The sequence below is a fragment of the Marivivens aquimaris genome (assembly GCF_015220045.1).
In the GTDB taxonomy this organism is placed as follows: domain Bacteria; phylum Pseudomonadota; class Alphaproteobacteria; order Rhodobacterales; family Rhodobacteraceae; genus Marivivens; species Marivivens aquimaris.
On sequence record NZ_JADBGB010000001.1, the window covers coordinates 340,488 to 395,533 of the forward strand.

Genomic DNA, 55,046 nt, shown 5'->3' on the forward strand with positions numbered 1-55,046 from the left:
GGAAGCAGGCAAGTCGGTCATCCTGATCGAATACGGCGGCACGGATGCCGGTCCGTTCATCCAGATGCCTGCCGCGCTTTCGTACCCCATGAACATGAAAATGTACGACTGGGGCTTCAATTCCGAACCCGAACCGCACCTTGGTGGCCGTGTCATGGCGACCCCGCGCGGCAAGGTCATCGGCGGCTCCTCGTCGATCAACGGCATGATCTACGTGCGCGGCCACGCCAAAGACTTCGACCATTGGGCCGAAAGCGGCGCGCATGGTTGGCGCTACGCCGACGTGCTGCCCTACTACAAGCGCATGGAGCACTGGCACTCCGGCGGTCATGGCGGTGATCCCGAATGGCGCGGTAAGGACGGCCCGCTGCACATCACACGCGGTCCCCGCAACAACCCGCTGACCCGCGCCTTCGTCGAAGCTGGCCGCGAGGCTGGCTACCCCGTCACGGGCGACTATAACGGTGAGCAGCAGGAAGGCTTCGGCCCGTTTGACGCCACCATCTACCGTGGTCGTCGCTGGTCGGCTGCCAACGCCTACCTCAAGCCCGCGATGCAGACCGGCCGCGTGAATGTCGTGCGTGCCATGGCCGAGAAAATCGTCATCAAGGACGGCCGCGCTACCGGTGTTCAGGTCGAACGCGACGGCAAGTCCGAAGTCATCGACGCCACCAAAGAGGTCATCATCGCGGCCTCCTCGATCAACTCGCCCAAGATCCTCATGCTGTCCGGCATCGGTCCGGCCAAGCATCTGGCCGAGCACGGCATCGACGTCGTTGCCGACCGTCCGGGTGTGGGTCAGAACCTGCAAGACCACCTTGAAATGTACATCCAGATGGCGGCCACCCAGCCGGTGAGCCTCTATAAATACTGGAACATCTTCATGAAGGGTCTGATCGGTGCGCAGTGGCTGTTCACCAAGACCGGTATCGGCGCGTCGAACCAGTTCGAAAGCGCGGCCTTCATCCGCTCGAAGGCCGGTGTCGAATATCCCGACATCCAGTACCACTTCCTGCCGATCGCTGTGCGTTACGACGGTGCGACTGCTGCCGAAGGTCACGGCTTCCAAGCCCACGTCGGCCCGATGCGTTCGCCGTCGCGCGGGGAGATCACTCTGCGTTCGGGCGATCCGAAGGACGCGCCGAAGATCCTCTTTAACTACATGTCCCATGAAAAGGACTGGGAGGATTTCCGCACCTGCATTCGCCTCACCCGCGAAATCTTCAAGCAGCCTGCCTTCGCGCCCTACGCGGGCAAGGAAATCCAGCCGGGTGCCGATTGTCAGACCGACGACGAACTGGACGATTTCACCCGCCAGCACGTCGAGTCCGCGTATCACCCCTGCGGTACCTGCAAGATGGGCGACAAGAACGACCCGATGGCCGTTGTCGATCCGGAATGCCGCGTAATCGGTGTGGACGGTCTGCGTGTGGCCGACAGCTCTATCTTCCCGCGCATCACCAACGGCAACCTCAATGCGCCGTCGATCATGACGGGCGAGAAGGCATCGGACCACATCCTTGGCCGCTCGCCGCTTCCGGCAGAGAATGCCGAGCCGTGGATGAACCCGAACTGGGAGACCTCGCAGCGATAAATCACAGGGAACGGCGCCTTCGGGCGCCGTTTCTGACTCAGGTCAATGTAGGCAGGGCGCAGCGGTCCTAATCTTTCCTTGAAACCCATTCAGGAAAGGTCGCGACGATGTCCAACACACCTCACGAACTCTACGAAGAATTTCCGGGCGAGGCCGAAAACATCTCTGCCCGTCGGCTCAAGGACGCCCATTTCGCGAAGTTGACCGACCGCTATCACGAGATCAATCGCGCCATCCACCGCGCCGAAACCAACATCGCGCCACTGGACGACATGGACGCCATCGAGCTGCGCAAAGAACGGATGCGGCTGAAGGACGAGATCGCCAAGGCGCTCGGCACCTCCGAGCCAGCATGAGGAAGCGGCCTTCGGGCCGCTTTTTTATTCCACGCGGTAGGGCAGGATGCCCCGCTGGTTCGGGTCCACCGTCAGGCGACGTTCGAGCGGCGGGACGGAACGCTGGTGGCAATCCTTGCGCTCGCAAATCCGACAGGAAATCCCGATGGGCTCGAACGCTGCTGCGGTGTCGATGTCCATGTGGTCCGCGTAAACCAGCGCGCGGGCGTGTTTGACCTCGCAGCCTAGGCAGATGGCGAAACGGCGGGTCGGGGCATGGAACGCGCCGCCCGATTTCGTGACGTCGCGCGCAAGGCAGAAGTAGCGCACACCGTCCGGTGTTTCAGCCAGCTGGCGGTGCCAACGGTTCGGGCTTTCGAACGCACGGTGCACATTCCACAGCGGACACGCGCCGCCGTAGCGGGCGAATTGCAGCGTCGTGGCAGAATGGCGTTTGGTGATCGTGCCCGCCGGATCGACGCGGACAAAGAAGAACGGAATCCCCTTCGACCCCGGACGCTGGAGCGTCGATAGACGGTGCGCGACCTGTTCGACCGAGGTGCCGAAGCGGTCAGCTAGCCGCTCTAGATCATGGCGTGTCTCTTGCGCGGCCTCAAGGAACCGCGCGTAGGGCATCAACGCGGCACCGGCGAAGTAGTTGGCGAGGCCGAGCTTCGCGATCGCGCGGGCTTCGGCGGACTGGAAACGCCCCAGATCGAGCGTTGCCTCAAGCAGCTGATCCCGAGTCAAAAGAGCCACTTGCAGCATCAACTGAAAGCTTTGCGTTGCCTCGGTCGCGCGGCGGGAGATCACCAGCGACTTGCTGGCGGCATCATAGAAACGGATAGTTTCGGTGTCTTCGAATTTGACCGTGATCCGACGCCCTTCAAGCGTCTTGATCGCGGACTCCCGCATGGTCAAACCGCCTGACTGCACTGCGAAATGCTCCGCCGCGCGGTCCACTGCGTCGATGTAGTTGTCGCAATAGTGGAAGAAGTCGCGCACCTCTTCCCACGGTGACGGCTGAAGCCGCGCATCCTCGCGGCCTAGAGCTTCGTCCAGCGACGCGAGGCGTTCGTGTGTCTGGCGATAAGCAGCGTGCAAATCCAGCAACGCGCGGGCAAGCGTCGGGGCATTCGACGCGGCAAGACGCAAATCGGCAAGGGCAGGGGCCGTGCCGGTGAAGACGGGATCGGCCAGCGCCTCTCGCATGTCGGAGATCAGGCGCGCTTCGTCGCCCGATTGTAGTTCGGTCACGTCAAACCCGAATTCCTGCGCCAAAGACAGAACCACCGCCGTCGAGATCGGGCGATTGTTGTTCTCCATCTGGTTCAGATAGGGCAGAGACACGCTGAGCTTTTCGGCGAATGCCTTCTGGGTCAGCCCCAGCCGCCCGCGCAGTTCGCGTAGTTTGACACCGGCATAGAGCTTTTGCGTCGCCATCTTGTCCCTCATCCCTTTTGCAAAGTGACTTTACGTCTTTGCAAAAGGGCGGTGCAAGGGGTCAGATCGCGGCAGAAAGTCCCTGTTGGCGCTCGCGCCAGATCACCAACAGGATCGACACCAGCGATGCCGCTGCGCTTGCCGCCATGATCGACGCGAGGGTGAAGGCCGCGTTGTCGCCGCTCAGCATCGAGCTGGCGAGGGCAGACATCATCGCGCCGCTGCCCATCATGATCGCCGTGGCGAGGCCGGATGCGGTGCCTGCGATTTCGGGCTTGATCGACAGCGAGCCGGTTGTGGCGTTTGGCATCGTGAGGCCATTGCCGAGGCCCATGATCGAGATCATGCCGAAAAACACGAACGGCGTATCGTGGCCGTGCGACACCAGCGCGGCAGAGATCAGCAGCGAGACAACGGACAGGATGCAGCCCGCCAATGACAGCGCGTTAATCCCGTATTTCACCGCGTAGCGCCCCGACAGATAGTTGCCGAAGAAGTAACCGAGTGCAGGCATCCCGAGCGCGAGGCCTGCGTCTCTGGGTGACAGGCTGTAGACGTTCTCGGCCACGTAGGACGCGCCGCCGAGGAGGGCGTAGAACGCGCCGGCGCAGAACGACGTGCAGGCAACGTAGCCCCAGAACCGGACGGATTTCAGCAGCAGCGGGTACTGCGCGAACTGCTGGCCGATCGTCATGCCTTGCGAGCGGCTGGTCTCGCCCAGATCGCGGTAGGTCAGTGCAAGGATCGCGCCTGCCGAGATGGCGAGGAACACGAAGCTTGCGCGCCAGTCGAATAACTCGTCGAGGCCGCCGCCGATCACGGGGCCGATCATCGGCACGATCGACATGCCCATGGTGACGTAGCCGATGCGTGATGCGGCTTGGTCGGTCGGGTAAACGTCACGCACCACTGCGCGGGACAGTGCCATGCAAGACGCGACGCTGGCTTGGATGATGCGGCAGATCAGAAAGACCCAGATGTTCGGCGCAAAGATCGCACCAATGGTCCCCAGCACGAACAGCGCGAGCGATCCCAGCACCACGGGGCGGCGTCCGATGCGATCCGATAGCGGGCCCACGATCAGCTGCAAAATCGCCGTGCAGAGGAAATAGCCCGACACCGCGATCTGCATCACGCTATAAGTGGTGTCGAAATACGCAGTCATCCCGCTCAGCGAAGGCAAGAAGATCGACATGTTCAGCGCGGACACGCCTGCAAGCAGAACGAGCGTGATTGTTGCGGGCGGTGTGGTACGGTCCAGAAAGCGGACCTCGGGAATCTTGGTCATAGCGTTCGCGTAGCTGATAACCCGTCGGCGCGTCTATCTGCATTCCGGCGGGATGATATGTGCGCGGCGCATTTATTTGCAGTGTTGCAGTTGCAAATTCTCGCTAAGGCAACAGTTTGCAAATTTGCCCTATTTTGCTAGCCGCGCAACTTTATTGCGCTTATGGTCCCGTCAATGTCCTGCGGAGGAAGCCCCATGAAAGATATCCTGCAAGAACTCGAACAGCGCCGCGAAGTCGCGCGTCTGGGTGGCGGTGAGAAGCGGATCGAAGCCCAGCACGCCAAAGGCAAGCTGACGGCCCGCGAGCGGATCGACCTTCTGCTGGACGAAGGCAGCTTTGAAGAGTTCGACATGTTTGTCGCCCACCGCTGCACCGATTTCGGGATGGAGCAATCGCGTCCCGCAGGCGACGGCGTCGTCACCGGCTGGGGCACGATCAATGGCCGTCAGGTCTATGTGTTCTCTCAGGACTTCACCGTCTTCGGCGGCTCGCTGTCCGAAACCCACGCCCAGAAGATCTGCAAGATCATGGACATGGCGATGCAGAACGGCGCGCCTGTCATCGGTCTGAACGACTCGGGCGGTGCGCGTATTCAGGAAGGCGTCGCCTCGCTCGCCGGTTACGCCGAGGTATTCCAGCGCAACATCATGGCCTCGGGCGTTGTCCCGCAGATCTCCGTCATCATGGGGCCGTGCGCCGGTGGCGCTGTGTATTCGCCCGCGATGACCGACTTTATCTTTATGGTCAAAGACAGCTCCTACATGTTCGTCACCGGCCCCGATGTGGTGAAGACCGTGACCAACGAACAGGTGACCGCCGAGGAGCTTGGTGGTGCATCGACTCACACCAAGAAATCGTCGGTCGCCGATGGCGCGTTCGAAAATGACGTTGAGGCGCTGGCCGAAGTACGCCGCCTCGTTGACTTCCTGCCGCTGAACAACCGTCAGAAGCCGCCGGTCCGTCCGTTCTTTGACGATCCGGCACGCGTGGACGCCAGCCTCGACACGCTGATCCCCGACAACGCGAACACGCCTTATGACATGAAGGAACTCATTCATAAGATCGGGGACGAGGGCGACTTCTACGAAATTCAGGAAGACTACGCCAAGAACATCATCACCGGCTTCATCCGCATGGAAGGCTCGACCGTCGGTGTCGTCGCGAACCAGCCGATGGTTCTGGCAGGCTGCCTCGATATCGACTCGTCGCGTAAAGCGGCCCGCTTCGTGCGCTTCTGCGATGCCTTCGAAATTCCGATCCTGACGCTGGTCGACGTTCCGGGCTTCCTGCCGGGCACCAGCCAGGAATATGGCGGCGTTATCAAGCACGGCGCAAAGCTGCTCTACGCATACGGCGAAGCGACCGTCCCCAAGGTCACCGTCATCACCCGCAAAGCCTATGGCGGCGCATATGACGTGATGGCCTCCAAACACCTGCGCGGTGACTTCAACTACGCTTGGCCGACCGCAGAGATCGCGGTGATGGGTGCCAAGGGCGCGACCGAAATCCTCTACCGTTCGGAATTGGGCGACAAAGACAAGATCGCTGCTCGCACGAAGGATTACGAGGACCGCTTCGCCAATCCGTTCGTTGCGGCAGAGAAGGGGTTTATCGATGAGGTCATCATGCCCCACTCGACCCGCCGCCGCGTCTGCCGTGCGTTTGCCAGCCTGCGCAACAAGCAGCTGACCAACCCGTGGAAGAAGCACGACAACATTCCGCTCTGACGCGCTGGAGGAGCCAGTCAGAGCAGCAGGCGGGGAGCGCTTCGAGCCTCCCCGCACAAATTCAGGGAGAAGACAGTGAAACGTTTCGGGGTTTTCATGGCAGTGGTTTGCGCCACCGCGGCAGGAGCGCAAGACATCGCGCTTCCGTCGGGTGCGTCCGCAACGCTGTTTGAAACGCTTCCCGAAGAAACGCTCGTGCGTTTCCGTTTCATGTCGGACGGTCTGGCAGCGGATACGGATTACGATCTGATCGCCGCCGATATGACTGCCCTTTGCGAAACCACTGCGGGGGAGGTGCCGAGCGGCCTGAACCGCGCTGTCGTATCGCTTTCGTCGCAGGCTTTGCCCCTTGGAGCGGTCGCTCCGGAGGTCGTTCAGTTTTTTGAGGCCTACACAATTGAAGACGGTCGGTGCATGTGGGAGCCATTCTGATGACTCTCTTCAATCATGCGAGGCCGATCATGACCTATTCGACGCTGAACGCGCTCACCTTCCGCAAGGAGGCCATCTGATGCACAAGCACCGTGGCTTCCCTTCTCGCCTTCCGTCCTCGGACTTCCAGTTCACCATCCGCCGCGCCAACCCGCGCGGTGTGACCCCGCTCGTGGCTCGCGAACGTTTCCGCGACCGCCGTCATGCCGACAAAAAGGCGGACGAAGGTTTCATGGCTGCCCTGTGGCACCACTTCGGCGAAGAGCCGTTCGAGCGCGGTAACCTCGATGCGGGCCGTCTGGGCTGGCTGTTGGGCCGCGAGGTCGTGGTCGTCGACAAGGACGCGTTCGACCCCAAAGATTATGAAGCGATGCTGCGCATCGACGTCGCCAAAGCGAAGATCAGCTTTCCGGCGGTGTTCGACGAGGGCGCCGACTTCTTCGAAGAGGATGACGAGGAATGGGACTGATCGGCACGCTTTGGCCGACGTCCTTCGAGGCTCGGCAAAATACGGCCCACCCGCAGGGGGGTGAGCAAAACGCCATTGGGACACCGTCCAAGGCGTGCCAACATGTCTCTGCATCCTTGGATGCACACGTTTCCGAACGTTTCCCTTCCACGATCCGGCCTGTTTCTCCAGTTAGCGGGCCGGATCTGTGGATGCCCGCTGGCGGAGAGCCGCGCAAAAAAAGTTCCATCACTGCGGAACTCAATGGTTCCCGATACTGTTATCCTTCCAACCATCAGAAGGGTATTTACAGATGTTCAAAGCAACTTGGATTGTCGCCGCAGTCGCAACTCTCGGCCTCTCGGCATGTCTCGACACCGACCTCGAGCGCGGCCTCGCTGGCGCAACCGCTGGCGCTGTCGTCGCTGGCCAGACCAACGTTGATCCGGCAGTCGGCGCAGTCGCTGGCGGCGCAATCGGCGTTACCTGCTCGAACTACTCGTCGGTTTGTAACTGATAAGATTTCGCGTCCTTCGGGACGTCTGACTTCACCTGACCGCCGTAGGGACCATTCCGTCCCTGCGGCGGTTTTGCATTCAAAGGACCCCTGCGCATGTTCAAGAAGATCCTGATCGCCAACCGCGGCGAGATCGCCTGTCGTGTCATCAAGACGGCCCGCAAAATGGGCATCAAGACCGTCGCCGTTTACTCGGACGCCGACAAGAACGCGCTGCATGTGCAGATGGCCGACGAAGCTGTCCACATCGGCCCGCCGCCCGCGAACCAGTCGTACATCGTGATCGACAAGATCATGCAGGCGATCAAGGACACCGGCGCAGAGGCAGTTCATCCGGGTTATGGCTTCCTGTCGGAGAACCCGAAGTTCGCCGAGGCTCTGGAGGCCGCTGGCGTTGCGTTCATCGGCCCGCCGGTTGGCGCGATCGAAGCGATGGGTGACAAGATCACCTCCAAGAAAATCGCGCAGGACGCTCAGGTTAGCACCGTTCCGGGCTACATGGGTCTGATCGAGGACGCCGACGAAGCCGTCAAAATCTCGAACCAGATCGGTTATCCGGTGATGATCAAAGCCTCCGCAGGTGGCGGCGGTAAGGGGATGCGTATCGCGTGGAACGACGAAGAAGCCCGCGAAGGGTTCCAGTCGTCCAAGAACGAAGCCGCCAACAGCTTTGGTGACGACCGTATCTTTATCGAAAAATTCGTCACGCAGCCGCGCCACATCGAAATTCAGGTGCTCGCCGACCAGCACGGCAATGCTGTCTACCTGCATGAGCGTGAATGCTCGATCCAGCGCCGTAACCAGAAAGTCGTCGAAGAGGCCCCGTCGCCGTTCCTCGATGAAGCCACCCGCAAGGCCATGGGCGAACAGTCCGTCGCGCTGGCCAAGGCCGTGGGCTACGCCTCTGCCGGTACCGTCGAATTCATCGTCGATGGCGACCGCAACTTCTACTTCCTCGAAATGAACACCCGCCTTCAGGTGGAACACCCCGTGACCGAACTCATCACCGGCATCGACCTTGTCGAGCAGATGATCCGTGTCGCTAACGGTGAGACCCTGCCGTTCAAGCAGGAAGACCTGAAGATCAACGGGTGGGCCATCGAAAACCGCCTCTATGCCGAAGACCCGTACCGCAACTTCCTGCCGTCCATCGGCCGCCTGACCCGCTACCGTCCGCCCGTCGAGGGCCAGAGCCAGACCGGCGGCATCGTGCGCAACGACACCGGCGTCTACGAGGGCGGCGAAATCAGCATGTACTATGACCCGATGATCGCGAAGCTCTGCACGTGGGGTGAAACCCGTGCCGACGCGATCGAGGAAATGCGCGTGGCTCTCGATACGTTCGAAGTCGAAGGCATCGGTCACAACCTGCCGTTCGTCGCTGCCGTGATGGATCACGAGCGCTTCACTTCGGGCAACATGACCACCGCGTTCATCGCCGAAGAATACCCCGAGGGCTTTGAAGGCGTGACACTGCCGGAGGCCGATCTGATCAAGGTCGCAGCCGCCGCTGCCGCCATGAACCGCGTCGCTGAAATCCGGCGTACCCGTGTCTCGGGCCGCATGAGCAACCACGAGCGCCGCGTTGGCACCGAATGGCACGTCGCTGTTCAGGGGCAGGAATTCGTGCTCGACATCGACGCCGACAAAGATGGCTCGAACGTTACGATCAACGGCAAGACCATGCGCGTCGAAAGCGACTGGACACCGGGCGATAGCCTTGCGCGCTTGACGGTTGGCGGTGAAAGCCTCGTCCTGAAGGTCGATAAGATCACCCACGGTTTCCGCATCCGTCTGCGCGGCGCCGACCTCAAGGTCCACGTCCGTACTCCGCGTCAGGCCGAACTGGCCAAGCTGATGCCGGAGAAACTGCCGCCCGATACCTCGAAGCTGCTGCTCTGCCCGATGCCGGGTCTGATCGTGAAGATCAACGTCGAGGTCGGCGAAGAGGTTCAGGAAGGGCAGGCACTCTGCACCGTCGAGGCGATGAAGATGGAAAACATCCTTCGCGCTGAACGCCGAGGTGTGGTCAAGCAGGTCAATGCCACAGCGGGCGATAGCCTCGCCGTGGACGACGTAATCATCGAATTCGAGTGATCGGGCAGGGCGGACATATTAAGGGCCCGCTCCGGCGGGCTTACCGTCCGATACGGACCGAGCCTGCTTCCTGCATTCGCAGCGGGGAGCGGTCGATGGTCCGTGTGATCTCGTGGACTTCCCACGGTGCGGGCTTGCGCAAGGCAACGCGTCCGTCCTTATCGATCAGCACCATTGCAAACCCGTGCGGACGAAGCTTCGACCTCAAAGGGCTGCGTTCGTCCGGTTCGGCATCGGTCACGACGATCACATCGCGTTCCGCCAGCTCGCCCATGTCTTCGAGCAGCAGCGCCACCTGTTCCTGGTACTGCGGATCGAACGTGGTTTCGGCAAAGACGACCACGATCCGCGCGCGCCACATCAGCGCGTCCGGATCGACGTCTGCCGCGTCGAATATCTGCAACGGATTTTCCTGCCACTGTTCCAGCAGCGGCGGGTCCTGCGCGTCCTGTGCCGAGGCAAAGGCGGGCAAAGCGCAACAAAGTGCAAGCGCGAGTAAGTGCTTCATACCGCTCAATATAGGCATCTTGGTGCCCAACGCTAAGAGGGCAAATTCCCTTTTGGTGCGACAAATTTCGCAAACCGCCCAACCGGCGGTCTGACTTTGCATTTGCGGCGCACCCTGCGCCCCTGTTCACGGAGGACGGAGAATGGGTAACAAGGACACTTGGGCCGCAATGGCCGAAAAGGAACTCAAGGGCCGTTCGCCGGACGATCTGGTGTGGAACACGCTTGAGGGTATTCCGGTCAAGCCGCTCTACACGGCTGAAGACACCGAGGGCCTTGAGCACCTTGGCTCCATGCCGGGCGAAGCGCCGTTCACACGCGGCCCCCGCGCCACCATGTACGCAGGCCGTCCGTGGACGATCCGCCAGTACGCGGGTTTCTCCACCGCCGAGGAGTCGAACGCCTTCTACCGCAAGGCGCTCGCCGCAGGTCAGCAGGGCGTCTCGGTCGCCTTCGACCTCGCGACACACCGTGGCTACGATAGCGACCACCCGCGCGTTGAAGGTGACGTGGGCAAAGCAGGCGTGGCCATCGACAGCGTCGAGGACATGAAGATCCTGTTCGATGGCATCCCGCTCGACCAGATTTCGGTTTCCATGACCATGAACGGCGCGGTTATTCCGATCCTCTCCAACTTCATCGTCACCGGAGAAGAGCAGGGCGTCGACCGCAGCCTGCTGTCCGGCACGATCCAGAACGACATCCTCAAGGAGTTCATGGTCCGCAACACCTACGTTTACCCGCCCGAAGCCTCGATGCGGATCATTGCGGACATCATCGAATACACCTCGAACGAGATGCCGAAGTTCAACTCGATCTCGATCTCCGGCTACCACATGCAGGAAGCTGGCGCGAACCTCGTGCAGGAGCTTGCCTACACGCTCGCTGATGGCCGCGAGTACGTGCGCACAGCGATTGCTGCAGGCATGGACGTCGACAAGTTCGCACCGCGCCTGTCGTTCTTCTTTGCCATCGGCATGAACTTCTTCATGGAAGCGGCCAAGCTGCGCGCTGCCCGTCTGCTGTGGCACCGTATCATGTCGGAGTTCAATCCGCAGAAGCCGGGTTCGTCGATGCTTCGCACCCACTGCCAGACCTCGGGCGTGTCGCTTCAGGAACAGGACCCCTACAACAACGTGGTTCGCACCGCTTATGAGGCGATGGCCGCCGCGCTGGGCGGCACCCAGTCGCTGCACACCAACGCGCTGGACGAAGCGATTGCGCTGCCGACCGAGTTTTCGGCCCGCATTGCCCGCAATACCCAGCTGATCCTGCAAGAAGAGACTGGCGTCACCAACGTCGTCGATCCGCTGGCAGGTTCCTACTACGTCGAAAGCCTCACCGCACAACTGGCCGAAGAAGCGTGGAAGCTGATCGAAGAAGTCGAGGAAATGGGCGGTATGACCAAGGCCGTGGCCTCGGGTATGCCCAAACTCCGCATCGAGGAAAGCGCCGCCAAGCGTCAGGCGATGATCGACCGCGGCGACGAAGTCATCGTCGGCGTGAACAAATATCGCCTCGCCAAGGAAGAGCCGATCGACATCCTCGACATCGACAACCGCGCCGTCCGCGAAGCGCAGGTCGCCCGTATCGAGCGCACCCGTGCGAACCGTGACGAAGCCGCATGTCAGGCCACTCTGGAAGAACTGACCCGCCGCGCCAAGGAAGGCGGCAATCTGCTCGAGGCTGCCGTCGACGCCGCCCGTGCCCGTGCCACCGTGGGAGAAATCAGCATGGCAATGGAGAAGGAATTCGGTCGTCACCGCGCCGAGGTCAAAACCCTCGCTGGTGTCTATGGCGCAGCTTACGAAGGCGACGAAGGTTTCGCGGCGATCCAGAGGTCGGTCGAAGCCTTTGCCGAAGAAGAAGGCCGCCGCCCGCGTATGCTCGTGGTCAAGATGGGGCAGGACGGACACGACCGCGGCGCCAAGGTCATCGCCACCGCCTTTGCCGATATCGGCTTTGACGTTGACGTAGGCCCGCTGTTCCAGACCCCCGCAGAGGCCGCGCAGGACGCCATCGACAACGACGTCCACGTGGTTGGTATCTCGTCGCAGGCGGCTGGTCACAAAACCCTCGCACCGCAGCTGGTGCAGGCGCTGAAGGACGCAGGCGCAGACGACATCATCGTCATCTGCGGCGGCGTGATCCCGCAGCAGGACTACCAGTTCCTCTATGACAGCGGGGTCAAAGCCATCTTCGGTCCGGGGACGAACATCCCCAAAGCGGCGGAGGACATCCTCCAGATCATCCGCGACACCCGCGCCTAACAAAAAAGCCCCGCCAATCCGGCGGGGCTTTTCGTTTCAGAGCGGGGCGGGCCGTTAGTGGCTGCCGCCTTGCACAACAGGGCTCTCTTTGGCGTCAGCGTCGGCATGTGGATCAGCGCGGTCGGCCTTTTCAGCCTTGGCCACCGGAATGCTGCGCAGCACAATAAATCCGGTGATCGCCGACAGGATCGAACCCGCGAGCACACCGATGCGGACTTCGTTCATGTAGATGCTGCCGTCACCGAAGCTCAGGCCACCGATGAACAGCGACATTGTGAAACCGATACCCGCAAGGCAACTGACCCCGTAAATATGGCGCCAGGTGACACCGTAGGGCAGCTTTGCGATGCCCGTTTTCACCAAGATCCATGTCATGCCGAAGACACCGATCTTCTTGCCGAAGTAGAGACCCAGCACGATGCCGATGACGACCGGCGAGAACACCTGATCCCACGTGATGCCGGTCAGCACGACGCCTGCGTTGGCGAAGGCGAAGATCGGCACGATCAGGAAGAACACGTAATCGGACAGCGAGTCCTCGATCGCGTGGAGCGGCGACTTGCCGTATTTATCCTTCAGCGGGATGAAGAACGCAGTGATGACACCGGCCAGTGTGGCGTGGACACCCGACTTCAGCACGAAAATCCACAGGATGATACCGAGCAGAATGGACGGCGCAACGCGGTGGTAGCCCTTCCAGTTGCGGTACCACAGGCCAGCCAGCGGCAGCAGCGCGAGGAACAGGTAATCGACCTTCAGGTCGGCGGTGTAGAACATCGCAATGATCAGGATCGCACCGAGGTCGTCGAGGATCGCCAGCGTCAGCAGGAACACCTTCAACGCCGCAGGAATGCGGTTGCCGAGGAGCGCCATGACGCCGACCGCAAACGCGATGTCGGTCGCGGCGGGGATCGCCCAGCCGTGGATCGTCTCGGGGTTGGACCAGTTGATGATCGCGTAAATCAGCGAAGGCATCGCCATACCGCCGATAGCCGCAGCACCCGGAAGGATGACATCACGCGGGTTCTTCAGCTTCCCTTCCAGCATCTCGCGTTTGAGTTCGAGGCCGATGAGGAAGAAGAAAATGGCCATCAAGCCGTCGTTGATCCATAATATCAACGCTTTTTCAATGCCGTCTCCGCCGAATGTTACGGCGAAATATGTGTTGAGGATTCCGTGGTAGGTGTCCGTCAGCGCAGAGTTGGCGACGATCAGCGCAAGCACGGCCGAAACCATTAGGACGATACCGCCTGCCGCGTCGTGGCGGAAAAAGCGGTCGAGTGCAGATGCAAGTGACATAAGTATCCGGTCGTTTGTGTGATCTATCGTAGTGACTTATGCGTGAGCCTCTCGTCATCAATAGGTGATCTTGGGAACTTCGTCGCATGTGCGCACAAAAACCGTGGAAATCTGGGTCATTTAGCTCTTTCATGTGACGAGAGGTCGCGTCAAAAAGACGGCTCTGGTAATTAGCTGAACTGAATGGTGTAGATGCCGTTATGTCGATCTGGTCCCGCATTGCTGACGCCATCTCCGCACTTCGCCACGGCGAAGGGCTGGCTGCGGTGTTCGACAAGCTGCGCAACCCGCCGGAAAAGTCCGTCGGCTTTGCGATTGCTGTCATCGCGCTGGGCGCCAAAATGGCGAAGGCGGACGGTCTTGTAACCCGCGACGAGGTCACCGCCTTCCGCGAGGTGTTCGCGATCAATCAGGCGGACGAGGCGAATGCGGCGAAAGTCTTCAACCTCGCCCGTCAGGACGTTGCAGGATACGAGGACTACGCCCGCCGCATCGCCCGCATGTTTCAGGACGACGCCCAGCCGCTCCGCGATCTGATGGAGGGGCTCTTCCACATCGCGCTGGCCGACGGCGAGTATCACGATGCCGAAGACCAGTTCCTGCGCAGTGTGGCCGAGATTTTCGGCTTTGACGAACGCTGCTTCCGCGTGATCCGCGCCCGTTTTGTGGATGATGCCGAACGCGATCCTTATGACGTGCTGGGCGTGACCCCGCAGACCCCGATTGCCGACATCCGCAAGGCGTGGCGCAACGCGGTCCGCGACAACCATCCCGACCGGATGCTCGCCCGCGGTGTTCCGCAGGAAGCGATCAAACTGGCCGAACGCCGCCTCATCGACGTCAACCGCGCGTGGGAAGAGATCAACGGCAAAGCCGCCGCATGAGGTTTGCCACCTATAACGTCGAGTGGTTCAACAACCTCTTCGACAACGCTGGCAACATGCTGGACGACGACCGCTGGTCGGGTCGCTACAACGTCAAACGGAACCGCCAGCTCGCCGCTATTGCCAGTGTGTTCAAAGCAATGGATGCCGATGCGATCATGCTGATCGAAGCGCCGGACGAGAACCGCCGCCGCTCGACCGTCCGCGCGCTGGAGGGGTTCGCGGCGCACTACGATCTGCGCACGAGCAAAGCGCTCCTCGGGTTCGAGAACGACACCCAGCAGGAAATCGCGCTGCTCTACGGTCCTGCCGCGATCAGCGTGGCCCACGATCCGCAGGGCGAACTGGATGACCCCAAAGCGCCGCGCTTCGACGGCGCGTTCAGCTTCGACCTTGATACGGACGCACATCCCGAACTGGTGACATGGTCCAAACCGCCCTTGGAAATCGCGGCGACGGTGCCTTCGGGTCGCAAGCTGCGGCTCATCGGTGTCCACGCCAAATCCAAAGCCCCGCACGGTGCCCGCAACGAAGCCGAGGCCATGCGCATCGCGATCGAGAACCGCCGCAAGCAGCTCGCGCAATGCGTCTGGCTCCGCCGCCGCGTCGATCAGGTGCTGGCGGCAGGCGAAGACCTGATCGTCATGGGCGACTTCAACGACGGTCCGGGGCTGGACGAGTACGAAAAGCTCTTCGGCCATTCGGGGATCGAGGTCGTGCTGGGCGAGGGCGATAGCATTCCGCTCTACGATCCCCACGCCAAAATGGCGCTCAGCAGGCGGGTCGGGGCGCTGCCCTCCACCTCGCGGTTCAAGATCGGGCCGGATGGCACCTACCTTCAGGCGCTGCTCGACTACATCATGATCTCGCCCGAACTGACCAAAGCCATCCCGCGCTGGCGCATCTGGCACCCCTTCGACAATCCCGCTTGTTTCGACGATCCCGAACTGCGTGAGGCGCTGATTGACGCGTCAGACCATTTCCCTGTGACCATCGACCTAGATTTGTGATTTGGCGCGGCGCTTCGGCACCCTATATCGCAGCTCATGAAACGCTTTATCGCCATACTCGCCACGACCGCCGTCCTTGCCATTCCGGCCCATGCCGCCGATGACGAGGAGATGTCGGACGGCCTCAGCCTCATCGACCAAGGCGCGCGTCTGTTCTTTCGCGGACTGATGAACGAAATGGAGCCTGCGATCAGCGATCTACAGGCGCTGGGCGACGAATTCGGACCCAAGATGGCCGAGCTGGTCAACGAAATGGGGCCGGCACTTTCGGACATGCTCGACCGGATCGACGATATCCGTAACTACGAAGCGCCCGAAGTGCTGCCGAACGGCGACATCATCATCCGCCGCCGCCCAGACGCGACCCCATGGGAGCCGCGTGAGGACGATATCGAGCTTTAAGACTTCTGGAATTTCACGCGGACGTCGGTTGCGTCCATCGCTTTGCCGAGGCTCTTGAGCCGCGATTGCGGAACCTCGCCCCACATGCTTTCGGCTTCTTTCGATAGCACCAGTTCAAGGTCGCGCTTTTTCGGACGCCACTTGAGTTCGCCAACCTGTTCGTCGCCGTGCAGCCAGAGCATCGCGCCCAGACGCAGCGCGCGGCCAAGGATTTTCGCCTCGCGGATCTGGTCCTCGTCGAGCAGCTTCATCATCGGCTCAAGGCGCGAGCCTTGGATTTTGCCCGCATAGCGGTGGAACAGCGCAAGGCCGAGGTACACGCGGTCCTCATGCTTCAGCCCGCCAAGGTTCGCGCGGGTCGCGTTGTCGAACGCCACTTCATCGCGGTAATCGGGGTGGGCGCGCCATGACACGTCATGCAGCAGCGTCGCGGCCTTGATGATCCGTTGTTTCTGCCAGTTGGCATTCGGGAACAGCGGCGTCACGAAATCATAGAGGATTTTGCCGAAACCGGGCAGGCGGGCGTCTTTGGCCTCTACAAAGCGGCTCGCTTCGATCAGCGGGTCACGTTCGCGCAGTTCCGCAGGCATCTGCTCGTAAAGCATCCCTTCGCGGATACCGTAGGCCGAAATGGTAATGTCCTTGGGTTTGAACACGCGCACCAGTTCTTTAAGAACCACGGTCGCAAAGGGCACCAGCGTCATACGGTCGTTCGAAATCCCGCAGCGGTCACGCAGATCGTCGAGGTTGGCCGAGTTGATGTAATCGGTCGTCGTCGAAATGCTGCGCGAGGTCATGCGGTACTCGTGCATGACCAGCAGGGGATACCCGCGACGCTCCATATCCACGCGGCCGATCGCACGCCACGAACCACCCACGAGGAACAGACGCATTCCCGTCTGGTTGTCCATCTTGTCGTGAAGGTCGGCGATGACTTCTTTGACGTAGACTTTCAGCTCTTTTTTGTTCGTGAAGTTGTTCAGCTTCAGCGGACCAAGCGGCGAGGTCACGCGCTTCCCCACCTCACCGTCGCGCAGGTTTGCAAGCTCCATCGAGGAGCCGCCGATATCGCACACAAGGCCGTACGATCCCGGCCAGCCCAGCAAAACGCCTTGCGCCGACAGGCGAGCTTCTTCCTCGCCGTCGATGACGTGCAGCTTCACGCCAGTTTTCTCCAGCACCTCGCGGCAGAAATCGGGGCCGTCTTCGGCTTCGCGGACCGCAGCGGTCGCCACGGTCGCAAGCGGAGATACACCCATATTCTTGGCCAGCGCCGCGAAACGGCCGATGGCCTCCACAGCGCGCTTGCGGCCAGCGGGGTTCAGGCGGCCTGATTCCTTGAGGCCAGAGCCGAGGCCGGCCATAACCTTTTCGTTGTGGAAATACGCAGGGCTCCGCGCCGCGCCGTCAAAGACGACCATACGCACAGAGTTCGAACCAACGTCCAGAACGCCAACTTTTGCGAGGCTGTCGCGAACTTCGGGGTCATCGAACAGCGGTCTGCCAAACGGTCCCCACTCCTCGTCGGCATTGGCGGTATCTGTCATACAGGCCCTCTAAAGTCGGTCGTTCCAGAAGGAAGAACGGCAGCAAACCGTTCTCCCCTGACAATCCTTACACTATCGGAATTGTGTCGGACTACCCTTTAGGTCAAGGGGTTAGTCCTGAGTGTGGGTTAATTGCGGCACGTCCTTCGCGCCAGCAGAGCCGCGACCGGACAGCGACGGGTTCTCCATGAAGAACCTGTGGCAGTTGAACGCGAACTCGCCTTCGGGCACTTCGGCGCGGGTGAATTTCCCGTCCGGCCCCATCACCCAACTTTGCGCGGTGTCGGCCATGTTGGCGGCCATGATCTGGCTGACGATCTGCGCTTTGACGGTCGGGTTCTTGATCTCCACCAGCGTTTCCACACGGCGGTTGAGGTTCCGGCCCATCCAGTCGGCGGACGAGATGAAGACAGAGCAGTTTTTCGACGGCAGGCCGCTGCCGTTGCCGAAGCAGACGATGCGGCTGTGTTCAAGGAACCGGCCCACGATGGATTTGACGCGGATGTTCTCCGACAGACCTTTGATCCCTGGACGCACACCGCAAATGCCGCGCACGACGAGGCTGATTTTCACGCCCGCTTGCGAGGCTTCATAGAGTGCGTTGATGACGTCCTCTTCGATGAGGCTGTTCATCTTCGCCCAGATCACCGCAGGCTTGCCCGCCTTCGCGAATTCGATCTCTCGCGCGATGTTGTCGAGCAGGCTCTGCTTCAGCCCGATCGGTGAAATCGCGAGGTTTTCAAGGCCCACAGGCTGCACGTAGCCCGACAGGTAGTTGAACACCTTGGTCGCGTCGCGGCCCAGTTGGGCATCGCAGGTAAAGAACGAAAGGTCGGTGTAAATCTTCGCGGTGATCGGATGATAGTTGCCCGTGCCGTAGTGCGTGTAGGTGACGAGCTGGTCACCCTCGCGGCGCACCACGGTGCTGATCTTGCAGTGGGTTTTGTACTGGGTGAACCCGTAAACCACATGCGCGCCGGCGCGTTCCAGACGGCGCGACTGGCGGATGTTGGCGGCCTCGTCGAAACGGGCTTTGAGTTCCACAAGCGCAGTGACCGACTTGCCGTCCTCTGCCGCCTCGCAAAGCGCCTCCACGATTGGGGAGCGTTTAGAGGTACGATAGAGCGTCTGTTTGATCGCCACGACATCGGGGTCCGCCGCTGCCTGCTTGAGGAAGCGTACCACCATATCGAAGGTCTCGTAGGGGTGGTGCAGCAGCATGTCCTTCTGGCGGATCGCCGCGAACATATCGTCGTGGTGGTCCTTCACGCGCTCTGGGATGCGCGGCGTGTAGGGCGGCCACAGCAGATCGGTGCGGCTGTCGAGCACGAGCTCCTTCAGGTCGGCTTTGCCGATCAGACCGTCGACCTCGACGACCTCGTTGTGGCTGACCATGAGCTCTTCCATGATCATATCGCGCAGACCCTTCGGCGCGCCCGCCGAAAGCTGGAGGCGCACGACCTCACCGCGGCGGCGACGCTTCAGCGCCACCTCGAACTCGCGCACGAGGTCTTCGGCTTCTTCTTCAACTTCAAGGTCGCTGTCACGTAGGACGCGCAGCGCGCAGTCGCCTTGGATCTTGTAGCCGGGGAAGAGCTGCGTGATCTGGAGAAGCAGCAACTCCTCCAGCGGTAGGAACCGTTCGGAGTCGTTGCCGGGCAGGCGGATGAAGCGCGGGATCTGGTTGGGCACGGGGAGCAGCGCACGCAAGCGGCGCTTGTCGGCGGTGCGTTCAAGCTCCAGCGCCAGCGCAAAACCGGTGTTCGGAATGAACGGGAAGGGGTGCGCAGGGTCCACGGCCATCGGCGACAGAACCGGAAAAACCTGATTGAGGAACACGTCCTCAAGGAATTTCTGGTCCTCTTTCTTGGTCTCGTCGCGGGTGAGAATGTGAATGCCTTCCTCGGCCAGTTCATCCTTGATCTGGTTGAGGCTCAACTGCTGACGGCCCATCAGGCTTCGCGCATCGAGGTCGATCAGCGAAAGCTGCTCTGCGGGCGTCAGGCCGTCCATCGACGGGGTGGTGTTGCCGACCATCGCCAGTTCGCGCAGACCCGCCACACGGACAGTGTAGAATTCATCGAGGTTGGTTGCCGAAATCGACAGGAACCGCAGGCGCTCCAGCAGCGGCACTTTGGGGTTCTCGGCTTCTTCCAGAACGCGCCAGTTGAAGGCCAGCCACGAAAGTTCGCGGTTAAAATAACGCGAAGGCCCTTCGAGATCGACGGAGGACTCGATGGCTTCGGGGAAAGGAGAATTCAGGAAATCGGCAAGGGTCATGTGCTGCTTCTGCTGTATGAATGCAACGTAATCATGACATTATCACTCGCTATCGTCCTTGATGTCCAGCAAGCGGCGGGCCAGCGGGATGTTCAGTCGCGCCCCGTTATAGAGCGCCTCCGAATCCATCCGGTTGACGATGTCCGAGGCCGCTGCAAACGACCGTTCGATATGTGACGCGATATAGGTGATCACGTGGGGTTTGGGCATGAGCTGGCGGTCGGCGAACTGCTTCATCAGGACCGCGGCGAGCAGGCGATCATCCGGATCGTCGATTTGCACGGTCGAGGTTGCCTGCATACGGCTCGCCAGATCGGGCAGGGCGATCGGCCAGCGACCGGGGGCCAGCGATGATGTCAGCAGAAGCGGCAGACGGCGCTGCTTCATGTGGTTGTGGATGTGGAACAGCGCCTCTTCGCCATCGGGCGTAATACGCTCGGCGTCTTCGATCACCACAGGGAAATTCGGCAGCGGCATGTCGCTGTCCAGCGCATCGGCCGAGAACACGAGTGCATCGCGCTGGTGCTGGAACACGCGGGCGAGATGGCTTTTCCCGCTCCCCGGAGGCCCGATGATCGCAAGTTTGCTCTCGATCCAGCTTTCGGGGGCCATGATCATCACGTACGCCTTCGCATTAGCCACGGAGACGAAAAAGTCATCCGGCCCCAGCGAAACGTTGGCGGGTAGATCAAAGGCGAGTTGCTGCTTCATTCTTATTCTTGGTCGGTGTGACCTTTGTAGAGTCGGCCATCCTTGTAGCTCTCTACCGCATGACGCGCGATGACGCCAATACATGCGGCCACGGGAACTGCGACCAACATGCCCACAAAGCCGAACATCGTGCCGAAGACCGACAGGGCAAAGATCAGCCAGACAGGATGCAGACCGACCGAGCTGCCGACCAGTTTCGGCGTCAGGAAGTTACCTTCGAGGAACTGGCCGAGCGCGAAAATGCCTGCGACCATGCCGATGCGGAACCAGTCGGTGCCTTGGCGAACGGTTTCGCCGTCAACCTCCAGCGGTCCCCAGAACTGGAAGAGCGCAAGGCCAATGGACAGCACACCGCCAACCAGCGCGCCGACGTAGGGAATAAACGTCAGCAGCCCCGCCACAGCACCGGCGATCAGCCCGAACTGGAGCCCTACGGCCATCAGGCTCACGGCATAAAAGATACCGAGGATCAGGCACACCAGACCCTGACCGCGAATGAACGACGCAAGAGTGCGGTCGATATCACGGGCAATCTGGCGGATGCGGGAGACGTGATCGCGGGGCAGAAGCTCGTCCACCTTCGCGGTCATATTGTCCCAATCGTAAAGCAAATAGACAGCCACCACAGGCACGACGACCAGCAGGACCAGCACGTTAATCAGGCTCATCGCAGAGGTCAGGATCGTGTTCAGCAGATCGCCACCCTTCGCCTGCACGACATCGGCAGCACGGCGCAGTTGGTCGGCGACGTTGATGTTATTCTCGGCAAGGATCGGGACATTCCGCGCCAGCCAGTCATCGAGGCGGGCAATGGCCTCAGGCGTCTTTTCGACCGAGGCGCCGATAAAGGTGAACAGCGATCCCGTCTGCTGCACCAGAACCGGAATAATCAGCAGCACCAGCAGCACGAAAATCACCGTCGCGACGATGGTAATCACCGCCACGGACATCGCACGGCTGAGGCCCAGACGCTCCAGTCGGTCCGCCAGCGGGTCGAGCACATAGGCAATGGCGCCGCCCAAAACGAACGGCAGGATCACGTTACCGAGGAAATAGAGCGCCAGCACGAGCACAAGCGCGGCGATCCCCCAGTATTTCATCTGTTCTTTGACCGTCATAAGCGCCCGCCTTTCGTTACCCAGTAATTCCCCGTTCCGGCAGGTTTTTACAACCCTTTGCAACGGCTGGGCGACATTTGCGCGCCAAAGCGCGGCCCCGCAGCAGGTTTCCATGCTTGCTTGCCCCTTCGCGCTTGCGTAAACCGCTTCCAAACTACTGTTTCAAAGGTCTGCCCATGCGTCTGAGCCGCTATTTTCTGCCCGTGCTGAAGGAAAACCCTGCCGAAGCGCAAATCGTATCGCACCGCCTCATGCTGCGTGCTGGTATGATCAAGCAGCAGTCGGCAGGTATCTATTCGTGGCTGCCGCTCGGCTTCAAAGTGCTGCGCAAGATCGAAAACATCGTCCACGACGAACAGATCCGCGCCGGTCACATCCCGATGCAGATGCCGACCCTGCAATCCGCCGACCTCTGGCGCGAGTCGGGCCGCTATGATGCATACGGCCCCGAAATGCTGCGCATGAAGGACCGCCAAGACCGCGACATGCTCTTCTCGCCGACCGCCGAAGAGATGTTCACCGACGTCTTCCGCGCCAACATCAGCAGCTACAAAGACCTGCCGCTGACCCTTTATCAGATCCAGTGGAAATTCCGCGACGAAATGCGCCCGCGCTTCGGCGTCATGCGTGGCCGTGAATTCTACATGAAGGACGGCTACAACTTCGACCTCACCAAAGAGGACGCGCTGCACGCCTACAACCGTCACCTCGTCAGCTACCTGCGCACCTATGAGCGCATGGGCCTGCAAGCGATCCCGATGCGCGCCGACTCCGGCCCGATCGGCGGCGACGACACCCACGAATTCCTCGTGCTGGCCGAAACCGGCGAGTCGGAAGTGTTCTATGATGCGCAGATCACCGAACTGACCTTCGGCGACCGCGAAATCGACTACGATAACCGCGAACAGTGCCAAGCCGTTCTGGAAGAGTTCACCAGCCGCTACGCCCGCACCGACGAGACCCACGACGAAGCCATCTTCAACGAGGTCCCCGAAGAGCGCCGCCGCGTTGCCCGCGGTATCGAGGTCGGCCAGATCTTCTACTTCGGCACCAAGTATTCCGAAGCCATGGGCGCCACCGTCGCTGACGCCGAAGGCAACAAGGTTCCGGTCCACATGGGCTCGCACGGTATCGGCGTCTCGCGTCTTCTGGGTGCGATCATCGAAGCCAGCCACGACGACAAGGGCATCATCTGGCCCGAGGGCGTCACCCCGTTCCACGTCGGTATCGTCAACCTCAAGCAGGGCGATGACGAAGCCGATGCGGCCTGCGAGAGCCTCTACAAGGAGCTCGTCGCTGCCGGTCTCGACCCGCTCTATGACGACCGCAACGAGCGCGCTGGCGGCAAGTTCGCGACCATGGACCTCATCGGTCTGCCGTGGCGCATCACCGTCGGCCCGCGCGGCCTCAAGAACGGTGTGGTCGAGGTTACGTCCCGCCGCACCGGCGAGAGCGAGGAGATGGCACCCGCAGATGCCGTCCAGCGCATCAAGGACATCTACGCCAAGCATCCGGACCCGAAAGGCGTCTGATCTGGTAGCGCCGCCCCTTGGGGCGGCGTTTTTCTTGGGGGGATATTTAATCGCCCGCCAGAATGTAACCAGCAAATCTTTCAACGCTGATACGCCATCATTTTTACTGCACGTCAGTCTAAATTGGCGGATTAATTTAAAGCCAACATCTAGAGCACTTTATTTACCTACAGTGGTGGGTATGCTGAATATGCACCCTATGCGGGAATGCATTTACTAATTTGATATTTCAAAAATAACTATTTCGAGGATCGTGTTGTCAGCCTTTTGGAAGTTATTGCGAGTCGCGAGGTTCGCGATTGTGTCAGCCTTTTTAATACTATCGCTGGCGCTAAACGTTGCATTTTTCGCGAGTGAGGCGTTGCTCACTTTTGCCTCTGGCATGGCAAGCTCTATCACTGGGACACGATCTCTCATAACTAGGCAGGCCGACGATATTGCTAGACTACAAACTGACTTGGACGCTGAACGCCGGATAAACCGAGAGCTTCGCCAAGAGGCAACCGAGAATGCTTCAGAACTCGCCGTCGAGCGTGCCGCAAGGCGAGAAGTGAGAGCGGAGTTGACCCAAACAACTTCGGAATTGGCGGAAAGCCGAATTCTGCGCGCACAGTTGCAGGATGCTACTGCGGATACCGCCGAGCGTATGGCTAAGCGTGCTCAGCGGGCGTCGATCAGGGAAATCTCAACAATGCCGGCAGAGGCGGTACCATTCTGGGGTACTGCTGTCATTGTTTCGGCATCTGCGCTTGAGATATATGATCTTTGCCAAAATTTGATCGATATCCATGATCTGCAACTGATGTTCGATCAAGATGCCATTCCAAGTGAGGAACAGTTGACAGTCTGCAGTCTAGAGGTTCCCTCGAAAGACGACGTCTGGGAGGCTGCCAGATCGGCGCCTGGGGATGTTTGGTTGGCCGCCAAAGAGGCCATGCCAACCGCAGAAACATTTCAAAATCTAGAAATGCCGGATTTTGATTGGTCTGCCATCGGCTCGGCCATCGTTGAGCGGCCACAACAGTGGGGTGCCGCCGCAAGGAGTGCAGCTGGAGAGAAATGGGGGCAAGTCAAAGATTGGTGGGCTTCCGATTGAGGGTCTGTGCCAAGTAATGCGGCACAAAGGCAAAGGCAGCGACGCTTGACCTGCCTGTGCTTGCCTCTAAGTTGCCAGCGATACCCGAAGGAGGCTCTATGGCCGGACAGTCGCGGGCGCGCACCACGCCGCCGTTTTCCCGTTTTGAATGGCTGATCGCCTGGCGCTACATCCGCGCTCGCCGTGCAGAGGGCGGGGTGAGTGTGATGACATGGATTTCGCTGGTGGGCATCGCGCTGGCCGTGTTCGCGCTGGTCACCACGCTGTCGATCCGTTCGGGTTTCCGCACCGATTTCGTGAATACGATCCTTGGCGCCAATGCCCATGTGACGGTCTACCAGGCCGGCGCTGTGGACGAGGCGGGCAATGTCAGCCGCGTGATCGAAGGGGGCGGCGAGGATATGGCCGCAGCGATCCGCGAGGTGGACGGTGTCACCCGCGCAGCCCCTATCGTCAAAGGGCAGGTCATGGCGAACTTCCGTCAGGCCAACGCGGGCGTCGAGGTGTTTGGCATTTCCGAGGCCGATCTGAACTCCATCCCGCTCATCGCCAATCCCGAAGAAGCCTTTGGCGATATTGCCGATTTCGAGCAGGGCATTGCCATCGGTTCGGGCGTGGCGCGCGAGTTAGGGCTGGCGATTGGCGACAAGGTCAAGCTGATCTCCCCCAACGGGACCCGCACCGCGTTTGGCACCAGTCCGCGTGTGTCGACCTATGATGTGGTCTACGTCTTTACCGCTGGGCGTTGGGATATCGACCGCACCCGCGTCTACCTGCCGCTCGAAGCCGCGCAGTTGTTCTTTAACAAGGATGGCGTCGTGGACGAGATCGAGGTCATGGTCGAGGACCCCGACAATCTGGACGGGCTGCTTGGTCCGATCACGCAGGCCGCAGGGGAACGTTCGCTTGTCTGGACGTGGAAGGACAGTTCGGGTGCTTATCTGCGGGCGCTGACGGTCGAGGACAACGTGATGTTCGTCCTCCTGTCGATCCTCGTGCTGATTGCTTCGCTCAACATCATCTCCGGCCTCATCATGCTGGTGAAAAACAAGGGTGGGGATATCGGCATCCTGCGCACAATGGGCCTCAGCGAAGGGTCGATCCTGCGCGTGTTCTTCATCTGCGGGGCAGGGATCGGCACTGTCGGGACGCTTGCTGGGGTGATCCTGGGCGTGCTCTTCACCATCTACATCGACCCGATTTTCAGCCTTGTGAACTATGTCTCGGGCGGCGGCGTCTGGGACCCGTCGATCCGCGGGCTCTATCATCTGCCTGCCGAGCTGCGCATCTCCAACATCCTGTCGGCGATGCTGCTGTCGCTGGGTCTGTCGTGGACCGTCACCATCGTGCCCGCCCGCCGCGCGGCCCGTATGAACCCTGTGGAGGCGCTGCGCTATGAATGACATCCTCAATCTGACCGGCGTCACCAAGGGCTACAACCACGGCAAACCGAACGAAGTGCAGGTGCTGCGCGGCATCGACCTGACCATCGGGGCGGGGGAGGTCGTCGCCCTCGTCGCGCCCTCCGGTGCGGGTAAATCAACGCTCCTGCATATCGCGGGGCTGCTCGACACGCCCGACAACGGCACCGTCAGCATCGCGGGAGAGGACGTCACGGGCCTGCCCGACCGTCGCCGCACAGCAATCCGCCGCGCCGATGTGGGCTTCGTCTACCAGTTCCACCACCTGCTGCCCGAGTTCACCGCGCTCGAAAACATCGTCCTTCCGCAGCTGGCGAACGGCGTGCCCCAGCGCGAGGCCGAGGCCCGCGCCAAAGACCTTTTGGCCCGCGTGGGCGTCGCTGACCGCGCCAGCCATCGTCCCTCCGCGCTCTCGGGCGGCCAGCAGCAGCGTGTGGCTTTCTGCCGTGCGCTCGCCAACGGGCCGCGCCTCCTCCTTGCGGACGAGCCGACGGGCAACCTCGACACGGTCACGTCGGATCAGGTGTTCGATGCCCTGATGGAGCTGGTACGCGACACGGGCATGTCCGCTCTCATCGCGACGCATAACCTCGAACTGGCCGCGCGGATGGACCGCACGGTGCGGCTCGACGCGGGGCTGGTTACGCCCGCTGTGCCAGCGTAAGGCCGAGCACCATGAGCGCCAGACCGCCCGCCCGCAACAGGTTCAGCGGGCGGACCTGCGCACCGAGCAGGCCGAAGTGGTCGATCACCGCCGCCGAGACCATCTGCCCAAGCAGCACCAAGAAGATCGCGTTGCCCACGCCGATCTTGGGCGCGATCCACGTCACTGACAGCACGTAGAACGCCACGAATAGCCCCGCCGCAAACAGGTGCTTGGGCGCGGAGGCCAGTTTGCCGAACCCTTCGGTCCCCGTCATCAGCGTCACGATCACCGCCACGCAGAACGCCACGATGAACAGCACCGTGGCCGCAGCGGCGGGCGATCCGATGTGGCGGCCAAGTGCCGCATTCAGCGCCGCAAGCAGAGGTATGCCGATACCGGCCAGAAACATGATGAGATAATTGCCGGCCATGGGGTCCTCCGCCTTTGGGGCGAGATAATCATATGGACGCGGGGCACGCAAAGGGGGATGATAGGGCAAAAGTCACGAGGTCAGCAGTCATGTTCCGCACCATCCCCTTCGCCGCGCTTATCGCCCTGTCCGCTTGCAATATGACCCAAGAGGTCGACGGCAGCGAACTCTTTGCCGCCAACTGTTCGGGCTGTCACGGCACCGACGGGAAGGGCAACGCCGATATGGCCATCGCACTCGGCCGCAACATCCCCGACCTGACCCATATCGCCGCCCGCAACGGAGGCACCTTCGACCACGACGCCGTCATGAGCCAGATCGACGGCCTCCACCGCAAGGAAGGCAGCCCGATGCCCGAATTCGGAGACGACGACCTCGGCCCCATCGTCATGGTCGGCTCCACGCCCATTCCGGCTGAACTTCTGGCCCTGTCAGGGTATCTGGAGAGTATTCAGGAGTGAGCGTTTTGCGCCCTGCTACCTGCTATTAACTTTCGCTCAACGTCATTTCGCTAGTTTCACGTCAGACCGAAATATGGGCTGACGATGAAAAACGCTTTTCTAATTTTGATTGTTGTGACGCTCGCGTCATGCAGCGGTTCTACCCTGCCTTACAGCGGCATAGAGCCGGTCGAGGTAGCGCTCGATGGTTCAACTTTCCATGTGTACCGAAAAGGAGAGGACGTCGAAGTGGTCCGTACTGGAGCCAGCGGCATTTGGAGTCTTCAGCAAGTGGCGGGTCTAACGGCGCAGGCCGTTTACCTAACGACAAACTGCCGAATAGCGGAGGGCACGCTGAGCGGCGATGCAGCCGTTCAGCATGCCCGATTGAACTGCTGAGCTTTACTGCGCTGCACGTTCTTTCAACGTCACACGAATATTCGGATAACCGAACTCGTCGTTGTTCGGGTCAATTTGCGCTGCTGCAACTGCACCGATAATGATCGCACCGAGTAAGCCCGTGCCAGCTGCGGAATTGCTACGCTGGGATGCCGTAATATTGTAGCTGTCGACTGTAGCCGAGCCGCTAAACTCTCCGGTTTCGCAACGAACAAAAATCGAAGGCGAATCCGGGCCGTAGTTCGGTACGCCGACGTTTGCAGGCGTCAGAATGGTGGCTTTGTAGAGCCCGGAATCGACGTTACACTGAACGTTGCTCACTTCTCGGCTTCCATTGCCATCGACATTGCCGAATGCGCGTACTTCGACGGTGTCTTGACCACGGAAGCGAGGAACGGGGTTTCCTGCCGCGCGTGCGCGTGCATAAACGTCAATGCCCATCGCATCGCGGGCGTTGTTCGGAGTTACGAGCACCGGCGGGGTCTCGATGTCCATGGTAGTGCAGGCAGAAAGTGCGACGGCGGCTGCCAAAACGGCGAAAGTTGCTTTCACGTGATGTCCCTTAAGTTGAATAGTCGGGACTTCATCTTTTCGTGAACAGGTTTAGTCAACTCATTCTTGGGTTGAATTTTTGACAACTTCCGTTGTTGCAACAAATACCTCACACATCCAACTCTTCAACGAATTTGGCGTTCTCCTGAATGTACTGGAAACGCATCTCCGGTTTTTTGCCCATGAGGCGGTCGACGAGGTCTCCGGTTTCGCCCGGTTCGTCCTCGTCGATGGTGACGCGGATGAGTTTGCGGGAGGCGGGGTCCATCGTGGTGTCTTTGAGGTCCTTGGCGTCCATTTCGCCCAGACCCTTGAAGCGCTGCACGTCGATCTTGCCTTTGCCGCCAAGTCCCTTGGCCAGCCATTCGTCCTTTTCCGCATCATTGGACACATAGAGGCGCTTGGCCCCTTGGGTCAGGCGGTAGAGCGGCGGGCAGGCGAGGTAGAGGTGCCCTTGGTCGATCAGCGGGCGCATCTGGGTAAAGAAGAACGTCATCAGCAGCGCCGCAATGTGCGCACCGTCGACGTCCGCATCGGTCATGATGATGATCTTGTCGTAGCGTAGGTCATCGACGTTGAATTTGGTGCCGAGGCTCACGCCCAGCGCCTGTGACAGATCGCTGATTTCTTGGTTCGAGCTAAGCTTGTTCGACGCCGCACCCAGCACGTTCAGGATCTTACCGCGGAGCGGCAGCAGCGCTTGGGTCTTGCGGTCGCGGGCCATCTTGGCCGAACCGCCCGCCGAGTCGCCCTCGACGATGAACAGTTCGGTGCCCTCGCGGCTCGTGGCCGAACAGTCGACCAGCTTGCCGGGGAGGCGGAGTTTTTTGGTCGCGGTCTTGCGTGCGGTTTCCTTCTCCTGTTTGCGTCGCAGGCGCTCTTCGGCGCGCAGCACAAGGAAGTCGAGGATCGCGCCCGCCGATTTGGTGTCCGCTGCCAGCCAGTTGTCGAAGTGGTCGCGCACGGACTGCTCGACCCATTTGGTGGCTTCCTCGGTAGAGAGGCGGTCCTTGGTCTGACCCACGAACGAAGGCTCGCGGATAAAGATCGACAGCAGCGCGCAGCCGCCCGTGAGCATGTCGTCACGGGTAATCAGCGCAGCTTTCTTGTTGTTGATCAGCTCGCCGTAAGCACGGATGCCGCGCAGCAGGGCGGTCCAGAAACCCGCTTCGTGCGTGCCGCCTTCGGGGGTCGGAACGGTGTTGGTGTAGGACTGGATGAAACCGTCGCGGGACGGTGTCCAGTTGATCGCCCATTCGACCGATCCTGGGATGCCGAATTTCTCTTCAAAGCTGACCTTGCCGCTGAAAGGCCGGTCCGAATAGGTCGACATGCCCGTGAGAACCTCGTTGAGGTAATCGGACAGGCCGTTGGGGAAGTGGAAAGTGGCCTCGGTCGGAGTCTCGCCATCGTCGATCGCGGACTTCCAGCGGATTTCGACGCCCGAGAACAGATAGGCCTTCGAGCGGGCCATCTTGAACAGGCGCGCCGGTTTCAGCTTGAGCGAGCCGAAGATTTCCTCGTCAGGGTGGAAGGTGACGGTCGTGCCGCGACGGTTCGGTGCCGCGCCGATCACCTGAATGGGGCCGAGCGGCTTACCGCGGCAGAACCGCTGTTCATGCAGTTCCTTGTTTCGGGCCACCTGAACGATCAGAACGTCCGACAGCGCGTTCACAACCGAAGAACCCACGCCGTTCAGACCGCCCGAGGTCGAATAGGCCTTGTTCGAGAACTTACCGCCTGCGTGCAGAACGGTGAGAATGACCTCCAGCGCCGACTTGCCCGGAAACTTGGGGTGGGGGTCCACAGGCATCCCGCGTCCGTTATCGCGCACCGTGACCGAATAGTCGGCGTTCAGCTCGACTTCGATCCTGTTGGCGTGACCAGCCACCGCTTCGTCCATGGAGTTGTCGAGGATCTCGGCCACCATATGGTGCAGCGCCCGTTCGTCGGTGCCGCCGATGTACATCCCTGGACGCTTGCGGACTGGCTCCAGCCCTTCAAGCACCTCGATGGAGGATGCATCGTAATCGGACGGCTCGGAGCCGGATAGAAGATCGTCGGACATGTCACTGCTCTCTTTGTATTGTTATATTTTGGCCGAAGCGGGCGTGATCAGCAACCACAAGCGTCGCGTTATCCCCAACCTTGGCTTGCGGGACTCATTTCGTTGTGAGACGCTGCTCGCATAAGTTGGTTTGGTGGTAACGATGTCTCGTGGTGTTATGGTTCTTGAACGCCCTCCCGAGGGTGCGCGTATTCTGGCGACGAAAGAGCATCTGAATTACTTCGATGTGCGCGGCGTCCCCCTTCCCAGAGAGATGACAGCCTTTGAGGCTTGGCAAGATGTGCTGTCGCGCCCGCTCTTCGGGATGAAGACCGCGTTCTGGGTCCGCGACAGGATCAGCGCGCTCTTCGGCGTCCAAAAGATCGGCGGTTTCTCCAGCCAGTATCGCCACGCCCCCACCAAAGGCGAAAAGCTCGACTTCTTCGTGGTGGAGGATATCGACAACGAGCGCCTGATCCTTGTGCAGCGCGACCGCCACCTCGACGTCATGACCGCCATCACCACCAGCGGCGGTATCATGGCGGTAACCTCCAGCGTCCTGACACACAACCTTTTTGGCAAACTGTACATGCTTCCCGTGGGCATCGCGCACCGCCATATCGTCAATTCGCTTTTGCGCAGGGTCGCCTGAGCCTTGAACTCGGCCCCGCGCTGGCTAACCTCCCTGTCAAGGCACAGGAGGACCCCATGCGCATTTTCATGACCGGCGGCAGCGGCAAGGCTGGCAAATACACCGTCGACCATCTGATTTCACTCGGCCACGAGGTGACTAACGCGGACCTCGTGCCGCTGGACCACCCTAAGGTCCGTAACCTCAAGGTCGATCTGACGGACGCAGGGCAGGTGCTCAACGCCCTCCACGCCTTCGCCGATTTCAGCGAACTGGAGCCCGGAACGGGCGTGCCGCAATACGACGCCATCGTCCACTTCGCCGCCGTGCCCCGCATCCTGCTGGTCCCGGATAACGAGACCTACAAGGACAATGTCCAGAGCACTTACAACGTGCTTGATGCGGCCGCGAAGTACGGCATCAAAAAGGTGATCTTCGCCAGTTCCGAAACCACCTACGCGGTCTGCTTCTGGGACGGCCACAAACAGCCCGACTACATCCCCGTGGACGAAGACCACCCCACCGTCCCGCAGGACAGCTACGCCATGTCCAAGGTGGTGAACGAGGCCACCGCCCGCAGCTTCCAAGCGCGCACCGGCGCCGATATCTACGGCCTTCGGATCAACAACGTGATCGAGCCGCACGAATACGCGGAAAACTTCCCCGCCTACGTCGAGGACGCCTCGCTCCGCCGCCGCAACATCTTCGCCTATATCGACGCCCGCGATCTGGCGCATATGGTCGAATGCTGCCTGAACACCGACGGCCTCGGCTATGAGGTCTTCAACGTCTCGAACGACGACAGCTCGGTCGGCATGCCCAGCGAAGAGGTGATCTCCACCTTCTACGAAGGCATCCCGCAAAAGGCCGAGATCACAGGCCATGACACCTTCTACAGCAATGAAAAAGCCAAGCGTATGCTCGGCTTCTCGGCCCCGTCGCGCTGGCGCTGATCTTCATTCTGGCGAAAATACCTTCGGGGGTGCGGGGGCAGACAGCCCCCGCGTCTTCAATCCGCTTCCCGCTCGCCGATCTTGCGCGCCATCTGCAAAATCGCCGTCATCACCGGTGTCTGCGGATCACGTGCGGCGGCAATCATGCCCAGCGTGTGCCCCTTGCGCGGCTCGTCGAGCGGCACCCGTACCAGCGTCTTTCCCGCACTTAGGAACCCCGCCAGTCTGTGCGGCAGAATGGTAATCCAGTCGCCCGTTTCCACATGGGCGACCAGCACCACTGTTGAATTGCTCTCGATCGTCGGCTGCGGCACCACGCCCGCTTCGGCGAGGTTCTGGTTGATGATCCGGCGGTTCTGCATGTCCTGCGTCAGCAGGCAAAGCGGCGCGCCCGCCAGTTCGTGCCAGCCGACGGAAGCGCGCTCCGCCATGGGCGAATTCGCGTTGCACACCACCGAATAGCGCTCGCGGTACATCGGCACGCTCGTGACTTTGCCGAGCGGTTCGTTGTCGAGGTAGGTCACACCCCCGTCGATCTCGAGGTTTTCCAGCATCGTCAGGATCTCCGCCGAGGTCCGCGACAGGATCGTGAACCGCACACCGGGGTGTTCCTTCGCAAAGGCCGAGGTCAGTTCAGCCACCATTGTCAGTGCTGTCGGCACCGCTGCCAGCCGCACGTTCCCCGAAAGCCCTTCGCGCACCGCCCGCATCTCGTCCTTCATCGTGCGCACATCGCCGACGATGGACCTTGCCCACTCCAGCACCCGCGCGCCCTCAGGCGTCAGGCCGCCATAGCGCGACCCCCGCCAGACAAGCTGCACGCCGAGTTGTGTCTCCAACTGCTTGATCCCTGCTGAAAGGCTCGGCTGCGTAATACCAAGGCTCTCCGCCGCGCGGCCAAAGTGGCTCTCGCGGGCGAGCGCAATGAACATTTCCAGCTTGTCGATCACGCGCAGGCCACCGACAGCAGAACATCGGTCATCGGCTTGAAGGTTTCGAATTCCGCCATCAGCAGGTCCGCGATTTCATCCGTCGGTTCGATCTTCTTCGTGGCGATCACCGACTTCATCCGCAGCATCCGCGCATTCTCATGCTCCTTCGGATAGCCGCGCGGGATGCGCACCAGTTCCGGCTCGCGGAACTCATATCCCTCGGCCTCAATCCGCTCCGCCGCGCCCATCATCCGTTTCGCGTCGAGGTCGCAGAACTTCCGCCAGTCATCCAGCACCTCTTTCCCCATCCCGAGCATCCCTCCGCCGCAGCGGATATAGTCGGGCTCGATCCCGAAGAAGAACGCCACAGGCTCACGCCCCACATTCACCTGCCAGAGCATGTGCATTTAAGGCTTATACGGCGTCTTATCTTTGGAAAAACGGGTGTCGCGATAGGGGCGGAACAGCTTGGTCGTGACCTCTTCGTCCATCAGGTCTGCAAGGCGCGGTTGCACATCCTCCAGCAGTTTTTTCGCCCCCGGTTTCAGGACGTTGTCATAGGTCGTGCGATTTTCTTCCCACCACGGCTTTTCATTGTTCGCCGCAAGGTTGCGGAAAAAGGTTTGTGCGGTATTGATGAACCCAGCGTCCACGTCGGTCTCCGATTTCGCGATCCCCGCACAGTCCGGTCTGTTTTTGACTGTCTGGACGAAAATTTTGGTACAGCGTAAGGCTGCTTTATGAGTCGAATTGTTCCTTCTTGGCGAGATGATTTCAAGCCGCTGATCAGGCTGGGCCTGCCGCTTATCGGGACCTCTGTCATGGGGTTCCTGATGGTGATGATCGATTCCCTGATGCTGGGGTGGTACAACGTCACTTCGCTGGCGGCTGCCTCCATTTCGGGGTCGTATTTCTTTATCCTGTTCACGCTTGGCGCGGGCGTCGGCTATGCCGTGATGCCCATCGTTGCAGCCGCTTCGGCTGTGAAGGACGAAATCCGCGTGCGCCGCGTCACTCGCATGGCCTTCTGGTGGGCACTGGTATTCTTCGCTCTGGCGTTCCCGCTCTTCTTCTACTCGGGCAATATCCTGCTGCTGATGGGGCAGGAGGAACAGATCGCGGCTGAGGGCCAGATGTATCTCCGCATCATGTGGATCACGCTACTGCCCGCGATGCTCGCCAACGTGCTGCGCTCGTTCCTGTCCGCGCTCGACCGTACCGCCGTGCTGGTCTGGTCGACGATCGCGGCCGTCGCGCTCAACGGCGTGGTCAATTACCTGCTGATCTTCGGCAACTACGGCTTCCCCGAGCTGGGTATCCGCGGCGCGGCGATTGCCTCGTGCTCCGTCCAGACGCTGATGATGGTGATCATGGCGGTCTACGCTAACTGGCGCTTGCCGGCCTATCACCTTTACCAGCGCCTGTGGAAACCCGACCGCGAGGTGTTCTTCGAGATCGCCCGCCTTGGTTTCCCCATCGGTCTGACCTCCGTGGCCGAGGTCGGTCTGTTCTCTGCCGCTGCGGTCATGATGGGCTGGATCGGTGAGGTCGAACTGGCCGCCCACGGCATCGCCCTGCAACTGGCCGGTCTGACCTTCATGTTCCACATCGGCATGAGCCAGGCTGCCACCATCCGCTGCGGTGCCAAATATGCCCACAAGGACGAGGTCGGACTACGCCGCACCGCCTATGCCTCGCTCACTATCGCGCTGGCTTTTGCCGTCTGCGTTGTGACCATGTTCCTGACCGTGCCGTCGCATCTGGTGGGCATTTTCATCGACCCCGCCGACCCGCGTGCGGATGCCGTGATCGCGTCCGGCGTCGCGCTGGTCTACCTCGCCGCGCTGTTCCAGTTCGTGGACGCGGGGCAGGTGACGGCCATCGGCGTGCTGCGCGGTGTGCAGGATACCAACGTGCCCATGTGGCTGGCGACCGTCAGCTACTGGATCATCGGTCTGCCCGCGAGTTACGTCATGGGCTTCATCTTCGGTTGGCAGCAGACAGGCATCTGGCTCGGACTGACCGTCGGCCTCGGCGCGGCAGCGGTGTCGCTCATGATCCGCTTCTGGACCAAGTCGGTAAAGATCGGTGAAACCGTGGTGGCGGAGCCGGTTTAAAGCCGGTCCGCTTTCTTCCTGACAAGCACAGTACGCAGGTCGTGCATCGCGAGCAAAAGCTCGTCGGTGAACTGTTCCAGTTGCTCCGGCGTCGCCTTTGACTGCGCCCACTGGGTCGTCAGGTTCAGGTGGTCGATGGCGCGGTGGATATCGTCGATGTCCCGCTTGGCGAGCGTTTCCACCCGCGCGGCCATCCAGTCCTTGATCGCTTTGAGGTCCGCCTCGCTCAGCTCGCGGTCGCCCTGCGGCTTGATCTCGCCATTCTTGACGTTGATCACCGCGATTTGGTCCATCTCGATCCGGCGCTGACGGTTCTGGGTGTCGACACGGAAAACGCTGGCACCGTTTTCGCGAACGCGGAAGTAGTATTCGGGCAGTTCGGTCATGCGCGTCCCTAGGGCTTTCCGTTTCTCCGCCCATACTTAGCAGTCGCAGGGGCGGAGAAAAAGTCTTTCGATACGTGCAGTGCGCGAGGTCAGTTCAACTCTGCACAGAATGCCTGAATGCGGGTGCAGGCGTCCTTGAGCACCTCGTCCGCCGTGGCATAGCTAACGCGGAAGTTCGGAGAGAGGCCGAAGGCCGCGCCGAATACTACCGCCACGCCGTGCTCTTCCAAGAGAGCGGTCGCGAACGCTTCGTCCGAGTCGATCAGGGTGCCGGCCTTCGACGTCTTGCCGATGCAGGCCGAGATGTCGGGGTACACGTAGAACGCACCCTCGGGCACGGGGCAGGTGACGCCTGTCGCAGCGTTCAGCATTCCCACGACCAGATCGCGGCGACGCTGGAACACGGCCTTGTTGCCTTCGATAAAGTCCTGCGGCCCGTTCAGCGCTTCGACCGCTGCGGCCTGCGAGATCGAACAGGGGTTCGACGTAGACTGCGACTGCACCTTTGCCATTGCCTTGATCAGTTGCACCGGACCCGCGCCATAGCCGATCCGCCAGCCTGTCATCGCGTAGGCTTTGGACACGCCGTTGACGGTGAGCGTGCGGTCATAAAGCTGCGGCTCGACCTCGGCAGGGGTGGCAAAAACGAAGTCGTCGAACACGAGGTGCTCGTACATATCGTCGGTCATCACCCAGACATGCGGATGGCGCATCAGCACATCGGTGAGCGCCTTCACCTCGTCGCGGGTATAGCCCGCGCCCGTCGGGTTCGACGGCGAGTTGAACAGGAACCACTTGGTTTTCGGCGTGATCGCGGCCTCAAGTTGCTCTGGCGTCAGTTTGAAACGGTTCTCCAGCGTTGCCTCGACCACGACAGGGGTGCCGCCAGCCAACAGCACCATATCCGGATAGGACACCCAGTAAGGCGCAGGGATGATCACCTCGTCACCGGGATTCAGGGTCGCCATGAACGCGTTGTAGAGGATCTGCTTGCCGCCCGTGCCGACAGTCACCTGCGACGGCTCGTAGGACAGGCCGTTCTCGCGCTGGAACTTGGCGCAGATCGCCTGCTTCAGCGCGGGCGTGCCGTCCACGGCGGTGTATTTCGTCTGGCCCGCGTTGATGGCGGCGATCGCAGCATCCTTGATGTTCTGCGGCGTGTCGAAATCGGGCTCGCCTGCGGACAGGCCGATCACGTCGCGCCCGGCTGCTTTGAGCTCTAGCGCCTTGGTGGTCATGGCGATGGTCGGCGACGGTTTTACGCGATCAAGCGTCTTGGAAAGCAAAGACATATTGGCCCCTCCGGTGGTCATCTCGGGCTGGGCGGTTATATTGAGGCCCAGTAACCCGATCAAGCGGCAAGGAGCGCAGATGGAAAAGACGACTGAATGGTTCAGCGATGAACAGGCCACCTTCGGGGATCGCCTCGCTGGAGCACGTGAGGCCGCCGGCCTGACGCAAGAGGGACTATCCGAGAAGCTCGGTGTGGAACTCGAAACCGTGATCGAATGGGAAGACGACCTGCGCGAGCCGCGCGCCAACCGCGTGCAGACGCTGTCGGGTATGCTCGGCGTGTCGATCGGCTGGCTGCTGACCGGCGAAGGCGAAGGCATTTCGGAACCGTCGGATAACGACGAACTTGACGTGGCGCCGCAAGTGGCAGACATCCTCGGTGAAATCCGTGCCATGCGGGCACAGATGCGCCAGAATGTGGAACAGCTCGGAAAGCTCGAGAAGAAACTGCGCCGCACCATGATCGAGGTTCAAGCCACCGAATGACAGAGACCCGTGAAATCAGGATCAAACGCCTGAAAATGCGTTCCATGCGTCGCGGCATCAAGGAGATGGACCTCATCCTCTCCGACTATGCGGACCGCGAACTGGTGAATATGTCCGACGCCGAGCTAGACCTTTACGAGGTCATGCTCGAAGAAAGCGATCTGGAGATGTTCAAGTGGGTGAACGGTCAGGAACCGGCTCCCGAACGCTATTCGGCCCTGATTTCGCGTATCACGCAGGGCGCTCACGGACTGACCGCCCCGCGTACCTAAGTTTTTCGGAAAAACTGCATTTCGTTTACGATATGTTCTTCTTCTGGTTCTTATTCTGTTCTCAGATAGCCGAAAGAGGAGACGGCCAAGATGAGCCTCCATTCCGAACTCGGGGTCCAGAAGGATAATACCCTTACAAACGCGCAGAATGCGGTTTTCATGCACAACTACCTCGAGGCGCTGACGCTGGTCGAAAGACTGCACCGTCTGCTCCTCGATGTGATCAAGGACGAATTCGAACGCCTCGGCATCATCGAGGTAAACCCCGTCCAGGCCTTGCTGCTTTTCAACGTCGGCACGAACGAAGTCACCGCCGGAGAGCTGAAATCCCGCGGGTACTATCAAGGCTCCAACGTCAGCTACAATCTCAAGAAACTGGTGACGCTGGGCTACATGCACCACAACAAATGCGTGGTCGACCGCCGTGCGGTGCGGGTGAGCCTGACCGAAAAGGGCCGCCGTATCCACGAGATCGTCGCCAAGCTCTTCGAGCGTCATTCTCAGGGTCTACAAGATCGCGGTGTCGTCAGCCTCGACGGGATGGAGCATATCACCGCTTCGCTCCGCCGCATCGAACGCTACTGGGGCGACCAGATCCGCTACATCTACTGAAGCGCGCCCAGCGCGAGGCTACGGACCTCGCGCAGCAGCTTGCGCTGCATCGCGGCCTCATAGTCGTCGAAACTGCTGGCGGTCTCCACAAACCGCTGCGGCCCGCGGATAACGTTCGTTTTCCAGTAACTGACAAGCTCGTCATCGTTATCCGCGCCTAGCACGACCAGCCCGTTAACGGTCATATCGAACCGTTCGGGAATGTCCTGAGGGCGGGGGCCGTTGTTGTTCTGCCCGTCGCCCGAAAGATCGAGCGTGTGACGCCAGCACTGCGGCTGCTGGTCCATCAGCGCCTCACCCGTAAGGATAGCGGAGCCGATGGCCGTGGTCACATCCGACGGCGCGGTGTTCGTCGCCTCCAGCGTGGCGGCCACATCCGCGATGGCAGCGGCAGAGTTCAGTTCGGTCCACGGCACCAGCAGCCTTACAGCTTCAGGGCCGCTCCACTGATACACCGCCAGCCGGATCGGCGCGAAGGTGTCGGACAGGATCGCCTCGCTGACTTCCTGCGAGGTCAGCGCGCCCGCCAGCCCGTCCAGTTGCAGGCGGTATTCGGACGGGTCCACGGAGCCCGACACGTCAAGACCGAGCGCCAGCGCTTGCCGGCACTCGGACAGGGCAGGGGACGCCGCAAACAGCGCGGCGACCAAGGTCAGCTTACCAGTGACCGACATTTTCCATGCTTGCCCACGGCTCCGCCGGCGCCAGCGAGTCGCCCGCTTGCAGCAGCTCGATCGAGATATTGTCGGGCGAACGCACGAACGCCATGTGACCGTCGCGCGGCGGACGGTTGATGGTGACGCCGTTGTCCATCAGCAGCTGGCAGGTCTCGTAAATGTTGTCCACGCTGTAGGCGAGGTGGCCGAAATGGCGGCTGTCCGAGGGCAGTCCGTCATCACCGTCCCAGTTATAGGTCAGTTCGACAGGGCATTCTTCCTGTCCTTCGGGCGCCATGAAAATAAGGCTGAAACGGCCGCCTTCGTTGTCGATACGGCGGGTTTCCTTGAGGCCCAGCAGTTTGAAAAAGTCCATCGTCTTTTCCAGATCCTTAACGCGGACCATGGTGTGCAGATAGCGAAGGGTCATTTGAAATTCCTTTCCTTTGCGAGTGGCAACCTAGCAGGCGATCCACCCTTTGCCAGTCAGAAAGAGGACTCGATCCCGACCCCGACGCTGAGCTCTTCGGTCTCGTGGAGCGCGACGTTGCTGTTGTTCCGGCTGGCTTGCAGGTTCAGCACGGGGTGGAAACCGTAGAGGTCCAACGCAGGCAGCCCCGCCGAGACCGTCAGTGTGTCTCGGTTGTCATCGCGGCCATCCGGCGCGAGGAAATTCGCCCCGTAGGCCCGCCAGTCGTGGCGGTAGCTGAACGCTATATCCATTCCTGCGACGGGCTCGCTCAGGTCGAATGCCAACCCGACGGATTGCGCATCGACGCTGCGCGAGGCTGACGCGGACACCGTGTCCTTCACCTCCGCCCAGACGGTCAAGCGGCCCATGTCGGTCGGGTGACGCAGCGCGGTGTGCAGGCTCCACGTCGCGGCCTCGACGTCGTCGGACAGGTAGGTCGTCCAGTCGCGGCCCAGCTTGGCGGACACCACGTTTTCGCCCATCCGCCAGCCGCGGGTCAACGATACCGACTGGAAACTGGTGAACGGATCGCCGCCGTAGGTCGAATAGCCCAGCGTGCCGTCCAGCGCATAGTCGACCTCGCCCATGCGCCAGTTGTGGATCAGGCTGCCGGACACTTGGCGGTGCGCATAATCACTGCCGGATTTGCTGGGTGCTGCGCTTTGCGCTTCGTCCGAAAGGGCGACCGCCGTGCCTCCGAAGGTCAGCTTGGCGGTCGTCGCGCTGGTGCGGTCAGCTTCCAGCCTGTAGCCCAAGCTGACCCGCGCCGAAGCGACAGTGCCAGATAGCGCCTGCGCGTCTGCGCTGAGTGGCGCGTCAAACGGCATTCCGGGGATGGCGATGGTGCTCTCGGAAGAGCCGTTGTTGACGTTGCTCGACGGCGAAATCGCAAGGTCCAGCTTCAGCGAAAGCGGATTGCGCTGCCTGACAAAACGGTAGTCCTCGGCCAGCTGCTCGACCTTGTTTTCAGGCGCCAACGCCCGCGCACGCCGCAGCCAGAACTGCGCCCGTGTCGGATGATCCAGCCGCGCATGGGCGAGGGCGATCAGGCGCGCGGCCTGAAACTTCACTTCGTCATTCTCGGAAAGCCCGAACGCGGTCGAGGCATGGTCCAGCGATACCGCGAATTCACCCATGGCCGAGGCCGCCTCGGCGCGCAGCAGATGGGCGGAGATATCACCGGGGTCGCGGACAAGCAGGCCCTCGGTTAGCAGCACCGTGTCCTGCGGGTAGCCGTTCGCCAGCGCCCGCGCCGCCAGATCGCGGGCTTCCAGCGGCGAAAGCGTCTGCTCCGCCGCTGCTACAGGTGCCGCGAGCGCCAGAAACGCCGCGACAATAATTGCGTTATTCAAAGTCACGGTAGACGATGAAACCGCCGGTTTCCTGCCAGCCGATATCGAGGTTGGCCGAGTTCTCCAAGACCAGCACGCCGACAATCTCGCCGCCGTCGTTCGGGTCGGTCGCATCACCCGCCATGATGGCGTAGTAGGTGCCTTCCTCGTAGGTCTCGCCGTCGATGGCGTTGATTACTGTGCCGGTGACCTCACCGTTGGCGTCCATGGTCACATCGCTCGCGATCACACGGTAGAAGTTCGGCATTTCGATATCGGTGACGATGTCGCCGTTTTCATCAAATGCTTCGCGGTTGGTGATCGTCAAACCCACCGTCGGGCCTTCACCGAAACCTTCGAAGTCGATCGAAACCTGAGCGTCCGCACGGGTGTAGTTGATGCCGGTCGTGCCGTCGAACACGCGCATGCCGCCGTAGTTGCCGTTGAACACGGCCTGCCCGTCGGTCGGGATGACGACGGACCCTTCGCGCTGGTAGACAAAGCCGCCAAAGCCGTAGCCCACATAGCCGCCCGTCCGCACAATCGCGAATGAGCTCCGCGGGCGTCCGTTGGCGGTGTTCGGGGACATGCCGACCACAGCGCGGTAACGGCTGATCTGCGTGACGTCGTCGCCGGTGATATCGTCGCTCACCGTGGTGTCGGCTTCATAGATGGCATAGCCGCCGATCGAGCCGATCCGTGTGTTGCGTTCGTAAACATCGTCACCGTCAAAGGCGAGGCCGCGGATCGTCAGTTCGTCGTTTTCGGCGTCGTAGCTGAAATTACGCGCATGACCGCCGCTGCCGTCGTCTTCGGAGCTCTGCGGCTCATAGCGGAAGATGCGGTATTCGGCGGTTGGTTCTTCGGTGCCTGGGGGCAGGGATGTGCCGTCGGTTTCCAGACCGCCTTCTTCCCCTGTCTCTTCCTCGACAACTTCTTCTTCTTCTTCTTCTTCTACAACCTCTTCAACGACCTCTTCTTCGACGTCGAACAAGGGCTGGCCGCCCCCGCATGCAGAGAGGAGCGCAAGAAATGCGCAAGTCGTGAGTAAGCGGGACATGACCGGACCTGTGTTTTTGATTGGCTGCTCTTTTTTCAAACATTCATCGTGGAACGTCAGTTCTGTCAACCGCAACGGATATGGTTGGTGTCTGATTGTATCAAAGCAGCCACTCAAAGGGGGTGTCCTGCTAATTGGCCCGATGGCGCCAAAGGCAGTTGTCGCCCTTCGCCTTTGAAGGTTAAAAAGCCTGCGAAGCCAGAGGAGTCATCATGCCCATTACGCCCGAACAGGAAGCCGAAGTCGCCGAACTGCGCGCCGAAACCCGTCAGACGCTCCGCGCCGTGTCGGAGGGCATGGAAAAGCACCTCTACACCATCAAGCCGGTGCTCGATCACGGTTTCATCCGCGTTGTCGACTACATGGGAGACGATGCCGCGATCTGTCAGGCCGCCCGCGTGTCCTATGGTCGTGGTACCAAGTCGGTGAAAAACGACGAGGGCCTGATCCGCTATCTGATGCGTCACTGGCACTCGAGCCCGTTCGAGATGTGCGAGATCAAACTCCACGTCAAACTGCCCGTTTTCGTCGCCCGCCAGTGGATCCGTCATCGCACCGCGAACGTCAACGAATACTCGGGCCGCTACTCGATCCTCGACCGTGAATTCTACATCCCGCAGCCCGAAGTGCTCGCCGCGCAGTCGGTGGTGAACAACCAAGGCCGCGGTGAAGTGCTGCAAGGCGAAGAGGCAGAGCGTGTGCTCGAATACCTCAAGGCCGACGCCGCCCGCGCTTACGACCACTACGAAGAGATGATCAGCCAGGACGGCCAGCAGGGCCTCGCCCGCGAACTGGCCCGCATGAACCTGCCCGCAAACATCTATACCCAGTGGTACTGGAAAGTGGACCTGCACAACCTGCTGCACTTCCTGCGCCTGCGCGCGGACAGCCACGCCCAGTACGAAATCCGGGTCTATGCTGAAGAGCTGTGCAAAGTGGTCGCCGATTGGGTGCCCGCAGCCTACGGCGCGTTCGAAGACTACCGCATGGGCGGCGCCACTCTGTCGGAAAAGGCGCTAGGCTGCATTCGTGCGATGCTGAAAGGTGAAGAAGTCACGCAGGAAACCAGCGGCATGTCCGTCGGTGAATGGCGTGAGTTCCAGCAAGTGCTGGAAGGCTGATTTTTGCGACGCTGCTGCCGGTCCTTTCAGATCGGCAGTTCGCCCTGTTTAACGAAGGATGGACGCGGTCGTGAAAGCCACCGCGTCACCGAAAATCAGTCCATCTTGGTCAGGTTGCCGGCCATCTGGCGACCGTCGCGACCCTCGATCAGTTCGAACTCGATTTTCTGGTTGTCGGCAAGGCCGGTCATGCCGGAACGTTCCACTGCCGAAATATGTACAAACACATCTTTGCCGCCCCCATCGGGTGCGATAAATCCGTAGCCTTTAGTCGTATTGAACCATTTCACGGTGCCAGTCGGCATCCTAGTACTCCTTTGTTTAGTCTCTCCCAAATTCGGAAGAACGCGACACCACAAGATGCCCCAGCACAGGCACGTCGAAGGGTCACGCAATAAAAAGACTAACACGATTCTAGAAAACTCAAATGACAACCTTGCAGGTATCGGAAATTCCGTTCCACATGCCGAAAACGGAGGCACAATGAAGGTATTTTCCCTTTCAACATGCGACACTTGTCGCAAAGCGGTCCGCGAAATGACCGAAGCGGGCCTAACCGTGGACGTCACCGACATCCGCAAGGACGGCATGTCCGCCGAGGAGATCGGACAGATCGTTTCCGCTTTCGGTGACAAAGCGGTCAACAAGGCGTCGGCCACGTGGCGCAACCTCTCGGACGAGGAAAAAGCCCGCGACCCGGCTGAACTGATCGCCGACAATCCCACCGTGATGAAGCGGCCCGTCATCGTCAAAGACGGTCTGCTGTTCCAAGGCTGGACCGCAAAGACAAAGGCCGAAGTACTCGGCTAACGAAAAAGGCCCGCCAGAACGGCGGGCCTTTTCAATTCCTACGAGCGCGATCAGCGCAGGTCCGGCGGGGTGGTGGACACCTTCAGCTCTGCCACGATCTCGTCCAGCGACATGGTCGAGGTCTTCTGCTCGCCCAGACGGCGGACCGAAACGGTGCGCTCTTCCACTTCGCGGGCACCAATGGCCAGGATGAACGGCACCTTGCCCAGCGAGTGTTCGCGGATCTTGTAGTTGATCTTCTCGTTGCGCTTGTCGGCCTCGGCGCGTACGCCGACGGCTTTCAGCGCTTCGACAACCTCGTCAACGAAACCGTCCGCATCCGAAACGATCGACGCGACAACGACCTGACGCGGCGCGAGCCAGAACGGTAGCTTGCCTGCGTGTTCTTCGATCAGGATGCCGATGAAACGCTCGAACGAGCCGAGGACCGCACGGTGCAGCATGACGGGGCGGTGCTTCGCGCCGTCCTGACCGATATAGACTGCGTCCAGACGCTCGGGAAGGTTCGGGTCGACCTGAAGGGTGCCGCACTGCCAGTCACGGCCGATGGCGTCGGTCAGCACGAACTCCAGCTTCGGACCATAGAAAGCGCCTTCGCCTTCCTGAATCTCGTAGTCGTAGCCCGCAGCCTTACACGCATCGCCCAGCGCCGCTTCGACACGGTCCCAGCTTTCGTCCGAACCCACGCGCTTTTCGGGGCGGGTCGACAGCTTGATGGTCCAGTTGTGGAAGCCGAGGTCGGCGTAGATGCCTGCGAGGAAGTCGATGAACTTCTTCGTTTCCGCTTCGATCTGGTCGTCGGTGCAGAAGATGTGCGCATCGTCCTGCGTAAAGCCGCGCACGCGCATGATGCCGTGCAGCGCGCCCGACGGCTCGTAGCGGTTGCACGATCCGAATTCGGCCATGCGCAGCGGCAGGTCGCGGTAGGACTTAAGGCCGTGGTTGAACACCTGCACGTGGCACGGGCAGTTCATCGGCTTCAGGGCATTCACGGTCTTCTCGCGGGCGTGGTCTTCGTCCACTTCCACGATGAACATGTTTTCCTGATAGTTTTCCCAGTGACCCGAGGCTTCCCACAGCTTGCGGTTCACGACCTGCGGGGTGTTCACCTCGACATAGCCGTCGCGGTACTGCTGGCGGCGCATGTAGTCCTGCAGCTTGGTGTAGATGGTCCAGCCGTTCGGGTGCCAGAACACCTGACCCGGCGCTTCTTCCTGCATGTGGAAGAGGTCCATTTCCTTGCCCAGCTTGCGGTGGTCGCGCTTCGCCGCTTCCTCCATCATGGTTTCCCATGCCTTGAGGTCTTTGCGGTTCTTGAACGCCACGCCGTAGATACGCTGGAGCATCGGACGCGAGCTGTCACCGAGGAAGTAAGCACCCGCGACGTGGGTCAGCTTGAACCCGTCGGCAGGCACTTGGCCGGTGTGCTGGAGGTGCGGACCACGGCAGAGATCCTGCCAGTCGCCGTGCCAGTACATGCGGATGTCTTCGCCTTCGGGGATGCGGTTCACCAGCTCGACTTTGAAGTTCTCGCCGCGATCCTCGTAGAACTTGATCGCGTCTTCGCGGCTCCAGACTTCGGTCTTCACAGCGTCGCGTGCGTTGATGATCTCTTTCATCTTCGCTTCGATCTGACCGAGGTCTTCGGGCGTGAACGCTTCTTCGCGGTCGAAGTCGTAGAACCAGCCGTTGTCACGGATCGGACCGATGGTGACTTTGACGTCCGGCCAGATCTCTTGCACGGCACGCGCCATGATGTGCGCGAGGTCGTGACGGATCAGTTCCAGCGCGGGCGCGTCGTCCTGCATGGTATTGATCGCGATCTTGGCGTCCGCCTCGATCGGCCACTGGAGGTCCCAGTGTTCGCCGTTCACGGTCGCGGAAATGGCCTTCTTCGCCAGCGAGGGTGCGATGGACTCGGCCACCTGCGCAGGGGTGACGCCTGCGTCGTACTCGCGCGAGTTACCATCGGGGAATGTCAGGGAAATCTGGCTCATCTTGGCCATGCTCCTCGTCGTTTTGGCGCCCACGGAACGCCCGGTTGCGGGTTATGTGTGTGCGCCTAATTGATGCGCTGTTCGCAGGGTGTCAAGACAAACCCGAAATCCGCCCTAAATCCATGAAGCGATCTGGATGTGAGACGGAATTGAATATGAGCGACATGGCAGCCGAAGAGCTTTTCGAGAAGGTAGTGAACGACCCCGATAAGGACGGCGGTCTGAAATCGGACGCCCGCGATGCCGAGCCGCGCAACTTCTTCCACCACGTCATCGCGCTCTCCTGTTCCAAGGTTGCCGACGGTCTGATCGACCCCAAACTGGTGCTGAGCTGGCTCCTCACCAACCTCGGCGCGGGCGCGTTTCTGGTCGGCCTTCTGGTCCCTGTGCGCGAGGCCGGATCACTTCTGCCGCAGATTTTCACCGCAGGCGCTATCCACGGAATGCCGCGCCGCAAATGGGCGTGGGCCGCAGGCTCCGCAGGGCAGGGGATCGCCGCTGCTGGCATCGTGCTGTCGGCGCTGTTCCTTGACGCGCAGACCGCAGGTGTCGCCATCGTCGCACTGCTCGCGCTCCTCGCTGTCAGCCGTTCGGTCTGCTCGGTCAGCTTCAAGGACATCCTCGGCAAAACCGTCGGCAAAAGCCGCCGTGGCACCGTTACCGGCGGCGCGGCCTCTGTCGCATCCGTCGCCGTGATCGTGTTTGCGGGCCTCTTGCTGTCGGGCCTCATCGACCGCTTCAACCTCGTAATCGGCGCCATCACCCTTGCCGCGCTGGGCTGGTTCCTTGCCGCTGTCACCATGGCCTCGCTCAAGGAATTCCACGACGAGGGCCAAGCGAAAACCGCGATGCCGAAGCCGTGGGCCACGCTGAAAAAGAACCCGCAGCTCGCCCGTTTCATCCTTGTCCGTTCGCTGCTCGTCGGCACCGCGCTCGCCCCGCCGTACCTCGTGATGCTCGCCTCCTCGGGCCAGCAGGAAACAGCAGAGCTTGGCGGCCTCGTCCTCGCCTCCGCCATCGCGTCCTTCATCTCTAGCTACGTGTGGGGCCGCCTGTCCGACAAATCGTCCCGCCGCGTGATGATCTACGCGGGCCTTGCCGCCGCCATCGCGCTGGGCCTTGCGATCTTTGTCGGCTACGCGGGCCTTGCCTCCACCGTTTGGGCCATGCCGCTCGTGCTCTTCGGCCTGATGGTGTCCTACCACGGCGTGCGTCAGGCGCGTTCCACCCACCTTGTCGATATGGCAGGTCCCGACCAGCGGGCCGAGTTCACCGCCGTCTCCAACACCCTTGTCGGCGTGTTCCTCCTGATCGCAGGTGCCGCCGCTGCCGCGCTCGCCAACTTCGGCGCGGGGCTTGTCATCGGGGTCTTTCTTGTGATGTCTGTCGCGGGGGCCGTTCTGGCTCTGGGACTGGACGAGGTGCAAGAATGACCGACTATCTGACAACCGCGCAAGGCCGCCGGATCGCCTACAACCTAACGGAAGGCAAAGCGCCCTACGTCGTGTTCTGCGGCGGTCTGAAATCGGACATGGAGGGCACTAAGGCGCTCGCCCTCGAAGAATGGTGCAAAGCGCGCGGCCAAGGTTTCCTGCGTTTCGACTACTCCGGCCACGGCATCAGTTCCGGCAATTTCGAAGACGGCTGCATCGGTGACTGGAATGAAGACGCCTCCGCCGCGATCGACCTCGTCGATGGCAAAGTGCTCCTCGTCGGCTCGTCCATGGGCGGCTGGCAGTCGCTGCTGCTTGCCCGTGAACGCCCTGAAAAAGTCGCGGGCCTCGTCACCATCGCGGGCGCGCCCGACTTCACCGAGGATGGCTACTGGGCCGGCTTCACCGAAGAGCAGCGCGCCACGATCATGAACGAAGGCCGCATCGAGATCCCCAACGAATACGTCGAACCCTACGTCATCACCCTACGCCTGATCGAGGATGGCCGCACCCGCCTGATGCTCCGCACGCCGCTGTCGTTCGACTTCCCCGTCCGCATCCTGCAAGGCAGCGCGGATGATGTTGTGCTCCAGTCGGTCGCGGAAAAGCTCTTTGCCCACGCCAGCGGCGACGACATCCGCCTGACGGTCGTCAAAGGTGCCGACCACCGTTTTTCTGACGATGCCTGCATCAAGCTGATCAACGACACCGTTGCGGAAATTCTGGCGCTGGTCGGGGCAGGGGACTGATCTTTCTCTTTTCCTCGGCCCCTCGCACGCTAAGGTGAGACAAGAGCAAAGTAAGTCGCCCTCCGCGCGGCAACAGGTAGTCCATGTTAGAGCCACTGGTGTTTTTGCCCGACATCGCCACCGATGTCCGGCTGTTCCTGCCGCAGATCACGGCCATGACGCACGAGCGTCCGGTCATGGCGGCTCCGGTCGGGCAGGGCGACCGCGTGGATGACATCGCCTCCGCTCTGATGCTGTCGCTTCCGGCCAAATTCGCGCTCTGCGGTCAGGGCCTCGGCGGTATGGTCGCGATGGAGGTCATGCGCCGCGCCCCCGAGCGTGTTCTGCGCATCGCCCTGATCAACACCTCGCCCTTGCAAGAAACCCCGCAGGACGCTGCCGAGCGCGAGGTGCACGTCATGGCCGCCCGCGCTGGCCGTCTGGAGGACGCGGTGACGGGCGAAATTCCGATCAGTAGCCTCGCTCCCGGACAGCACCGTCAGGACGTCATGAACAAACTCATGGCGATGGCGCGTACCGCTGGGGCGGACCTGTTCGTCCGCCAGTCCCGCGCCATGCAGCGCCGCCGCGACCAGCAAAGCACCCTGCGCCGCGTCCGCCAGCCCGCCATGGTGATCTGCGGCGAACACGACACCGTTTTCCCGATGCGCAGGCAGGAAACGATGGCCAGCCTCATCCCCGATGCCAAGTTCGTCGTGATGCCCGATGCAGGCCATATGCCCAGCCTTGAGGCACCCAGCGCACTGACCAAACACCTGCGGGATTGGCTGGCCATGCCGCAGGCGTGGTGATCATTTCGGGATCGCACTGCTGTAAGGCGTCACGTCTTCCTTGAACGGAATGTAGCGTTTGCGAAACGGCCTATCGGCCAGCACCTCGGGCGCGCTCAGACGGTCCATACGGAAGTAGCGGAAATCATCGCGCATCGGGTCCCAGCTGACCAGATACCACAGCGGCGGCAGGATCAGCATCGCCTGCGGCTCCACCTCCCGCATCGTCTCACGCCCGTTCTTGTCGCGGTAGGCAAAGCGGAGCATCCGCCGCTCCAGAAACGCCAGTTCGAACGCGGGCAGCAGCGCGTCGTCCATCTCCCGCATGTCCGACAGATCGAACCCCGGTGCGAGGTTGCCGACGTGCAGACAGTCCAGCATCAGCCGCAAGTCCTTCACGCGGTCAGCGGGCAGGGCCTTTTCAATCTTCGCCAGCCCCGCATCCGCCAGCCCTGAAAACGGGATCGCGCCCGCCGCCTTGGCAGCGCCGACCGTGACAATTAGCGAAAACACCTCTGCCACCGACAGGCGGGAGGCTTTCTGCATCGACTGCGGATCAAGCTGCAAACCGCCCCCGCGTCCGACCTCTGAATAGATCGTGTAGCCTTCGTCCCGCAGGGCCGAGATGTCCCGCAGCACCGTTCGCCGCGACGCGCCGACCTCTTGGGCCAGTGCGTCAATGGTCGCAGAGCCGTTCCGCAAAAGGGTGCGCAGGATGGTGTCTTGTCTGAGTCTGACGTTCATGAAACCACCCTAGCACTAATGGTGACACTTTATGGCACTGTTTCTGGCTACCCCTGTTTCAGCAACTCGAAAACAGGAGAATCCCATGAACATCCAAACCAATACCGCCGCCCAGTACATCAACCCGACCGACATGGTGGAGACCACCCGCAACGGCTACTCCCAAGCCGTCATCGCCCCCGCAGGCAAGCGCATGGCCTATATCTCCGGCCAGACCGCGAACTACCACGAAGGCGCGATCACGCCCGATTTCGACGCTCAGGTGCTGGAGGCATACGCCAACCTCGCCAAGGTGCTGGACTCGATGAACGCCCGCCCCGATCAGGTGGTGAAACTGACGACTTATGTCGTTGATCACGACCCGAGCAAGTTCCCGATCCTCGTCAAAGCGGTCATGGACCTGTTTGGTGACGCCCGCCCCGCGCAGTCGTTGGTTCCCGTACCGTGCCTCGCCGTGCCGGGACTGAAGTTCGAAGTCGAAGCCGTCGTCGCGATCGACTGACCCTAGGCCAGTCCCGCCTCTGCCATGAGGCGGGCGGCCTCTTCCTCTTCCAGCCGCTCCCGCGCCGCGCCCATGACGGGCACCTTGCCGACCTCAAGCAGCATCGGCGCGGCCAGCGGGGGCAGATGGTCCGTCACCACATGGTCGATCCGGCCCTTGGTGCGGGTCAGCATTTCCTCGATCCGGCCAAAGTCCACGAGCCCGCGCATTGCCTCTTCGCGGGTGATCCGCAGCAAGAGGTGCTCGGGGTCATACTTGCGCAGCGTGTCATAAAGGATGTCTGACGAGAACGTCGCCTGCTTCCCGTTCTTGCGGGCGGCAGGCGCGTTGCGTTCGATCAGCAGCGCGATATTCGCCACCGCGCGGAACGTCCGCTTCATCACCGCGTTGCCTTGCAGCCAATTGTCCAGCCCGTCCCGCAGCCCTTCGGGCGCCAGCAGCGGGGCAGGGTCGTGGACGTCCTGCAATCCCCAGATCAGCGTGGCATAATCGGTGGCAACAAAGCCCAAAGGCTCCAGCCCCGCAGCCTCCATCCGCTGCGTCAGGATCAGCCCGAGCGTTTGCTGCGCGTTCCGCCCCGCAAAGCCGTAAAAACATGTGTGCGCACGGCCATCCCAGCGGAAGCTCTCCACCAGCAAGCGGTCGGTCTGCGGCATGTGGGATCGTTCGCGCTGGAGGCCCAGCCACTCCGCCGTATGCGCGGGCAGATCGGGCCACGATGGCTGGTTCAGCATGTGAACGATGCGTTCCGATAGCTGCGTAGAGGTCGCGAACTTCGTCCCGCCGAACGTGGCGACCTTGGGCTTGTCGGAGGCAGAGCGCGTCACCTCCACCGTCATTTCCTTCAACCCCTGATAGCGCACGATCTGCCCGCCCATCAGGAACGTATCCCCCGGCGTCAGCGTCGCGGCAAAGCCTTCCTCGACCTCGCCCAGCGGTTTGAAGCTGCCCTTCATCCGCACTTTCAACGTATCGGTGTCCTGAATGGTGCCGATGTTCATGCGGATGCGCAGCGCGGACCTCGGATCACGCAGGTTCCAGATGCCCGCAGGCCGCTCCACCAACCGCTGCCAGCGATCATAGGCCCGCAGCGCGTAGCCGCCGGTCGCCACGAACTCCAGACAGTCGTCGAACGCTGCCCGCGTCAGGCTCGCGTAACCGCCTGCGCTGCGCACTTCGTGGAACAGGTCTTCGGCGTTGAACGGCCCCGCACAGGCGACCGTCAGGATATGTTGACAAAGGACATCCCGCGGCCCCGGACCGCGCGGATCACCGTCGAGATCATGCGCCAGAACAGCCTCAAGCGCGGCAACGCATTCGATCACCTCGAAGCGGTTGGCAGGGACCAGCAGCGCTTTCGACGGCGCGTTATAGCGGTGGTTCGCCCGCCCGATGCGCTGCACCAGACGTTTGACGTTCTTGGGCGCGCCCACCTGAATGACCAGATCGACGTCGCCCCAGTCGATGCCCAGATCGAGGCTCCCCGTACAGACGACCGCCCGCAGCTCACCCCGCACCATCGCCCCTTCGACCGCCTCGCGCTGATCGCGTGACAATGATCCGTGGTGGATGCCGATGGGCAGACCCTCGTCATTGGCCAGCCACAGGTGGTGAAAGAAAATCTCGGCCTGCGCGCGGGTGTTGTGGAAAATCAACGTGGTGCGGTGCTTGCGAACCTCCTCCAGCACGGCGGGGATCGCATAGCGCGCACCGCCGCCCGCCCAAGGCGGCGGCTCGTCCGTCACCAGCATGGAGATGTCGGGATCGGGGCCGGGGTCGGCCTCCACAATCGTGCAGCCATGCGGATGCGGCGCCATCAGATCGGCGAGGGCAGGTGGGTTCTCCACCGTTGCGGAAAGCCCGACCCGCCGCATCTGCGGCGCGAGCCGTTCCAGCCGCGACAGCGCGAGGAACAACTGGTCGCCCCGCTTGCTCTCGGCCAGTGCGTGGATTTCGTCAATCACCACCCGCTGGAGCGTCGCGAACATCGTCTCCGCCTCGGGATAGGAAAGCAGCAGCGCGAGGCTTTCGGGCGTCGTCAGCAAAATCTGCGGCGGATCGACCCGTTGGCGTTTCTTGGCGGTGCCCTTCGTGTCGCCAGTCCGGTCCTCAATGCGGATCGGCAGGCCCATTTCCTCGACAGGGCGGGTAAGGTTGCGGCGGATGTCGCTCGCCAGTGCCTTCAGCGGCGAGACATAGAGCGTATGCAGCCCCTTATGCCCGTCCATCAACTCCACCAGCGTCGGCAGGAACCCCGCCAGCGTCTTGCCCCCGCCCGTCGGTGCGATTAGCAGCAGGGACTTTTCGGACGCGCGGTCCAGCAGCGCCGCTTGGTGCGGGTGGATGCTCCAGCCTTGGGCAGAGAACCAGTCGGTGAACAAAGGGGGAAGATCGCGCATCCCGCTAATCTGGGTGATTGCGCCCTGCCGTCAAGTCCTGCGACGAAGGGTGCAGGTCAACCGACTGGACACAGGTGCGTCAGCCGCTAGAAAGTTGGTATGAGAAAACCCGTCGACATTCCCGCTCTGGCCGCCAGCCTCAAGGCCGGCGAGCGCCGCGCACTGGCCCGCGCGATCACCCTCGTGGAAAGCGGCCGCGCCGATCACCGCGCCGATGCGCTGGCCTTGTTGGACGCGCTGGGCAGTGACCGTCAGGCGCTGCGGATCGGTCTGTCGGGCACGCCGGGTGTCGGCAAATCCACCTTTATCGAAGCCTTCGGCCTGTTCCTTGTGGAAAAGGGGCTGAAGGTCGCCGTGCTCGCCGTCGATCCGTCTTCGGCACGTTCGGGCGGCTCGATCCTCGGGGACAAAACGCGGATGGAGCATCTCTCGCGCCACCCGCTCGCCTTCATCCGTCCGTCTCCGTCGCAGGCCCAGATGGGCGGCGTCGCCCGCCGCACCCGCGAGGCCATCGCGCTCTGCGAAGCTGCTGGCTATGACGTTGTGCTGATCGAAACCGTCGGCGTCGGCCAGTCCGAAACCATGGTTGCCGAGATGTGCGACCTCTTCACGCTACTCCTCGCACCCGCTGGGGGTGACGAGCTGCAAGGCGTGAAGCGCGGTATCATGGAGATCGCGGACATTATCCTCGTGAACAAGGCCGACGGTGATCTGAAATCCCAAGCGACCCGCACCTGCGCCGATTACGCTGGCGCGCTGCGGCTGCTGCGCAAACGTCCGCAAGATCCCGAAGGCTTCCCGAAAGCGATGACCGTTTCCGCTGTCGAGGGCAGGGGCCTTCCCGAAGCGTGGGACGAGATGACCGCGCTTGCCGACTGGCGCAGGGATCATGGCCATTTCGTGGGCCGCCGCGCCGAACAGGCCCGCTACTGGTTCCATGAAGAGGTCCGGCTCCAACTCCTCGAACGCCTCCAGCGCGACCCAGACCTTGCCGCGACACTGGCCGCCGAGGAAACCAAACTGGTCAACGGTGACTCCACCCCGACCGTCGCCGCCGCCAACGTCCTCGCCAGCTTCGCCGGAGGCGCGAAGTGACCCAAGCAGAGCCGGTGGTCGAACGCCTCTTTGATGGCAAACGCCTGCGGCTGACTCTCTTCTGTTATGGTCACCGCAAACTGCTGGTGAGCTTCGACAACCGCATGGCCAGCCGCAAAGGCTTTGCCGAGGTCGCCCCGCTCAAAGCCTTTGCCCGTTCCGGTTTCGACCAGCTTGCCTTGCGCGTGTCGAAAAACGACTGGTTCATCAACGATGAAACCGAGGCCGTCGAGGCCATCATGTCCCAGCTTGCTGGCGAATATGACGAGGTCATCACCTTCGGCTTTTCCATGGGCGGCTATGGCGCTTTCCGCTTTGCCAAACCGCTGGGCGCGAGTCGAATCCTTGCCGTCTCTCCGCAGTGGTCGATCCACCCCGAGGACGTCCCGAACGACCCGCGCTACCGCAAGGACGCCCACCATTTCGACCGTACGCTTGGAGCCATCCCGCCCACAGGTGCGCAGGGCATCATCATGGTTGATCCGTTCAACCGCCTCGACCTCTGGCACTCTGACCATCTGCTGGAGATGTTCCCCAAGGTCCGCCGTGCCCGCGTCGGTTTCGCAGGTCACCCCGCAGGGAAGGTGCTCACGAAAACAGGGCGTTACCCGCTGCTCCTCAAGGCGATCACTGCCCCCACGCCCGACCGCGGTCTGATCTGCCACGCCCACCGCGAGGCCCGCAGGGAATCCCCCGACTACTTCCGCAACCTCGCCAAATACGCCGATACCCGCCGTCCCGAGGTCGCCTCCAAGGCCCGCCGCCTCGCGCGGCGCACCGAACGACAGGCCGCCGAAGACCAATAATTGTTGACCGCTGAGGGGAAACTCCCTAAAGGCTGCACCTCATGACGGAACCTGCAATGACAGGGGCCGCATCGGGCTATGCCCGTAACCCAAGCCGGCCCTGGTGGCCGGGACAACAAAATAGGTGATACTATGTCGCGCAAATGCGAACTGACCGGTAAAGGCCCCATGTCGGGCAACAATGTCAGCCACGCCAAAAACAAGACCCGTCGTCGCTTCCTGCCGAACCTGCAGGACGTTACGCTCGGTTCGGACGCTCTTGGCCGCACCTTCCGCCTGCGTATTTCTTCGGCTGCCCTGCGCACCGTTGACCACCGTGGCGGTCTGGACGGTTTCCTTCTGAAAGCCAAAGACGCCGATCTCTCGGCTCAGGCTCTGAAGATCAAGAAAGAAGTCGTTAAGGCAACTGCCTAATCGTCTTTTGACTGACTGACTTTATTGCCCGGCCGTCTTGGCCGGGCTTTTTCGTTTTCAGGGGCTGCGACCAACAGGCGCTTCACCCCGCCCGAGCGGCCTGCTAGATATCCCGTCATGCTGATGCTCCGCCGATATCTGGCTATCGCCCTTGTCCTGCTGGTCGCCGTGACCTCGCAGCAGATGGCGATGCTCCGCGGAGAGCCCAAGGCCGTCGCCGCCGCCGTCTATTGTCTGAACGATGTCGCCACGCACACGCTGGTAGACAAAGACGGCAAGCCCGTCGGTCCCTCGCATCTGTGCCCCGATTGCGCGCTGTCGCTGTTTGTCGATGCCGGCACCGCCGTGCAGATGCCCGTCCGGATCGAGGGCCGGTCCCTTGCCCTGACGTTTGCCGAAAATACGCTGCCCGTCAGCGCCGCCAGCCCCACCGCGAACGCCCGAGGTCCGCCGCTGTTCGTCTGATTTCCATCCATAGAAACAGACAAACCCAAAGGACTCCACAGATGAAAACCATCCTTTCGCTCGCCGC

General features: G+C 61.4%; 56 protein-coding genes and 1 pseudogene (2 of these 57 cut by a window edge). 34 read left to right on the top strand and 23 right to left on the bottom strand.

The genetic code is table 11. From position 1 onward, the window contains the following. Positions 1-1,594: the 3' portion of a choline dehydrogenase gene (gene betA / locus IF204_RS01655; protein WP_194094142.1), read on the top strand. Its footprint begins 65 nt before the window's first position; the window shows 1,594 of its 1,659 coding nt (coding positions 66-1,659); the start codon falls outside the window, past its left edge; the stop codon is at positions 1,592-1,594. 107 nt (positions 1,595-1,701) lie between these two features. Beyond that, entirely contained in the window at positions 1,702-1,950 is a 249-nt protein-coding gene (locus IF204_RS01660; RefSeq protein WP_194094144.1) for a YdcH family protein, read from the top strand. A gap of 24 nt (positions 1,951-1,974) precedes the next feature. Here IF204_RS01660 and IF204_RS01665 read toward each other — a convergent pair whose 3' ends face one another. Together IF204_RS01665 and IF204_RS01670 are read right to left on the bottom strand one after the other, a co-directional pair. Beyond that, positions 1,975-3,372: a helix-turn-helix domain-containing protein gene (locus IF204_RS01665; RefSeq protein WP_194094146.1), complete on the bottom strand. Its 1,398-nt coding sequence runs from the start codon at positions 3,370-3,372 to the stop codon at positions 1,975-1,977. A 61-nt stretch (positions 3,373-3,433) separates the two neighbouring features. Next, positions 3,434-4,660 carry a multidrug effflux MFS transporter gene (locus IF204_RS01670; RefSeq protein ID WP_194094148.1) on the bottom strand — a complete coding sequence of 409 codons (1,227 nt, stop codon included), beginning with the start codon at positions 4,658-4,660 and terminating at the stop codon, positions 3,434-3,436. A 195-nt stretch (positions 4,661-4,855) separates the two neighbouring features. On the opposite strand from IF204_RS01670, the gene IF204_RS01675 reads away from it, so the two are divergent. The 5 genes from IF204_RS01675 (at position 4,856) to IF204_RS01695 (ending at position 9,882) form a co-directional block, all read left to right on the top strand. Continuing rightward, positions 4,856-6,388, top strand: coding sequence for an acyl-CoA carboxylase subunit beta (locus IF204_RS01675; protein WP_194094149.1), 1,533 nt, complete (start codon positions 4,856-4,858; stop codon positions 6,386-6,388). Between the two features lie 75 nt (positions 6,389-6,463). Then, positions 6,464-6,820: a DUF6497 family protein gene (locus tag IF204_RS01680; protein ID WP_194094150.1), complete on the top strand. Its 357-nt coding sequence runs from the start codon at positions 6,464-6,466 to the stop codon at positions 6,818-6,820. 79 nt (positions 6,821-6,899) lie between these two features. Next, positions 6,900-7,289, top strand: a complete 390-nt coding sequence (locus IF204_RS01685; RefSeq protein WP_194094151.1) for a hypothetical protein — start codon at positions 6,900-6,902, stop codon at positions 7,287-7,289. A gap of 292 nt (positions 7,290-7,581) precedes the next feature. Further along, positions 7,582-7,785, top strand: a complete 204-nt coding sequence (locus IF204_RS01690; protein ID WP_167637640.1) for a hypothetical protein — start codon at positions 7,582-7,584, stop codon at positions 7,783-7,785. A gap of 96 nt (positions 7,786-7,881) precedes the next feature. After that, the gene (locus IF204_RS01695) at positions 7,882-9,882 is read left to right on the top strand and encodes an acetyl-CoA carboxylase biotin carboxylase subunit (RefSeq protein WP_194094152.1); all 2,001 of its coding nucleotides are present in this window, start codon (positions 7,882-7,884) and stop codon (positions 9,880-9,882) included. 40 nt (positions 9,883-9,922) lie between these two features. Here IF204_RS01695 and IF204_RS01700 read toward each other — a convergent pair whose 3' ends face one another. Further along, positions 9,923-10,390 carry a DUF4174 domain-containing protein gene (locus tag IF204_RS01700; RefSeq protein ID WP_194094153.1) on the bottom strand — a complete coding sequence of 156 codons (468 nt, stop codon included), beginning with the start codon at positions 10,388-10,390 and terminating at the stop codon, positions 9,923-9,925. 142 nt (positions 10,391-10,532) lie between these two features. Here IF204_RS01700 and scpA point away from each other — a divergent pair, with 142 nt between their 5' ends. Then, on the top strand, positions 10,533-12,659 hold the full coding sequence (gene scpA / locus IF204_RS01705) for a methylmalonyl-CoA mutase (protein WP_194094154.1): 2,127 nt from the start codon (positions 10,533-10,535) through the stop codon (positions 12,657-12,659). Positions 12,660-12,713: 54 nt separating this feature from the next. Here the strand turns inward: scpA and nhaA are convergent, their stop codons facing one another. After that, positions 12,714-13,958, bottom strand: coding sequence for a Na+/H+ antiporter NhaA (nhaA, locus tag IF204_RS01710; protein ID WP_194094155.1), 1,245 nt, complete (start codon positions 13,956-13,958; stop codon positions 12,714-12,716). Positions 13,959-14,158: 200 nt separating this feature from the next. Here nhaA and IF204_RS01715 point away from each other — a divergent pair, with 200 nt between their 5' ends. The 3 genes from IF204_RS01715 to IF204_RS01725 are packed head-to-tail and all read left to right on the top strand — an operon-like array spanning position 14,159 to position 16,254. Continuing rightward, positions 14,159-14,842 carry a molecular chaperone DjiA gene (locus tag IF204_RS01715; protein ID WP_194094157.1) on the top strand — a complete coding sequence of 228 codons (684 nt, stop codon included), beginning with the start codon at positions 14,159-14,161 and terminating at the stop codon, positions 14,840-14,842. Beyond that, entirely contained in the window at positions 14,839-15,852 is a 1,014-nt protein-coding gene (locus tag IF204_RS01720; protein ID WP_194094159.1) for an endonuclease/exonuclease/phosphatase family protein, read from the top strand. Before IF204_RS01715 ends, IF204_RS01720 begins: the two co-directional genes overlap by 4 nt. A 36-nt stretch (positions 15,853-15,888) precedes the next feature. Next, positions 15,889-16,254: a hypothetical protein gene (locus IF204_RS01725; protein WP_194094161.1), complete on the top strand. Its 366-nt coding sequence runs from the start codon at positions 15,889-15,891 to the stop codon at positions 16,252-16,254. On the opposite strand, the gene IF204_RS01730 is transcribed toward IF204_RS01725, so the two are convergent. From IF204_RS01730 to IF204_RS01745, 4 genes are all read right to left on the bottom strand, one after another. Then, complete coding sequence (locus tag IF204_RS01730; protein WP_194094163.1) at positions 16,251-17,801, bottom strand: Ppx/GppA family phosphatase; 1,551 nt, start codon at positions 17,799-17,801, stop codon at positions 16,251-16,253. The genes IF204_RS01725 and IF204_RS01730 overlap by 4 nt on opposite strands. Positions 17,802-17,912: 111 nt before the next feature. Continuing rightward, a complete protein-coding gene (locus tag IF204_RS01735; protein WP_194094165.1) occupies positions 17,913-20,081 on the bottom strand; it encodes an RNA degradosome polyphosphate kinase in 2,169 nt (722 codons plus the stop codon). A 42-nt stretch (positions 20,082-20,123) separates the two neighbouring features. Beyond that, entirely contained in the window at positions 20,124-20,792 is a 669-nt protein-coding gene (locus IF204_RS01740; protein ID WP_194094167.1) for a P-loop NTPase family protein, read from the bottom strand. Between the two features lie 2 nt (positions 20,793-20,794). Beyond that, a complete protein-coding gene (locus IF204_RS01745; RefSeq protein WP_228069017.1) occupies positions 20,795-21,910 on the bottom strand; it encodes an AI-2E family transporter in 1,116 nt (371 codons plus the stop codon). A 176-nt stretch (positions 21,911-22,086) separates the two neighbouring features. Between IF204_RS01745 and proS the strand changes: the two genes are divergently transcribed. From proS to IF204_RS01765, 4 genes are all read left to right on the top strand, one after another. After that, the gene (proS, locus tag IF204_RS01750; protein WP_194094169.1) at positions 22,087-23,442 is read left to right on the top strand and encodes a proline--tRNA ligase; all 1,356 of its coding nucleotides are present in this window, start codon (positions 22,087-22,089) and stop codon (positions 23,440-23,442) included. Between the two features lie 457 nt (positions 23,443-23,899). Further along, the gene (locus IF204_RS01755; protein ID WP_194094171.1) at positions 23,900-24,538 is read left to right on the top strand and encodes a hypothetical protein; all 639 of its coding nucleotides are present in this window, start codon (positions 23,900-23,902) and stop codon (positions 24,536-24,538) included. Positions 24,539-24,636: 98 nt separating this feature from the next. Continuing rightward, a complete protein-coding gene (locus tag IF204_RS01760) occupies positions 24,637-25,941 on the top strand; it encodes an ABC transporter permease (protein ID WP_194094173.1) in 1,305 nt (434 codons plus the stop codon). Next, positions 25,934-26,623 carry an ABC transporter ATP-binding protein gene (locus IF204_RS01765; RefSeq protein ID WP_194094175.1) on the top strand — a complete coding sequence of 230 codons (690 nt, stop codon included), beginning with the start codon at positions 25,934-25,936 and terminating at the stop codon, positions 26,621-26,623. Before IF204_RS01760 ends, IF204_RS01765 begins: the two co-directional genes overlap by 8 nt. Here the strand turns inward: IF204_RS01765 and IF204_RS01770 are convergent. Further along, complete coding sequence (locus IF204_RS01770; protein ID WP_194094177.1) at positions 26,601-27,035, bottom strand: DMT family transporter; 435 nt, start codon at positions 27,033-27,035, stop codon at positions 26,601-26,603. The two genes, IF204_RS01765 and IF204_RS01770, sit on opposite strands and share 23 nt — an antisense overlap. A gap of 89 nt (positions 27,036-27,124) precedes the next feature. On the opposite strand from IF204_RS01770, the gene IF204_RS01775 reads away from it, so the two are divergent. Next, positions 27,125-27,496: a c-type cytochrome gene (locus tag IF204_RS01775; RefSeq protein WP_194094179.1), complete on the top strand. Its 372-nt coding sequence runs from the start codon at positions 27,125-27,127 to the stop codon at positions 27,494-27,496. 84 nt (positions 27,497-27,580) lie between these two features. Then, positions 27,581-27,874, top strand: coding sequence for a hypothetical protein (locus IF204_RS01780; RefSeq protein WP_194094181.1), 294 nt, complete (start codon positions 27,581-27,583; stop codon positions 27,872-27,874). 3 nt (positions 27,875-27,877) lie between these two features. Here IF204_RS01780 and IF204_RS01785 read toward each other — a convergent pair whose 3' ends face one another. Continuing rightward, positions 27,878-28,426, bottom strand: coding sequence for a hypothetical protein (locus IF204_RS01785; protein ID WP_194094183.1), 549 nt, complete (start codon positions 28,424-28,426; stop codon positions 27,878-27,880). A 109-nt stretch (positions 28,427-28,535) separates the two neighbouring features. Next, positions 28,536-30,494 carry a DNA topoisomerase IV subunit B gene (gene parE / locus IF204_RS01790; RefSeq protein ID WP_194094185.1) on the bottom strand — a complete coding sequence of 653 codons (1,959 nt, stop codon included), beginning with the start codon at positions 30,492-30,494 and terminating at the stop codon, positions 28,536-28,538. A 142-nt stretch (positions 30,495-30,636) separates the two neighbouring features. Between parE and IF204_RS01795 the strand changes: the two genes are divergently transcribed. Both IF204_RS01795 and IF204_RS01800 read left to right on the top strand, forming a co-directional pair. Then, positions 30,637-31,125, top strand: a complete 489-nt coding sequence (locus IF204_RS01795; protein ID WP_228069018.1) for a DUF2867 domain-containing protein — start codon at positions 30,637-30,639, stop codon at positions 31,123-31,125. Positions 31,126-31,181: 56 nt separating this feature from the next. Beyond that, positions 31,182-32,057 (top strand): NAD-dependent epimerase/dehydratase family protein, encoded by an 876-nt coding sequence (locus IF204_RS01800; RefSeq protein WP_194094187.1) that lies wholly within the window; start codon positions 31,182-31,184, stop codon positions 32,055-32,057. 56 nt (positions 32,058-32,113) lie between these two features. On the opposite strand, the gene IF204_RS01805 is transcribed toward IF204_RS01800, so the two are convergent. Together IF204_RS01805 and IF204_RS20030 are read right to left on the bottom strand one after the other, a co-directional pair. Next, the gene (locus IF204_RS01805; protein WP_194094189.1) at positions 32,114-33,007 is read right to left on the bottom strand and encodes a LysR family transcriptional regulator; all 894 of its coding nucleotides are present in this window, start codon (positions 33,005-33,007) and stop codon (positions 32,114-32,116) included. Beyond that, a pseudogene (locus tag IF204_RS20030) lies at positions 33,004-33,642 on the bottom strand (DUF2461 domain-containing protein). Before IF204_RS20030 ends, IF204_RS01805 begins: the two are co-directional and overlap by 4 nt. Before the next feature lie 87 nt (positions 33,643-33,729). Between IF204_RS20030 and IF204_RS01820 the strand changes: the two are divergent. After that, the gene (locus IF204_RS01820; protein ID WP_194094194.1) at positions 33,730-35,106 is read left to right on the top strand and encodes an MATE family efflux transporter; all 1,377 of its coding nucleotides are present in this window, start codon (positions 33,730-33,732) and stop codon (positions 35,104-35,106) included. On the opposite strand, the gene IF204_RS01825 is transcribed toward IF204_RS01820, so the two are convergent. Then, positions 35,103-35,492, bottom strand: coding sequence for a hypothetical protein (locus IF204_RS01825; RefSeq protein ID WP_194094196.1), 390 nt, complete (start codon positions 35,490-35,492; stop codon positions 35,103-35,105). The genes IF204_RS01820 and IF204_RS01825 overlap by 4 nt on opposite strands. A gap of 89 nt (positions 35,493-35,581) precedes the next feature. Continuing rightward, a complete protein-coding gene (locus IF204_RS01830; RefSeq protein ID WP_194094198.1) occupies positions 35,582-36,784 on the bottom strand; it encodes a pyridoxal phosphate-dependent aminotransferase in 1,203 nt (400 codons plus the stop codon). Between the two features lie 79 nt (positions 36,785-36,863). Between IF204_RS01830 and IF204_RS01835 the strand changes: the two genes are divergently transcribed. From IF204_RS01835 to IF204_RS01845, 3 genes are all read left to right on the top strand, one after another. Continuing rightward, complete coding sequence (locus IF204_RS01835) at positions 36,864-37,271, top strand: helix-turn-helix domain-containing protein (RefSeq protein WP_194094200.1); 408 nt, start codon at positions 36,864-36,866, stop codon at positions 37,269-37,271. After that, complete coding sequence (locus IF204_RS01840; protein ID WP_167637665.1) at positions 37,268-37,543, top strand: succinate dehydrogenase assembly factor 2; 276 nt, start codon at positions 37,268-37,270, stop codon at positions 37,541-37,543. The genes IF204_RS01835 and IF204_RS01840 overlap by 4 nt, the downstream gene beginning before the upstream one ends. Positions 37,544-37,633: 90 nt before the next feature. Further along, positions 37,634-38,155 (top strand): MarR family winged helix-turn-helix transcriptional regulator, encoded by a 522-nt coding sequence (locus IF204_RS01845; RefSeq protein WP_194094202.1) that lies wholly within the window; start codon positions 37,634-37,636, stop codon positions 38,153-38,155. Here IF204_RS01845 and IF204_RS01850 read toward each other — a convergent pair. Genes IF204_RS01850 through IF204_RS01865 form a run of 4 tightly spaced genes read right to left on the bottom strand, consistent with a single transcriptional unit; the run spans position 38,149 to position 41,608 of the window. Next, positions 38,149-38,829: a DUF1194 domain-containing protein gene (locus tag IF204_RS01850; RefSeq protein WP_194094204.1), complete on the bottom strand. Its 681-nt coding sequence runs from the start codon at positions 38,827-38,829 to the stop codon at positions 38,149-38,151. The two genes, IF204_RS01845 and IF204_RS01850, sit on opposite strands and share 7 nt — an antisense overlap. After that, a complete protein-coding gene (locus tag IF204_RS01855; RefSeq protein ID WP_194094206.1) occupies positions 38,813-39,241 on the bottom strand; it encodes a VOC family protein in 429 nt (142 codons plus the stop codon). Before IF204_RS01855 ends, IF204_RS01850 begins: the two co-directional genes overlap by 17 nt. 56 nt (positions 39,242-39,297) lie before the next feature. Further along, positions 39,298-40,641: a tetratricopeptide repeat protein gene (locus IF204_RS01860; protein WP_194094208.1), complete on the bottom strand. Its 1,344-nt coding sequence runs from the start codon at positions 40,639-40,641 to the stop codon at positions 39,298-39,300. Then, positions 40,628-41,608 carry a hypothetical protein gene (locus tag IF204_RS01865; RefSeq protein ID WP_194094210.1) on the bottom strand — a complete coding sequence of 327 codons (981 nt, stop codon included), beginning with the start codon at positions 41,606-41,608 and terminating at the stop codon, positions 40,628-40,630. Before IF204_RS01865 ends, IF204_RS01860 begins: the two co-directional genes overlap by 14 nt. A gap of 278 nt (positions 41,609-41,886) precedes the next feature. Between IF204_RS01865 and thyX the strand changes: the two genes are divergently transcribed. After that, a complete protein-coding gene (gene thyX / locus IF204_RS01870; RefSeq protein WP_194094212.1) occupies positions 41,887-42,795 on the top strand; it encodes an FAD-dependent thymidylate synthase in 909 nt (302 codons plus the stop codon). Positions 42,796-42,890: 95 nt separating this feature from the next. On the opposite strand, the gene IF204_RS01875 is transcribed toward thyX, so the two are convergent. Then, complete coding sequence (locus IF204_RS01875; protein WP_167637672.1) at positions 42,891-43,100, bottom strand: cold-shock protein; 210 nt, start codon at positions 43,098-43,100, stop codon at positions 42,891-42,893. Between the two features lie 178 nt (positions 43,101-43,278). On the opposite strand from IF204_RS01875, the gene IF204_RS01880 reads away from it, so the two are divergent. After that, positions 43,279-43,605: an arsenate reductase family protein gene (locus IF204_RS01880; RefSeq protein ID WP_194094213.1), complete on the top strand. Its 327-nt coding sequence runs from the start codon at positions 43,279-43,281 to the stop codon at positions 43,603-43,605. Positions 43,606-43,655: 50 nt separating this feature from the next. Here IF204_RS01880 and thrS read toward each other — a convergent pair whose 3' ends face one another. Further along, positions 43,656-45,602 carry a threonine--tRNA ligase gene (gene thrS, locus IF204_RS01885; protein ID WP_194094215.1) on the bottom strand — a complete coding sequence of 649 codons (1,947 nt, stop codon included), beginning with the start codon at positions 45,600-45,602 and terminating at the stop codon, positions 43,656-43,658. A 155-nt stretch (positions 45,603-45,757) separates the two neighbouring features. On the opposite strand from thrS, the gene IF204_RS01890 reads away from it, so the two are divergent. The 3 genes from IF204_RS01890 (at position 45,758) to IF204_RS01900 (ending at position 48,575) form a co-directional block, all read left to right on the top strand. Next, positions 45,758-47,035, top strand: a complete 1,278-nt coding sequence (locus IF204_RS01890) for an MFS transporter (RefSeq protein WP_228069024.1) — start codon at positions 45,758-45,760, stop codon at positions 47,033-47,035. After that, a complete protein-coding gene (locus tag IF204_RS01895; protein ID WP_194094217.1) occupies positions 47,032-47,784 on the top strand; it encodes an alpha/beta hydrolase in 753 nt (250 codons plus the stop codon). Before IF204_RS01890 ends, IF204_RS01895 begins: the two co-directional genes overlap by 4 nt. An 83-nt stretch (positions 47,785-47,867) precedes the next feature. Next, complete coding sequence (locus IF204_RS01900) at positions 47,868-48,575, top strand: alpha/beta fold hydrolase (protein WP_194094219.1); 708 nt, start codon at positions 47,868-47,870, stop codon at positions 48,573-48,575. Here IF204_RS01900 and IF204_RS01905 read toward each other — a convergent pair whose 3' ends face one another. After that, positions 48,576-49,298 (bottom strand): helix-turn-helix transcriptional regulator, encoded by a 723-nt coding sequence (locus IF204_RS01905; protein ID WP_194094221.1) that lies wholly within the window; start codon positions 49,296-49,298, stop codon positions 48,576-48,578. Positions 49,299-49,383: 85 nt separating this feature from the next. Here IF204_RS01905 and IF204_RS01910 point away from each other — a divergent pair, with 85 nt between their 5' ends. Further along, positions 49,384-49,800 (top strand): RidA family protein, encoded by a 417-nt coding sequence (locus IF204_RS01910; protein ID WP_194094223.1) that lies wholly within the window; start codon positions 49,384-49,386, stop codon positions 49,798-49,800. 2 nt (positions 49,801-49,802) lie between these two features. Here the strand turns inward: IF204_RS01910 and IF204_RS01915 are convergent, their stop codons facing one another. Then, positions 49,803-52,199, bottom strand: coding sequence for a ligase-associated DNA damage response DEXH box helicase (locus IF204_RS01915; RefSeq protein WP_194094225.1), 2,397 nt, complete (start codon positions 52,197-52,199; stop codon positions 49,803-49,805). Between the two features lie 99 nt (positions 52,200-52,298). On the opposite strand from IF204_RS01915, the gene meaB reads away from it, so the two are divergent. From meaB to IF204_RS01940, 5 genes are all read left to right on the top strand, one after another. After that, a complete protein-coding gene (gene meaB / locus IF204_RS01920; RefSeq protein WP_194094227.1) occupies positions 52,299-53,294 on the top strand; it encodes a methylmalonyl Co-A mutase-associated GTPase MeaB in 996 nt (331 codons plus the stop codon). Then, positions 53,291-54,100 (top strand): alpha/beta hydrolase, encoded by an 810-nt coding sequence (locus tag IF204_RS01925; RefSeq protein ID WP_194094229.1) that lies wholly within the window; start codon positions 53,291-53,293, stop codon positions 54,098-54,100. Before meaB ends, IF204_RS01925 begins: the two co-directional genes overlap by 4 nt. Positions 54,101-54,232: 132 nt before the next feature. Further along, on the top strand, positions 54,233-54,514 hold the full coding sequence (gene rpmB / locus IF204_RS01930) for a 50S ribosomal protein L28 (protein ID WP_167637683.1): 282 nt from the start codon (positions 54,233-54,235) through the stop codon (positions 54,512-54,514). 117 nt (positions 54,515-54,631) lie between these two features. Beyond that, positions 54,632-54,979, top strand: a complete 348-nt coding sequence (locus IF204_RS01935; RefSeq protein ID WP_194094231.1) for a hypothetical protein — start codon at positions 54,632-54,634, stop codon at positions 54,977-54,979. A 41-nt stretch (positions 54,980-55,020) separates the two neighbouring features. Further along, a protein-coding gene (locus IF204_RS01940) for a copper chaperone PCu(A)C (RefSeq protein WP_194094233.1) crosses the window boundary here: on the top strand, positions 55,021-55,046 show its start. 481 nt of this gene lie beyond the right edge of the window; only the first 26 of its 507 coding nucleotides appear in the window; the start codon lies at positions 55,021-55,023; its stop codon lies off the right edge, out of view.

Excerpts from the sequence above, each read along its gene's own strand:
- IF204_RS01905 (WP_194094221.1), bottom strand. The coding sequence starts at position 49,298 with ATGAACGTCAGACTCAGACAAGACACCATCCTGCGCACCCTTTTGCGG.
- IF204_RS01895 (WP_194094217.1), top strand. The coding sequence starts at position 47,032 with ATGACCGACTATCTGACAACCGCGCAAGGCCGCCGGATCGCCTACAAC.
- IF204_RS01875 (WP_167637672.1), bottom strand. The coding sequence starts at position 43,100 with ATGCCGACTGGCACCGTGAAATGGTTCAATACGACTAAAGGCTACGGA.
- IF204_RS01840 (WP_167637665.1), top strand. The coding sequence starts at position 37,268 with ATGACAGAGACCCGTGAAATCAGGATCAAACGCCTGAAAATGCGTTCC.
- IF204_RS01820 (WP_194094194.1), top strand. The coding sequence starts at position 33,730 with ATGAGTCGAATTGTTCCTTCTTGGCGAGATGATTTCAAGCCGCTGATC.
- nhaA (WP_194094155.1), bottom strand. The coding sequence starts at position 13,958 with ATGTCACTTGCATCTGCACTCGACCGCTTTTTCCGCCACGACGCGGCA.
- proS (WP_194094169.1), top strand. The coding sequence starts at position 22,087 with ATGCGTCTGAGCCGCTATTTTCTGCCCGTGCTGAAGGAAAACCCTGCC.
- parE (WP_194094185.1), bottom strand. The coding sequence starts at position 30,494 with ATGTCCGACGATCTTCTATCCGGCTCCGAGCCGTCCGATTACGATGCA.
- IF204_RS01890 (WP_228069024.1), top strand. The coding sequence starts at position 45,758 with ATGAGCGACATGGCAGCCGAAGAGCTTTTCGAGAAGGTAGTGAACGAC.
- IF204_RS01765 (WP_194094175.1), top strand. The coding sequence starts at position 25,934 with ATGAATGACATCCTCAATCTGACCGGCGTCACCAAGGGCTACAACCAC.
- IF204_RS01675 (WP_194094149.1), top strand. The coding sequence starts at position 4,856 with ATGAAAGATATCCTGCAAGAACTCGAACAGCGCCGCGAAGTCGCGCGT.
- IF204_RS01850 (WP_194094204.1), bottom strand. The coding sequence starts at position 38,829 with ATGTCGGTCACTGGTAAGCTGACCTTGGTCGCCGCGCTGTTTGCGGCG.
- IF204_RS01800 (WP_194094187.1), top strand. The coding sequence starts at position 31,182 with ATGCGCATTTTCATGACCGGCGGCAGCGGCAAGGCTGGCAAATACACC.
- IF204_RS01900 (WP_194094219.1), top strand. The coding sequence starts at position 47,868 with ATGTTAGAGCCACTGGTGTTTTTGCCCGACATCGCCACCGATGTCCGG.
- IF204_RS01715 (WP_194094157.1), top strand. The coding sequence starts at position 14,159 with ATGTCGATCTGGTCCCGCATTGCTGACGCCATCTCCGCACTTCGCCAC.
- IF204_RS01760 (WP_194094173.1), top strand. The coding sequence starts at position 24,637 with ATGGCCGGACAGTCGCGGGCGCGCACCACGCCGCCGTTTTCCCGTTTT.
- IF204_RS01770 (WP_194094177.1), bottom strand. The coding sequence starts at position 27,035 with ATGGCCGGCAATTATCTCATCATGTTTCTGGCCGGTATCGGCATACCT.
- IF204_RS01745 (WP_228069017.1), bottom strand. The coding sequence starts at position 21,910 with ATGACGGTCAAAGAACAGATGAAATACTGGGGGATCGCCGCGCTTGTG.
- IF204_RS01660 (WP_194094144.1), top strand. The coding sequence starts at position 1,702 with ATGTCCAACACACCTCACGAACTCTACGAAGAATTTCCGGGCGAGGCC.
- IF204_RS01725 (WP_194094161.1), top strand. The coding sequence starts at position 15,889 with ATGAAACGCTTTATCGCCATACTCGCCACGACCGCCGTCCTTGCCATT.
- IF204_RS01825 (WP_194094196.1), bottom strand. The coding sequence starts at position 35,492 with ATGACCGAACTGCCCGAATACTACTTCCGCGTTCGCGAAAACGGTGCC.
- IF204_RS01720 (WP_194094159.1), top strand. The coding sequence starts at position 14,839 with ATGAGGTTTGCCACCTATAACGTCGAGTGGTTCAACAACCTCTTCGAC.
- IF204_RS01915 (WP_194094225.1), bottom strand. The coding sequence starts at position 52,199 with ATGCGCGATCTTCCCCCTTTGTTCACCGACTGGTTCTCTGCCCAAGGC.
- IF204_RS01910 (WP_194094223.1), top strand. The coding sequence starts at position 49,384 with ATGAACATCCAAACCAATACCGCCGCCCAGTACATCAACCCGACCGAC.
- IF204_RS01735 (WP_194094165.1), bottom strand. The coding sequence starts at position 20,081 with ATGACCCTTGCCGATTTCCTGAATTCTCCTTTCCCCGAAGCCATCGAG.
- IF204_RS01690 (WP_167637640.1), top strand. The coding sequence starts at position 7,582 with ATGTTCAAAGCAACTTGGATTGTCGCCGCAGTCGCAACTCTCGGCCTC.
- IF204_RS01740 (WP_194094167.1), bottom strand. The coding sequence starts at position 20,792 with ATGAAGCAGCAACTCGCCTTTGATCTACCCGCCAACGTTTCGCTGGGG.
- rpmB (WP_167637683.1), top strand. The coding sequence starts at position 54,233 with ATGTCGCGCAAATGCGAACTGACCGGTAAAGGCCCCATGTCGGGCAAC.
- IF204_RS01670 (WP_194094148.1), bottom strand. The coding sequence starts at position 4,660 with ATGACCAAGATTCCCGAGGTCCGCTTTCTGGACCGTACCACACCGCCC.
- IF204_RS01935 (WP_194094231.1), top strand. The coding sequence starts at position 54,632 with ATGCTGATGCTCCGCCGATATCTGGCTATCGCCCTTGTCCTGCTGGTC.
- IF204_RS01685 (WP_194094151.1), top strand. The coding sequence starts at position 6,900 with ATGCACAAGCACCGTGGCTTCCCTTCTCGCCTTCCGTCCTCGGACTTC.
- IF204_RS01665 (WP_194094146.1), bottom strand. The coding sequence starts at position 3,372 with ATGGCGACGCAAAAGCTCTATGCCGGTGTCAAACTACGCGAACTGCGC.
- IF204_RS01845 (WP_194094202.1), top strand. The coding sequence starts at position 37,634 with ATGAGCCTCCATTCCGAACTCGGGGTCCAGAAGGATAATACCCTTACA.
- IF204_RS01730 (WP_194094163.1), bottom strand. The coding sequence starts at position 17,801 with ATGACAGATACCGCCAATGCCGACGAGGAGTGGGGACCGTTTGGCAGA.
- thyX (WP_194094212.1), top strand. The coding sequence starts at position 41,887 with ATGCCCATTACGCCCGAACAGGAAGCCGAAGTCGCCGAACTGCGCGCC.
- IF204_RS01795 (WP_228069018.1), top strand. The coding sequence starts at position 30,637 with ATGTCTCGTGGTGTTATGGTTCTTGAACGCCCTCCCGAGGGTGCGCGT.
- thrS (WP_194094215.1), bottom strand. The coding sequence starts at position 45,602 with ATGAGCCAGATTTCCCTGACATTCCCCGATGGTAACTCGCGCGAGTAC.
- IF204_RS01780 (WP_194094181.1), top strand. The coding sequence starts at position 27,581 with ATGAAAAACGCTTTTCTAATTTTGATTGTTGTGACGCTCGCGTCATGC.
- IF204_RS01830 (WP_194094198.1), bottom strand. The coding sequence starts at position 36,784 with ATGTCTTTGCTTTCCAAGACGCTTGATCGCGTAAAACCGTCGCCGACC.
- IF204_RS01775 (WP_194094179.1), top strand. The coding sequence starts at position 27,125 with ATGTTCCGCACCATCCCCTTCGCCGCGCTTATCGCCCTGTCCGCTTGC.
- IF204_RS01695 (WP_194094152.1), top strand. The coding sequence starts at position 7,882 with ATGTTCAAGAAGATCCTGATCGCCAACCGCGGCGAGATCGCCTGTCGT.
- IF204_RS01855 (WP_194094206.1), bottom strand. The coding sequence starts at position 39,241 with ATGACCCTTCGCTATCTGCACACCATGGTCCGCGTTAAGGATCTGGAA.
- IF204_RS01700 (WP_194094153.1), bottom strand. The coding sequence starts at position 10,390 with ATGAAGCACTTACTCGCGCTTGCACTTTGTTGCGCTTTGCCCGCCTTT.
- scpA (WP_194094154.1), top strand. The coding sequence starts at position 10,533 with ATGGGTAACAAGGACACTTGGGCCGCAATGGCCGAAAAGGAACTCAAG.
- IF204_RS01880 (WP_194094213.1), top strand. The coding sequence starts at position 43,279 with ATGAAGGTATTTTCCCTTTCAACATGCGACACTTGTCGCAAAGCGGTC.
- IF204_RS01835 (WP_194094200.1), top strand. The coding sequence starts at position 36,864 with ATGGAAAAGACGACTGAATGGTTCAGCGATGAACAGGCCACCTTCGGG.
- meaB (WP_194094227.1), top strand. The coding sequence starts at position 52,299 with ATGAGAAAACCCGTCGACATTCCCGCTCTGGCCGCCAGCCTCAAGGCC.